This is a genomic window from Pirellulales bacterium, from assembly GCA_036267355.1.
GTDB lineage: Bacteria > Planctomycetota > Planctomycetia > Pirellulales > DATAWG01 > DATAWG01.
In genome coordinates this window covers 1-57,671 of record DATAWG010000076.1, presented here as the reverse complement: position 1 = coordinate 57,671, position 57,671 = coordinate 1, and the positions used below count along the sequence as shown (strand labels likewise).

Sequence of the window (57,671 nt, the reverse complement as noted above, 5' to 3'; positions counted from 1 at the left end):
TGCATTTCGTCGATGAACATCGAGTTTCGCTCAAACCGTGGCGGTATGGTTTCGATCGTCGTTATTGGCGCGGCATTGCCCGACGAGCCGGCGGTTTCCCAGCGCAGCGTGCCGGCGACACAGTCCCACTCGGCTCGGCCATGGTCGCCACAAACGGTCAACCGGTGAACCGCTGGCCGCTGCAAATAGTCTAAATGCACTTGTCCCACAACGCCGGAGCAAAACTCGATCGTGATTTCCGCCCAATCTTCGCCTGCCGGGGTTTGCAAAGCAGCCACTGAGCGCGTCGACGCTTGCACTCGCTCCACCGGTCCGAAGAGCCAATACAAATAATCGAGGGGATGGATTAGTGTCAGGACCACTCCGCCGCCCAAGTCGGCCCGCGCACTATAGCCTTGGCGATGGTCTTCCCAGGGGTGCCATTCGGGCAGGTATTCGCCCCATTCGGCCCGCGCTCCGACAACCGCGCCCAGCCGACCGGCGGACAGCCCCTCCCGCAATCGGATCAACAGCGGATGAAAGCGAAACTGGCAACCGATCATGGCTACGAGGTTGTTCCGCCGCACGATCTCCGACAATTCCTCGCAATCATCGAGCGAATCGGACAGCGGTTTCTCGATGAAAAGGTCGCAGCCGTTACGAGCCGACGCCAATGCGACTTTCATATGGGCCGCCGTCGGATTCGAAACGACGGCAATTCTGGGCCGGTGCATCCATGCGCGATCCAATTCGTGAACTTCCACCCACGCAGCTTTCTCGCTCGGCGGGGCAGCAGCTTCGTTGCCATTCGCCTGAAACGCGGCCTGACGATTCTCCGCGAATCGGCGATTCACGGCCGAAGTGTCATCGGGCAGTGTGCCACGGTGCGTTCGGAAAAACACGAACTGCGAACAACCAAGCGATTGAAGGTTCTGCACATGCCGGCGGCCGATTGATCCATATCCGGCAATCAATGTGGGTCGCTGTGAAACGGTTTCGATCAATTGCGAAGCAGCTTCGTTCACCGCAGCAGTTTCGTTCGGAAGAGACAAGAGACGCTTCCCGAAGGCTGCGGCGGCGAGCCGCTGATGCCCGATTACGGCCGGGTCGATTCCGAAGTCCGATGCTCCGGGGAACCGGCGGGATCGCCATTCAGCGGGCCATTCAGCGGGACACCGTTGGTCGATTCGCCGCTTGCCTCCTCATCGCTGTGCAGCGAATGGGCTGCCAGCAGTTCGGCCCCCGCCTCCGGCGCGGGGGGCACGTATTCCGGAACCAGTTCTTGCAATCGCCGGCAAACGACTTCTGTCGGCTCGTGGACCACTTCGGCCAGTGCGTCGATCAGCCGATTCACTTCGTCCATGTGATACGGACGGTGATACGCGACGAACAGCTTCGGATGCGGCGTGGGGAGCATTTCCTCGTCGTTGAAATACAGCTCCTCATACAGCTTTTCGCCGGGCCGCAAGCCGGTGAACACGATTTCTACATCCTCCGGCTCGAGGCCCGAGAGGCGGATCAGGTCTTGCGCCAAGTCGACGATTCGCACCGATTCGCCCATATCGAGCACGAAAATCTCGCCGCCGTTGCCCATCACCGCCGCCTGCAGCACCAATTGCGACGCTTCGGGAATCGTCATGAAAAAACGTTCGATCTCGGGATGCGTAACCGTGATCGGTCCGCCGCGGCGAATCTGTTCTTGGAAGATCGGCACCACGCTGCCGGCCGACGCCAGCACGTTGCCGAACCGCACCACGACGAACTTGGTCGTGGCCACTTCCGAAAAGGCGTGAACGAACCGCTCGGCGATCTGCTTCGACGCTCCCATCACGCTGGTCGGATTCACGGCCTTGTCGGTCGAGATCATGACGAACTCTTGCACGCCATGATGATCGGCCAACTCGGCGAGCTGCTTCGTTCCCAGCACATTGTTCTTGATGGCCTCGCCGGCATTCGATTCCATCATCGGCACGTGCTTATGGGCCGCGGCATGGAACACGATCGCCGGTTGATGCGTTCCGAAAATCTGATCGATCCGCGGCCCGTCGGTCACGTCGGCGATGCAGGCGAACAATTCGGTGGCGGTTTTCGAGCGCCGCAATTCCTGCTCGATGAGAAACAGATTGTTTTCGGCCCGCTCCACCAGCACGAGCCGCTGTGGATGAAATCGCAGCACCTGGCGGCAAATCTCGGAACCGATGCTTCCGCCGGCGCCGGTGACGAGCAGCGTGCGGCCTTCCAAGAGCGTGGCAATCGCTTCGCCGCTGAGTTGCACCGGTTCGCGCCGCAAAAGATCGTTGATATCGACATCGCGAATCTGGCCGGCGTAATCTCCCGACACGAGATCTTCCATCCCGGGAATGACCTTCAGCGTCACACCGACTTGGGCGCAGTTTTCCATCAAGCGGCGGAGCTCTTTGCCGGTCAGTGTGCCGGAAATCACGAGCACTTCCTGGGCGTTCAGCCGCACGGCGATTTTCGGCGCCTCTTCCGGCCGGCCCAAAACCGGCAGGCCCGCATGCAGTGAGCCGAGCCGCTTGAGATCGTGGTCCAAGAATCCGAGGGCTAGATATTTCTGCGGATCAGCGGTGTACAAATGCCGGGCCAGATTATGGCCCGATTGGTTCGCTCCGACGATCAGCGCTTTACGGGCGCCGGAAGGACGATAGAAAAAGCGAAACTCCTCGCGCGACATCCGATGAAACGCCCGCAATCCGCCAAGGATCAAAATCGTATTGGCCCAATCGATCAACGGGATCGCCCGGCCAAGCGTGCGGGTGGGCTCGATCAGGAAATACAGAACAAAGATGGCCAGCAGCGATAGCGTGGCCGCTTTGATAAGCGAAGCCAGATCGGAAAACGTAACGCTGCGCCACGACAAGCGATATTGGCCCGTGAGGTAAAACACCAGGGCCTTGATCATCAGCACGCCCGGCACCGTGAACCAGAACGTGATCACTTCCTGGGTGTCGAAACGGAAATCGAACCGCAAGGCGAACGCCAGCAAATAGGCAGCCAGGAAGGCTATCAAATGCACGCCGACGACGAGAATCGCCCGTCGCACGAACCATGGGGGCGTGATGCGGCTTTTCGTCATGCGTGCCGGCCGACTGTCCAGGTGAGCATCATCGGTGGGAGCAAGCTCCATTCCCAGCCCGACATGGCCGAGAGACGATTGGGGGCGCAGCCAAATCCAGCGATCGCGGCGTCTCGGCGTTCAACACGAGCATCGTCGGCGACAGGAAAGCCTGGCCTCGCGACACGGCAAGCTGGTGGGAAGCTTGTCTGGGAATTTTGCTGGTGGCGATGAGCCGATACCTTCAGCATAATGGTGCCGTCCGGCGAGTCAACGAACCGCACGGGGCAACTTGGTGATCTTTCGGGGGGGCGAATCTGCTCGAACCGAGCGGGCGAAAAATTCAGGCGATAAGCGAGCGTCGAACGCGTGGACCTTTGATGAGATTTACGGAAATAAGATTGCCCTAAATTGCTTCAACCTGGAAATCATCCAACAGCAGCGATGCGCCCTTTTGCAGGAAGCGAACGGCAACCAGTAGTCGGGCCTTATTCTGCCGCCTCACGACAACCCCCTCGACCCCCATCAACGAGCCGGACCGCACTCGAACCGGCGTACCGGCCTGGATTCTCGATTCCGGGGTGAGCGGCACATCGGCTTGAATCAATCGCCGTATCTGCCGCAGATCGGCGATTAGCAGATCGCTGTCGGGAACGGTCAGGCAGCGCGACACGCAGTTGGTCGTAAGGGCCCGATAGCGCTGCTCCTCCCCCCCGCACAAAAACACGTAACTTCCGAATAGCGGGACATACGATTTGCGGATTCGCCCTTGAGGCGATTGCCTTCGCGTCTCGATAATCGGCGAGTAGAATGGCACTTCCCAGGTTCGCAGCCGGCGCATCAGTTCTTTTTCCCGCCGGGGCAACGTATACAGCGCCCACCAAGGGGCCGACTTTGCTGGCCCATCATCGGCCGGGTCGAGGAGATGCTCGGGGAAAATATCGCTTTCTCGGGCAAGAATCGGCATAATTTCCGATCAGTAGTCCTATTTTTTCGCCACGGAGGCCCGGTTGCCTCCTCCGCCAACTCGACGGGAGCAGCTCCTCGAACTCGCCCTCGACCACCAGTTATTTTACGGGCTCGCTGCGATGCACGCGCGTACTCCGTCCCCGTGGGTGACACTGGTCCCCTGGCGCAGAACCCCCTCAATCATCCAATCTATGGTCGAATCGATTGATAAGTCTAGGTGCGCAATCCGCATTTCCACGCTAGTTTCACGATTCCTTTGCGCTTCCCGAATGAATTGTAAGGGATGTGCGAGAGGAAAAGCGGTTCTCCATCGAAAACCACCGCCGGGTCGCCACCTGGGAGGGTGCAGAACGGCAACAATCCGCTGCTGCCAAAATGCAACCCGGCGGCCTCCTATCTCCCGCAGCGAGCGGCGGCCAAATAGGTCCGAACGGAGCCGGACACTTCTACAATACGCAAGCGTTCGCCCGCCGATCGGCTCAAATTGCGAAATGTCTTGTATTGCTCGTCGTGCGGCCGTATGTTGAAGCTTGTCGAGCCATCGAACTGGCGCTTTTCTCGCGGTTCGCACAAGGCCTGCAATAGGGTCGCAAAATTGCCGGTTGTTCGTGGCGCTTTCCCGCGGTGGCGCCGGGGAACCCGTAACGAACGGAAGATTCGCGGTGCGAGCATCAGGGCTGCACGCACCGAACAGATTTGGGGGATCGAACAATGCGCAGGGCTTCGGATAAATCGAGCGGTTTTACGTTGGTGGAATTGCTGGTGGTGATCAGCATCATCGGCGTGCTCATCGGGCTGTTGCTGCCGGCGGTGCAAGCCGCTCGCGAGGCGGCCCGGCTAATGCAATGCTCGAACAACGTCAGGCAGCTCTGCGTCGCCCTGACGAGCTTCCACACGGCCAACAACGCTTTCCCGCCCGGGCTGCCCAGTTGTATGAACACGACGCAATCCGCTAACTATCCGTATGTTGGCGGGATCGGCAGCAGTACGCCGACCGCATGCACCTGCTGCGGACCGAACTGGGAGGTTGCCATCCTGCCCTTCATGGAAGAGCAAGCGATCTATACTAATCTGCTGACGTGCCTCGATTCGAACGCGCCGCCCAATTCTGGCGGGTCGTTCAACGCCTGCTCGACTTGCGGCGTGAATGGCACCAATAGCGGCAATAGCGTCACCTGGATCGGTGTCGGGCTGAGCAACACGGGCACGCCGATTATTCCCGCTCCGTATGTCTGCCCCGATGGCGGCGATAATCTCACTCCGTTCACCGGCGCCGGCATGACGGGCGGAATCGCCAAGGGAAATTATGCCGCCAATTGGGGCGCCGGCACTTGGAACCCACTCGCCACGACCACCTACATCGGTACCTATGGCGGCATCTTCGACGTCGCCGCCTTGCCGCTGACTTCGAACAATGGCGTGCAGGTCGGCCGCGGAAAGCTCGGCTCGCGACTGGGCGTGCGCATGGAAGACATCCTCGACGGCGCCTCGAACACGATGATGGTCAGTGAAGTGGTGGGCATCGCATCGGCCACCGACATGCGCGGCGCATGGACCTGGGCCGCGATGGGCGCTTCCGCGTTTTCAACCGGGGCGACGATCACCAACAGCAACGGCGTGATCACCGCCACGAACGTGCATGTGCCCAACACTTCGCTCAAAGACGACTTGCCGAACATCGACAACACCGTGATCCAGACGACGAGCCCGCTGCAGGCAACGCAAGACAGCACGGCAAACAACTGGGTAGCCGCCGCCCGCAGCAACCACTCGGCGAACTTCGTCAACGTCGGGTTCGCCGACGGGTCGGTCCACAAGTTCAACGACACGACCGACCCCACGGTTTGGGCCGGCATGGCGACCCGCGCCGGACACGAGAACACCCAGATTACGCCATAGCAGTGTTGAAAAACGGGACTGGCTCCGAGCGGCCAGTCGGCTTGTCGCACGTTTCGCTTTGCCGCTCGGCGCCCGTCCCCTTTTTCAACAGGCTGGTCGCCGGCGGTCGCCCAAAATTGCGTTCCCAATCCATGCCGCCGGTTTTCCGTGCCATCGCCTTCGCGGCCATCTGGGGCTTGGCGTGCTCGTTCGGCTCCCAGGCCGACGCCGGCGGCGGGCCGGAAAATGTCTTGATCGTGGTCAATTCCCATAGCGATGCGTCGCTGACGGTGGCGAATCACTATTGCCGCCTGCGGCACATCCCGCCCGGCAATGTGCTCCATCTGGATTGGCAGGGAAGCACCGACTCGACCGACATCGACACGTTTCGCCAGAAGATTCTCGAGCCGGCATTGCGGGCCGCTTCGGAACGAGGCCTGGGCGAGCAGATCGACTACGTCGTCTACTCCAGCGATTTTCCCACGCGCATCGACTTCGCTTCCGATGCGCCCCCCGAGCAACAAAAGGCGCCGCTGCTGTCGGCATCGCTGAATTCGCTGACCTATTTGTATCAAGCCGTTTTGCAGCGCTCGCCGCACTACGCGAGCTTGAAGTCCAACAACTACGTGCGGCAGCCCGATGCGGCCGGCGGCATCGGCGCTTCGCATGGGTTTCGCGGCTGGTATGGCTGGAGCCCGCAGGGCGAACTGCTCGAATCGGGCGGCAGCCGCTATTTGCTTTCCACGATGCTGGCCGTCACCAGTGGGCGCGGCAACACGATTCCCGAGGTGCTCGAATATCTCGATCGCAGCGCGGCGGCCGACGGCACGATGCCCAAGGGAACCATCTACTACCTGCGGCACGGCGATGTTCGCTCGACGACCCGGCAAGGCGGATTCGCGGCCGCGGTGGCCGCGCTGCGGAAATTGGGCGTGGCCGCGGAAATTGTCGACGCCACGGCGCCGCACGCCAAGCCCGACGTGCAAGGGGCCATGCTCGGCTCGGCCGACGTGAATTGGTCCGCTTCGAAAAGCACCATCCTCCCCGGCGCGATCGTCGACAATCTCACGAGTTTCGGCGGGGTGTTGAGTGCCGGGGCGGGGCAAACGCCGCTGACCGATTTTCTGCGCTACGGGGCCGCCGGCTCCAGCGGCACCGTCTGCGAACCGTATGCGATCCAAAACAAATTTCCACTCCCCGCGATCCAAGTCCACTACGCCCGCGGTTGCTCGCTCGCCGAGGCGTTTTATCAATCGGTGTGGGGGCCCTATCAACTGCTGATCGTCGGCGATCCGCTTTGCCGGCCCTGGGCACGCATTCCTACCGTGCACGTCTCGGGCGTCGAACCGGGAGCCACGGTCCACGGGCGATTGCTGCTGAAGCCGTCGGTCGCTGCCGGCGGCCCCGACGTCGATCGCTTCGAACTTTTTGCCGGTGGCCAGCGTGTCGGCCGATGCGGCGCGGGCGGCACATTGGATTTCGACACCACGCCCGTGGCCGACGGCAATCTCGAACTTCGTGTCGTGGCCATCGACTCCAGCCCAATTGAAACGCAAGGCGAAGCGATCTTCGACGTAACGGTCGAAAACCACGGGCTGAGCTTCGATTGGCGCGTTTCGCAGCCAAAGATTCGCGAGGGGATGCGGATCCACATCTCGGCCAAGGCGCCCGGCGCCGAATGGATCACGGTTTTTCAAGATAGCCGGCAAGTCGGCCGCATCACCGGCCCCGAAGGCGAACTGATGCTGGACAGCGACAAATTGGGCACCGGTCCCGTGCTGTTGCGTGCGATCGCAAAATCCGCCGCCGCCGAAAAAGGCTATGTCGTCGCCCGGCCAATCACCGTCGAAATCGAGCGAAAGAAGAAGAGTTAGGGGCGAGGCAAAGCAGGGGCGAGGGACGAGGGGCGAGGGGCGAGTGAAGAAGAACGGGGGCGACCCAACAATGAACGACGACCGGCCGTCCGATTCGCTTGCGCGTCCCCTCGTCGCTCGCCCCTCGCCCCTCGCCTCTGCCCCTTTCATGCACGCCGCTCTTGACCAGGCTCGGCAGGCGATGGCCTTGAACGAGGTGCCTGTGGGAGCCGTGATCGTTTGCGATGGCCGAGTGATTGCCGCGGCGCACAACTCTCGCGAGACGCTGCGCGATCCGACGGCGCATGCCGAGATGATCGCCATCACGCAAGCGGCGGCCGAATTGGGCGACTGGCGGCTCGAAGGTTGCACGCTCTACGTGACGCTTGAGCCGTGCGCGATGTGTGCAGGCGCGATCGTGTTGGCCCGCATTCCGCGAGTCGTGTATGGAGCGGCCGACCCGAAAGCCGGCGCGGTGCAAACGCTGTATCAACTGCTGGCCGACCGGCGGCTCAATCACCAAGCCGAGGTGAGCGGCGGAGTGCTGGCCGAGCCATGCGGCGCGATCCTCACCGAATTCTTCCGCCGCCAACGCCAACTCGGCAAAAAGTAGGTCAGGCTCAGATGCCTGTGCTGCGATCGCGGTCGGCTGTGATACTGGTGTGCCATTCACAAGGGCAGTGGTGTGCCACTGCGTGGCGCCACTGCGTGTGCCACTGGCAAGCGCAGTCTGCCAGTGCCGATGCGCCGCTTGACGTGGGTATTTTGCAGGACGCAAACGCGGGCGATCGTAGGCGGCGCGAACCCTGCGAGGCGCTCACACTGGCAGACTTCGCTTGCCACTGGCACACCGCGCTCAGACTGCTCTCACCGTAGGTCAGGCTTTCTAGCCTGACGGCCGCGAAATATGGCCAACCAGTTAACATCCGCCCCAAGTCTATCGACCCGATTCAATTGGGCGCTCGATCAATAATCCCCGTCGCTCAGGAGGTAACCGATGGCCGACGAGCCGGACGGGAAATCGGCCTTGGCCGGGTTGGTCGTCATCAACGTCTGATAGACGTAGTACGGAACATCCTGGCGGAGGAAGTGGATGTGGCCGTCGCAGAACACGACGTTCACTCCGCCCGGATGGTTGCTCGACGGACGTGCATAGTCGGTAATCACCGCGGGAGAAGTCGGCGGGCTGGCGTTGGAATGGTCGCCGTTCGGCTGCTGAGCGATGTTTGCCGTGTTCGTGCTTTGCCAACACATGCCCGCGTATTGGACTGTATTGGCGGCCGAGGTTTGCATCCAACCCGTGGAGTTCGAGGTGATGATGCCGAGCGTGTTTTCCGAGGCGAGAAGCGTGTAGCTGTCGCCTTTGCCGGCGAGCATCGAGTCGCTCGAAGTTTTGGGGCCCGACGGGGTCGTGGTTTGGTTGAAGGCGACGCCGTCGGCGGCATTGGTATTGTTGTTGTATAAACCGCAATTGATCACATACGAAAGCCACTGGCCTTGGTTCGTCAGCGGCGGATTGCTCGGGCAAACCATCAGGTCCCAATAAAATGTCTGCTGCGGGGTGCCGCCGGTGCTCACCAGATTCCAGAGGTTCATCTGATCCAAGTACCGGGCGAGCGATACCGGCCACGTCACCGGCGTTGAATTCGAAGCGCTTGCCGGGCTCCAATAGCCCGGGAAACAATTGAAATCGGCTTGGAATAAATGCGCGGCCTCGCCGATTTGCTTCAAATTATTTTGGCATTGGAGGCGCCGACCCGATTCGCGAGCCGAGTTTACCGCGGGCAACAATAGCGCCATCAACATGCCGATGATCGTGATCACCACGAGCAGTTCGACGAGCGTAAAGCCGGCGCTGCGGGCGGCATTTGCTCGGAGGATTGCCCGGGCCCGCTTTCGCCGAGCCGCTTTGGATTGAATCGATGGCGAACGATCCGGCACCGGAGGTGCCACCATTGCATGAGCCGATCGCGAAAGAGTCATCGCAGTCTCTCCTCTATGCTGGGGTCGGTAAGAAAAGATCGGCCGACCGTCAACCGCCCTTGCCCGGCCAGCGAATCATCCACATCCGAACCGTTCGCCGACAACTGCCGGCCTGATACCGGCGATTCCGCCGCCGCTTTGGCTCGGTGTCCCGTTGCGGATGGCTAGCCAGCATTATTCTGCCAGATTCGTCGGGCCGGGTCCAGCTTGCGGCGAGAATAAATCCAGTCAGGCACCCCGGGCAAGTCGTTGGGCTAACCAGTCGGCGGCAGCATCGGGCGCAAGAATTCCATCGCCCGGCGGCCGGCGCTAGGCCCTTCATGGCTGTGCCGGCTTAGTTCCACTTGCACCAAACCACGATAGTCGATCTCGCGAAGTGCGGCGAAAATCGGCGGAAATTCGATTTCTCCCTCGCCAAACATCAAATGTTCGTGCACGCCGGCCCGCATGTCTTCGATGTGTACGTTCACAAGCCGCGATGCCCAGCGCCGCAATTGCTCGCCGATCGGCGTCTCGCCTTGGCAATGGAGGTGTCCGAGGTCGATCGTCAGCCGCAATGCCGGATGATCGAATCGGGCCAGCAGTTGCTCGAAGCGATCCATCGTGTCGATAAACATTCCCGGCTCTGGCTCGAATGCCACGATCACTCCCTGTCGCGAAGCGTAGTCGCAAACCGGCGCAAGACCGTCGATCAATCGCTCGAAAGCAGCAGCGTCGCTGAAAGACGCTTCATTCGGAGCGTTGCGCAGAATGCCCGACCAGATCGAAACGCAATCGCTTTGCAACTCCGCGGCCGTTCGGATCGCGTAGCGCAAAAACTCGACGCGCAGCTTGCGCCGTTCGGGATCGGCCGTCATCAGCGTCGGTTCATGCTTTTGCCGTGGATCGAGCAGAAACCGGGCTCCGGTTTCGACGACGCTCCGCATTCCGAACTGGCGGAGCGCTCGTTGAAATTCTTGCAGCGCAGCTCGATGCCGCTCCGCACGATCGCGTGGGCTGAGCAAGCCGTGGTCGATCGTCAGCCCGACGCCGCGGTAACCAATTTCGGCCAACAACTCGATCGCCTCGATCGGATCGTGATGCGCCAGACCGTTGGTGTTGTAGGCGAGAAGCATCGGGGAAGGGGCGAGGGGCTAGGGGCTAGGGGCTAGGGGCGAGATACGCGCAAGCGAAAATCATCCTCCCATCGTCAAGTGTGGGTCCAGTTTTCTGTTCCTCGCCCCTCGCCCTTCGCCCCTCGCCGCTACGTCGAGTAGCTCCAGCGGCCGAGAATGGTCATCGGCAGCACGAGGGCAAAGATCCCGCCTGCGAGCCAAATGCTTTCGCTATGGGCGAAGGTGATGATGGCGTCGAACGTGATCAACGACATGAGACAGTAGCGGACAGCTTCTTGCACGAACACGGAATACGGTTGCACGATGGCCCGAACGGTGCGGAAGCCAATCGTGAACGCCAGCAGCAGCCAAGCCAGGTTTTCCGGATGTTGACGAAACACCGCGGCAACGTCTTGCCCGCCGGTCCAATGGGCGCGCGGATACGAGGCCAGCAGCACAATGCCCAACGCCATGAGAATCGTTCCCCAAAAAAGCGGACCGCGATGAATGTCGTCTTCCGCTTCGCCGCGGGCAAACCAACTCACGCCCACGATGTAGATTCCGATTCCGCCGGCGATGAGGTAGTTGTTGCCCTCCCACGCCGCGCTTGCCGCGCTCATGCCCAACAAAACATTCAAGAATCGGCAGCCCCCCATTGCGATCGGGCCGAGAAAGGTGGCCTTAAGCACTCGGTTGTAGAGCACGATCAGCGCCGCCAGCCCGACGGCCAAACCGGCCGGCCGCCAATCGCGCAACAGCACCGCCACGACCACCGCAAGCGCGGCCCCCGCCGACAGCATTTCGAAACCGAGTTGCCGCGCCCACCCGAGCTCGATCCGGCCGGAAGGCAATGGCCGCTCGGGGCGCTCGACGCGATCGATTTCGATGTCGAACACGTCGTTCAGCACCATGCCCGCGGTGTACATCAGCCCCGAGGCAAGCAGCAGCGGGACATAATATTGCGGCGGTTCGAGCCTCGGCCGAACAAACAGATAGCCCATCGTCAGGTCGGCGATCGCCGTAAACACGTTGGGCGTGCGAAACAATTGCAGATAGGCTCGCAACCGATCCGCCGGTGGCGGCGGCTCGTTGGAAGCGTCATCCGGCGGCACGGTTCGCTCTTCCACGGCTTACTCCACCGCAATCCCGACCTGTTTCATCACTCCGGTCAAATGCTCGCGCGCCTGCCGGGCCGCCGCGTCGGGGTTTTCGACATAGGGATATAGCTCGACCGTGAGCCAGCCCTCGTAGCCGGTCGCGGCGATTCTTGAAAGCGTCGCGGCGAAATCGATCGCGCCGGTGCCGGGGACGAGATGCTGGTGCACCCGGCTGGCGGCGATGTCTTCGAAATGATAATGCCGCGTGAAGGGGGCCATTCGCTTGACCCAATCCTCCGGATTCTCGCCGACGCAATAGGCGTGCCCCACGTCAAAATTCAAACCGACCCACGGCGACGTGAACCGCTGCATGAATTGCAAATACTGGCCGAAGGTTTCGATCATCAAATGCGGCTCCGGCTCGACCAGCAGCCGCACTTTCAATTCCTCCGCCAATTCAACGCACGGCATCAATTCGTCGTAGAACGTTTGCGCCGCTTGGTCCCAAGACTGGCCGGGCAGGAGCGGGCCGCCCGGCTCGGTGGTGATGCACGGAGCACCGAGTTCGCTCGCGAGCCGCAACGCCCGCTTCGTATGTTCGCGGCGGATCGCCCGATAGTGCGGGTCGGGATCGATCCATCCCGGATGCCAATAGGCCTGCCGCGGGTCGGCGACGGCGTTCATCATGAACGCGTTGATGTTCGAGATCGTCAGTTGATGTTTGGCCAGTGCGTCGCGGATCGATTGCTTGCGTTCTTCGAGCAACCCGGCCGGCCAGGCGTGCGGCACATCGGCGAGAACTTCGATCCCGCTGTAGCCCGCCGCCGCGATCCGGGCGATGGTGTCTTCGATCGAGAAATTGGTGTAGGCGTTGGAGCTGAAGGCGAGTTTCATGGGTCAAGCGCGCAGGGCAAAAGTGTGCGATGGGGGATTTATTCTAGCCGCGACCGCCGAGGGGCGAAACAGTCTCGGGGGCCTTAAGCCCAGGGAAGGCCCGGATGGCGTTTACCACATGGCCGCCGCGTTTCTGGCCTTCCCTGGGCTTGCGCCACGCGGTGCGCGACGCCGCATGCGAACCTAACTGCTTGCGCTGCGGTAGCTCTGGATCGAGCGATTGAACAGCCAGCGGCCGGCGGCCAAGCTGACGACGGTGGCCAGCAGTGCGAAGACCGCCAATTGCCAGCTTTCCGCCGTCAGCGGTTTGGCGAGAATCCGGGCGGGCACGTTGACCACCACCAGCACCGGAATCAAAAAGGTGCAAATGAACTTCAGCGGCGCGCCCATCGGTCCGGTAAAAATCTCCATTGGATAGCGCGAGAAATTCGTGATGTAGAACCAAAAATCGTAGATGGATTGATTCCGCCCAAGCCAAACCGTCGTGGCAGCCAACGCGATCATCAAGCTATACAAGATCACCACGCCGCAGGCGATATAAAGCGGATACAAAAGCGCCACACCCAAGCTCGGGAGATAATCGAGATGCACGAGCGCAAACACGAGCAGACAGCCTGCGAAAATGAAATTCGACAACGCCGACCAATCGATTTTCGCAAGCGATACCAAAAACTGCGTGTCGATCGGCTTGAGCAGTGCGAAATCCAGATCGCCGCTTCGCACCAGCTCGCTGAACTCTTCGACATTCGGCATCAGAAACGCTTCGACAAGGCTGTTGATCAATTGCAGCGTCGCCAGAAACACGAAATACCGGTACTCGGTCCAGCCGCTGCCGATCTGCCGCGTGTAGCTGAATAGCAGCACATAAAGCCCCAGATTCAGCACCACCCAGGCAAGATTCGAAATCGATTCCAAGATGAAATTCGCGCGAAACATCATCGACCGAATCAAGCTGTTTCGGGCGAACACGCCAAGCACACGGAGATAGCGGTTTAATTGCGACATTCGCTGAAAGCGGGTGATGTGAACACTCAAGAAATTCGCGTTGTTGCGGGGCGTTCCTCGCTAACGCTTCGGGCTGGTATTCGGAGTCCCGATTCGACAGTAGCCCGAAGCGTCCGCGAGGGACTTCGTTCAGCCGCCGTAGGCGCTGTATCGCCGCACGCCGCGGTTGAATGCCAATCGACAAATGCCCATCAATACCAACAACCACGCCAGTTCGCCGACGAGGCCCCACACCAAGCGTGCCCCGTGAACTTTTCCCAGAAAAATCGTGGCGGGAAAATAGGCCAAATACTGCAACGGCGTGCAACGCAACAGGTCGCCCGCGGAAATCGATCCGACAATCGTAAATTTATCGAGCAAATCGAGCGGAAACATCTGGCCCGAGAGAAAATAACTCAGCAGCATGTAGATAAACAGCAACGAACTCACCTCGAGAAACCAGAAACCGATCAATCCAATCGCCGCGTCGAGAAAATAACCCAAGAGAAACGACATCACCAGCGCCGCCACGAATGCCGCCATCTCCGGCGCCGGCGGCCAACCGTGCGTGAAATAACCGCGGCAAAGATAAAACACCAGCGCAAACGGCAACGTGGCCACGAGATAATACACCAGCTTGTGCGCCACCCGTCCGATCAGCAAGAACCCAATCATGTCGACCGGCTGAATCAAAAACTTCTTGATCGTGCCGTCGCGGATGCTGCGGGCGATGCCCGAGGCGAGCGCGGGCATGCTGGAAAAGGCGCGGGTTATCATCGTCAGCAGATAATAGGCGATGTAATCGGGATAGGTGTAGCCGGCAATGCGCGTCGCGCCGCCGGTGTGGTTGGCCGTCGAACCGGACGCCTGGTCGCCGCTCATGCCGTTAAACACTGCCGCGAGGAGAAAAAGTTGCGTGATCACCGGCAGAAACCGCATCAGCGTGCCGAACATGAATTCGCCGCGATAAACCAATCGCTCTTCCATCGAAATGCGGAGAATGACCCACCAAGTGTGCGCGCGGGCAAGCAGCGGGTTGGCGGGAAGGCGGTGAGTTGCGGATGGGGAAGACATCTGGAGGGAACGGTCGTGGCTCTGAAGCGTCTTGAATTAGCAGCGAACCGACGCGCGAAACCGCAAGCGAGGGACGACGCGGTTTTGCTAGGTGTGGCCTTCTTTCACCAAGTCGGCGGCGGCGGCTTCGGCATCGACTTGCGAAAACAACTCGGCGATCACCTGCTCCAGCGGAGGATCCTCGACGCTCACATCCTCCACCGGGTGATTGGCCAAGATCGACGCCAGCACCTCCGGCACGATGTCGCGGCGGATTCGCAAGCGGGTTTTCGGCGCGATGCTCTCGAGCGATTCGCCATAGCGCGACAGATCGCCCGGCACATGCTCGCTCGCCCATTGCAGAGTCACGATCTTATGGCTGCTGAAGCGGTCGATGATCCCGGAAAGCGAACCGTCGTACATGATCCGCCCGCCGGTGATGACGACGACCCTGCGGCAAAGCGCCGCCACGTCTTTCATGTAATGGCTGGTGAGCAGGATCGTGATTTGCCGGAGTTCTTGATAATGCCGCAAGAAGGCCTGCACATTGTGCTGCGCGACGACGTCGAGCCCGATCGTCGGCTCGTCGAGAAAGAGCACGTCGGGCGAGTGCAACAGGGCCGCGATCAATTCCATCTTCATCCGCTCGCCGAGCGATAGCTCGCGAACCGGCTGTTGCAATAGCGAACGCACGGAAAGCAGATCGACCAATTCGTCGCGCGTGCGGTCGAAGGCGGCGGGCTCGATGCGATAAATCTCCTGGTGCAGGCGAAATGATTCTTGAGCCGGCAGATCCCACCACAACTGGTTTTTTTGCCCCATCACGAGGGCAAAGCGGCGGCGATAGGCGTTCTCTCGCCGCCAGGGGACATGCCCCAGCACCCGGGCCATGCCGGCCGTTGGCGTGATGACGCCGGAAAGCAGCTTGAGCGTGGTGGTCTTGCCGGCCCCGTTCGGCCCCAAAAAAGCCACGAACTCGCCCTGCTCCACCGTCAGATCGATGCCGCGGACCGCATTGACGTAGCGATACTGCCGGCCAAACAGCCCGCGCACGGCCGCCAGCAAGCCCTCTTTTTTCTGATAAACGCGATAGGCCTTGGAGAGCCCGGAGATTTCGATCGTCGGCATGAGGCGATTATAGAAGGCCCCGCGCGCCGCGGCGAGTCCGGCTGACTTCTAGGCATGGCGAGTTCCGATCGGTCCACCCGCTGACAAACCGTCTTCCGTGAGCCGCGCTCCGGCGAATCGCCTGACTCGCTTTAATCGAGCAGGTCATTTGGTAACTGCGATTCCCCAACGAAGATAGAACATTTTCGGTCATGCAACTTCATTTCACGCTCGAATACTGGCAGGACGGGGAGCTCTATGTTGGTCGGCTCAAGGGCGTACCCGGCGTGTTCAGTCAGGGAAAAGCGCTGGCCGAGCTTCGAGACAACGTGCGCGATGCCTATCGAATGATCGTGGACGAAGAGGAGTCGCCGCCGGAAGGCTCAAAGACAATCGAATTGACGGTCGACGCCTGAGGCGGCGGCAGCTTCTCGCAGAGTTGGAACGAGCGGGGTGAGTTCTGCATCGACACGGCTCCCGGCACGACCTTTACCGGAATCCCGCGAACGGTTTCAAGGCACCCGTTCCACGGCATTCTGAAGTCGCAGACACTCTTTGCCGCCTGATCCGAAAGCAACTCGGAATCGACGCCAATTGATCCGACTCACCCACCACGCCCACTCGCCGAGCGGCCGAGGTTTCCACTATAATTTCCGCGATGGAAACTCGCGGCTCGCTCCAGTTTCGCGTCGGCATCGGCCATGACACGCATCGCCTCGCAGCAGGCGGACCGCTTCGGCTGGGCGGCATCGATATGCCGCACGATCAGCGTTCGGTCGGCCATAGCGATGCCGACGTGCTGCTGCATGCGATCACCGATGCACTGCTGGGCGCGGCGGCGCTGGGGGATATTGGTGAACTGTTTCCCGACAGCGATGAAGCCAATCGCGGCCGCGATTCGGGCCAAATGCTCGAGGCCGCGGTGGGGCACGTCGTCGCCGCGGGTTGGACGATCGAAAATCTGGACTGTATCGTCTTTGCCGAACTACCTAAACTATCTCCTTACAAATTGTCGATCCGCCGCCGCATCGGCGAGTTGGTCGGTATCGACGCCGAAAGGGTTGGCGTGAAAGCGAAGACCGCCGAGGGCCTTGATGCGGTCGGCCGCCGCGAAGCCATCGCCGCCCAATGCGTCGCGTTAATCAAGCGTGGCGGTTAAAGTTGGGCAACGGAATTCGGCGGGGCGCGTTCCCCGAGCGCGCTTTGCGGAAAAATGCGGCGAAGCCGCAATCAACGTAGTAGGCACACTCCGTGTGCCGTCTGCGGTGGTGCGAGGATAAAGCGGCGCGCGGACGGCACACGGAGTATGCCTGCTACAATGTGGCCGTTTTCTTGCACCTCGCAAAGAACCACGAAACGTTCAGCATCGAATCTATGAGCACGGTAAAAGCCGAAAAGATGTCGTCCACATCCGCGTCAGCAATCGCCGGCGGCCCATCCCCCGCCCCGCTACGGCTCTACAGCACGCTCAGTCGCAACAAAGAGCCGCTCGTGCCGGTCACACCCGGCCGCATCGGGATTTATCTCTGCGGGCCGACGGTCTACAAGCCGAGCCACATCGGCCACATGGTCGGCCCCGTGATCTTCGACGCCATCAAGCGCTATCTCACCTACTGCGGCTATAAAGTTACCTGGGTGGTCAATATCACGGATGTCGACGATAAGTTGATCGTCGAATCGCGCCAGCGCGGCATTCCCATGCCGCAGCTTGCCGCGGAAATGACAGCCGACTACATGCGAAATCTTGAGACCATGGGCATCGACACGATCGACCATTTCCCCAAGGCGACCGACAACATCGACGAAATCGTCCGCCTCACGCAAACGCTGATCGACCGCGGCTATGCCTACGCCTCGGCCGGCGATGTGTATTTCGATGTCGGCCGCGATTCGGAATACGGCAAGCTCAGCCATCGCACGCTGGAGAGCGTGCAAGGCGAAGGGGGCGAAATGGCCGAGCGAAAACGCTCGCCCGCCGATTTCGCGCTCTGGAAAAGCGCCAAGCCGGGCGAACCCTCATGGGACAGCCCGTGGGGCACAGGCCGCCCCGGCTGGCATATCGAATGCTCGGCGATGAGCCGGCGGATTTTGGGCGAGACGTTCGACATCCACGGCGGCGGCCTCGATCTCGTCTTCCCGCATCATGAAAACGAAATCGCGCAGAGCGAATGCTGCCACGGCAAACCACAGGCGAAATACTGGCTCCATAATGGCCTGATGCAGGCTGCCGGAGCAGCGGGCAAAGTCGGCGGCCGCGGCGATAGGGGCCAGGGACCAGGGGGCGGGGGTCAGACGGAGGATGTTGATTCGCAACAATCGGCGCAGCAGGCGGGCAAGATCAGCAAATCGACCGGAGCGACGCCGTTCACCGAGTTGCTTCAGCGGCACGCGCCCGAAGCGATTCGCTTTTTCCTGCTATCGACGCACTACCGCAGCCCCATCCAATACAGCGAAGAGCTATTGGCCGAAACAGGCCGCAGCATCGAAGCGTTTTATCGCTTCTTCAAGCGCTTCGAGCGCGTGGCCGGGCAAAGCTTCTATATGCTCGATGCGCCGTCCACACGAACCGCCGGCGAATTCGATCCGGGCAACGACGCCACACTGAAGCAAGTCGCCGAAATGCGGATCCGATTTCAAGAAGCGATGGACGACGATTTCAACACCGGCTCGGCCATCGCCACGCTTTTCGATCTCGTCCGGCTTGCCAACAAATTCGTCGATAGCGAGCGGCTCGAAGTCGCCTCGCAACCGACCGCCGATCAAATGAAAACACTGGTGCAAACCGCGAAAACGCTGCGCGAACTCTCCACCACCCTCGGCCTGTTCCGCAAGCCGGTCGAGCAGAAATCGTCGGCCGACGATTCGTTGATTGCCCCGTTGATGGAGCTATTGATCGATCTGCGCGCCGCCGCTCGCAAGAACAAGGATTTTGCGACCGCCGACAAAATCCGGCAACGATTGACCGCGCTCGGAATCACGCTCGAAGACCGGCCCGGCGGCACCGAGTGGAGCAAGAATTAGGGTGAGGGGATAGGGTGAGGGGATAGGGTGAGGGGTTACGGCGCGAAAACCGCAAGCGCGGCTCCAAACCGTTTGAGATGGCGGCTCGCTTGCGGTTTCGCGCGTTTTGCCGGCACAACGGTCTCTTATGTCGCAGCGATCCGTCGTTCCTGCTCCAGGCCTCATTCTCGGGATCGATCCGGGATTGGATACGACCGGCTACGGTGTCTTGCAACCCGCGGTCGGCGGACTGCGGTTGGTCGAGGCCGGAGTCGTGCGCGGCGGGCCATCCAGTCAACCGTTGGCCGAGCGGCTCGCGGAAATTCATCGCGGCGTCGCGGAAGAGATCGCGGCGGTTCGCCCGGCGGCAATGGCGCTCGAACAGTTGTATTCGCACTACGCGCATCCGCGAACGTCGATCCTGATGGGCCATGCGCGGGGCGTGATTTGCCTTGCTGCGGCCGAGGCGGGGATTCCGGTAATCTCCTACAGCGCGACCCAGATCAAGCGGATCCTCACCGGCAATGGCCGGGCGCCGAAATCACAAGTGCAGCAAGCGATTCAACGTGAACTGCGCTTGGCCAACTTGCCGGAACCGCCCGACGTTGCCGACGCCCTGGCCGTCGCCCTCTGCCATTGCTACCTTGGAAGGAAACTAGGGATTAGGGCGAGGGGCTAGGGCGAGCGATCGCAAGCGGGCTGCCACACTCCGCTGGAAATCGCGGCTCGCTTGCGGTTTCGCGCGTCTGCCCGTCGTCGCTAACCCCGCACCCTCACCCTGACCCTTTCCTAAGTTGATTACCAAAATCACCGGCACACTTCTGAGCGTCGAACAGGTCGAATTGATCCTGAAGATCGGGGCGTTCGAATACGAGGTGTTGATTCCCGATTTCGTTCGCCGGCGGTTGCAGCTTGAAGTCGGCCGGGAGATCAGCCTGCACACGATCGAATATCTCGAGGGAAATCCGGCCCACGGCCGGCTCACGCCACGGCTGATCGGCTTTCTCAGCCCCGTCGAGCGGGAGTTCTTCGAGCTGATCTGCGAAGTCGATGGCGTCGGCTCGAAAAAAGCGCTGCGCGCGATGGTGCGGCCGGTGCGAGAAGTCGCGACGGCCATCGAGGAGCAAAACGCGAAGCTACTGGCAACGCTGCCGGGCATCGGCCCGGCAATGGCCGAACGGATCATCGCCAAGCTGCGGCGGCGGATGTCGAAATTCGCGCTGCTCGTGGCTCGTGAAGAACCGATTGAAACGGTGGGGAAGCGCGACGTGGTCAGCGAGACGTTCGAAGTGCTTCGCTCGCTGGGCCATAGCGAAAGCGACGCACGTCGGCTGCTCGACGCCGTGCTCGCAGAGAAAAAGAAGTTCAACGACGTGCAAGACCTGATCCAAGCCGTCTATCAGTACACGCACTCGGCGAACAAGAAACTCTGACGCGCGAAAAACGCGAGCGAGCTTCAAAGCAAGCGGCGGATTGCAGCTCGCTTGCGGTTTCGCGCGTCGGCCCTTTGGCTCAGCCGAAAAATAACTTCCGTTTTCCAACCCCTCACCCGCCCCTCTCCCGCAAGGGGAGACGGGCTGCGGAGAAGCTATTTTTTGGCCGAGCCTCAGGCCCGCTTCTGCCGCCCGATCAGGATTGGCGTTCCCGAAGTGCCGTTCTTCTTCGGATCCGGAATCGCGCCCAGTTCGATGAGCAAGCGCTCGACGCGTTTGTGGACCGCGGGCGTTTGTTTGACCACGATTGCTCCGGGCACGCCGTGCAAATACGCTTCGCCCGTCCAACTCTTCGGTTCGATTAAATCGTGCACGACGGCCACGAAGTCCTCGGCGGGCAGGTCGGGGTTTAGCTTGTAGATCCGCATCGACAAATAGGGTTTCGCCTGTTTGTCGGCCTCTGGTTTTGCGCCGCTCGGGATTGCCTTTCGAGCCGGCTGCAATGCGACTGCCTCGCGGAGTTTTGCCAGCGTCGCCGCGATTTCTTCATGCGCCGAACTCGTCTGGTCGACCACGACCGCTCTGGCCGCGGGCAAATATGCGGCGTAAGCGTTGCCGCTTGCGCCCGACGCTTTTTGCCGATCGAGCGGGGCCCACGTTTCGGGCTGCACATTGTGCGTGATCGCATCAAGCAGTTGGGCGTAGTCGTCGTCGATGCCGTTGCGGTCGATATCGCCGCCGATCAAATCGCCGACCGGATAGACCCGAATCGTCTGCAAATCGGCGACCGCGTCTTGGGATGTGATCACAAGGGTCTCATCGCTCACCGTGAACGTTAGTTTGCCTTGCGGCAGCAACGACTTGAGCATCGTTCGCAACGATATGCCGCCCGCGCAGAGCGTAAAGGTCTGTTTGTTTTCGACCGACTGCGGGACCGCGGAATCGATGTGCACCGGAATGCCGGAATGTTCGCGAATCCAGTCGGCCAATGGATCGAGCTTCTCGCCGTTGAACGCAACGATGACGTTCGTGTCCAAGGCCGCCTCGACCGCCGAATCATCGGCTCCGACAATGCTCATTCCCAGATTCGTCGACGGATTGTATTTCGAGGCGGGCAGATCGCGCGCCTTGCGAAGCGCGGCCAGCAAGCCGGCCACCTTCTGCTGCACCGGCTGATCCTGCCGCACTGTCAACGTGCCGTGGAATGGATTGCAATCCTGAATCTTGTCGACTTCACCAGACCACGCGGGGCATTGGATCACTCCGGTAATCAGATTCACCAGCGGATCGTAGTCCAACTCGACCGCGTCGTCGTGGCTGTCGAAACCGGGATGGGCCACGACCAGCTGGCGAATGTCGTAAACCGCCGTGGTGGCGGGAAGCTGGTCCGGCTTGGCGATCAGGATTCCGCCATGATCGATCGACCACGACAAACCGACATCGCGGAGCACCAGATTCAGCGCGCTGGCCGCGGAGACGCCCTTGAGATGGACCGACACGATCGGTTCGGCCGCAGCCTCGTCGGCGTCGCTGTCGCGATCCGGGGGAGCATTCTTTTCCGTGCTTTTTTCGGAATTGTTGTTTTCGGCGTTCTTGGCAGGGCTTTTGACATCTTTGTCAGCCGGAATTTGTGCCTTATCGGTTGGTTGATCGGCAGGCTTGTCGCTGGCTTTGTCCGCCGGCTTCTCGGCGGGTTTGACGGTTCGTTTTTCCGCGGGTTTCTCGGGGGTTTTCTCGGCCGGCTTCGGGCTGGCCTTGGCGTTGCTTTTTTCGACCGGCTTTTCCGGCGTTTTATCGGCGGCCCGCTCGCTCGGCGTGGCCGGGGCCGTTTCGGTCTTTTTCCCATCCGGAGCCTTGTCGGCGGGTTTTTCCGGCGTCACCTCAGGAGCTTTTTCCGCTGGTCTTGTTCTTTTTTCCTCGGGGATTTTGTCTACCGGCTTTTCGGTTGGCTTCTCGAATAGCCTTTCGACGGGGGCGGCATCCAGCGTTTTCGGACCGGCTTTGGCGTCGTCCGAAGTGGCAAGCGCGCCTGGAGCGATGTGGATTTCAAGACCCGTTTGGCCCTTAATGGCCGTCACAAAATCGCTTAGCGGAGCGGCCGTTAGCTCCAGATCGACTCTCTTGGCCAGTGCCCGGTCGATCGCCGGGGCGGGCATCGGGGAAGTAAGCTGCGTAGTCGCCGGCGGACTGAGGGGCGTGGTTTCCGCCGGAACGGGCTTCGCCAGTTGCTTCGGTTTGGCGGGAGGAAGCGGCCGGATGGGAGCAGGAACTTTCGCCGGGATTTTTTCCTCCGCCGGAGCGGTGGCTCCGCAGCCCACTCCGGTCGCGATTAGCGCGGAAGCGATCGCGATCAAAATCCACTTATTCGACATGGTCCTGCTCCTCCGGCCCCTCACGAAATCGGCCCCTGCTCGAAAGTCCACCTTAAAGCGTAAAGCTGTCGAAACTGCTTGGCAAGCCGCCGGATAAGGGGTCAGAGGCCGAGCTTCGGAATCGAAGTCGCTAGCACCCGCGGCACCCGGCAGCGCTCCATCGATGCGTCTCTTCCGCTCCCGTTTATAGGCTGTTCGTGTCGCCGCATGGCGGCATGCTGGCACATGCATCGAGCGACACGCCCCCCACCGATGTCCCGCCGAACGGCACATTTTCGACCGGCGCGCCTCCGAGCGGCGACGGAGCGAAGGCTTGTGCCGAATCCAAGAAGCTCGCTAGCGCCTGGCAGCGCGACGGCTGCTGCAGCTTGCGGACCGCCTTGGCCTCGATCTGGCGGACCCGTTCGCGAGTGACCGAAAAGATTTGCCCCACCTCCTCGAGCGTGTAGGCATAGCCATCAACGAGGCCATATCGCAACCGTAGGATTTCCCGCTCGCGATAGTTCAGTTCCGAAAGAACGTCGGCGATGCGGCTTTTGAGCGACTGCTGATTCACATCGTATAGCGGATCGTCGTTGCGATGGTCTTCGATGAATTCGCCGAAAAAGCTGTCATCGTGGTCCCCCACCGGCTGGTCGAGCGAAAGAAGCTGGCGGGTCATTTTCATCACGCAACGAGCATCGTCGATCGACAGGCCCGCAGCTTCGGCGGCTTCCTCGACGCTCGGCTCGCGCCCGGTTTGCTGCACCAGATCTCGGGTAACATTGCGCACCTTCGTCATCGTGTCGATCATGTGCACCGGCAAGCGAATCGTTCGACTTTGATCGGCGATGGCCCGGGTGATGGCTTGGCGGATCCACCACGTGGCATAGGTGGAGAACTTGTAGCCGCGGGCATGTTCGAACTTATCTACCGCCCGCATCAAGCCGGTATTTCCCTCTTGAATCAGGTCCAAGAAGCTCAGGCCGCGATTGCGATACTTTTTGGCGATCGAGACTACCAGTCGCAAGTTGCCGGCCGAGAGCACTCGCTTGGCTTCGTCGTATTTCCGCTGCCAATAGTTGGTGTGGCGCATGCGGCGGATCAGAGTCGAGGGGCTTTCCAACGTGATCCGCATCAACTGCCGCAGCTCCTTCCGCAAATCGTCGAGCGAGCCGATCGAGCCGCCGTCGCCGCGGGCCAGATGATCGCGTAGAACGACGATCCGCCGCGAAATCTCGTTGATCTTGTCCAACAGCGGCTGAAGCCGGTTGGTGCGCAGGTTGAGTTCTTCGACCAATCGCACCGCCTTATTGCGGCGACGAACGAGCCGCCGCCATGCTTCGTGGCGGGCTTGCATCGGCTGGCTCTTGGCGATCGCGATGTAAAAGTCTTTGCGGTTCTGCCGCAGCAAATGGCTGATCGTCGTCAGGTTCGGGCCGAGCCGCCGAAGCAGGTTTTTCTTTTCGGCCGTATTGGTTACCGACACTTCGATGGTCCGATCGAGGCGCAGCTTGCCGTCGCGGACCTTTCGCAACAGGGCCACGGCCCCTTGCAGCAGATAGTCGCTCGCCAGCATCGTGTTGCGGAAGCGAAGCCGGGTGCGCTCGATTTCCTTGGCGGAAGCGATTTCCTCCGCTCGCGACAATAGCGGAATCTCGCCCATCTGCATCAGGTACATCCGCACGGGATCGTCGATATGGTCGTCCAAGCCGGTCGAATGATCGGACGATTCCTCGCCGAATTGCTCCGGGGCGTTGGGATAACCGGCCAGCGTGACCTCGTTTTCCCCTTCTTCATCCTGGTCGTCGTCGAAGTCGTCGTGTTCCACCGCGTGTTCGACGGCCGGCGCGATCGGTTCGTCGAGCGGCTCTTCGATCCCGAGGCGGTCGCCACCGGACACTTGCTCCGACGACGACCGTTTGCCCGATGGCTTCACGAAAGTCGCGGGGCCCGAACGTCGGCCGGAAGCGATTCCAGAGAGGGAGGCGCCATTCTTACGAACCGGAATTTTTTTCATTGCGACTTTCTTCGAGGGGAGCTTCTTTGACTTGGACAAGTGCGACTCCTTAATAGATTCAAGAGCTCCGCTTCACAGTGTCGGGCTGGGTGAAGCGTTGTCTTAGGAGTCGAGAAGCAGCTTGGATGCCGGTGCTGCGGGTGGCTATGACAGCGACTAGTTGCAACTCCTTGTTGTCAAATTATTTGCGCTTGATAATGCGCATTGGCTTTTTGCCTCGAATCCCCCAACGCATGTGGCGGCAAGGCATCATTTCGTTGATGCCGACGATGCAGACCAGCATCGAGATGTGAGCCGATTCCAGACGCGAATAACGGCCATCGCCACAAACGCCCCTCTAAGGTCATATGCGCGGCCGAGCCGCTTTGTTCTCTTGCCGGCGATTCATTTGTCCGCTTTGTTCTTAAGCAACAGGTTCGATAAGATGGCGAATCGGCTTGGGCATAGCTTGCCGGGTTTCACTGCGCAGCCTTTGGCCGCAACCAAAGCAGCAGGCACACTCCGTGTGCCGTTCGCCCTGCACTGTGCGCAACGCACCGCGGAGCGCCGACGGCACACGGAGTGTGCCTACTACGATAAAGGCGTTTTTCGTCGCTCCTTGCAAAGAATTCATGGTTAGTGGCGCCCGAAGCGAACTGGCGACTCAGGTCGCAAGGCCAGCAAATCGATTCCCCCCTATGCCGCGATATCCTCAAGCCGCCGATTCCGAGACACTCGCGGCGCTTGTCGCCCGGTTTCGCGAAGCCGAGGCGGAAATCACGTTGGGCGGCGGCCGGGCCGCCATCGAGCGGCAACACGCCAAACATCGCCTCACCGCCCGAGAACGCATCGAGCGGCTGTTGGACCCCGGCACGCAATTCTTCGAACTCGGCTTGTGGGCCGGCTGGCAGATGTACGATGCCTACGGCGGCGCTCCCGCGGCCGGCGTCGTCACCGGGATCGGCACCGTCGCCGGTCGGCGGCACATGATCATCGCCAACGACGCCACCGTCAAAGCCGGCGCCTTCTTTCCGGCCACGGCCAAAAAGGTGCTCCGCGCGCAGCGAATCGCCATGCAAAACCGGCTGCCGCTCATTTACCTTGTCGATTCGGCGGGCGTGTTTCTGCCGTTGCAGGAAGACGTCTTTCCCGATGAAGACGACTTCGGCCGTATCTTCCGCAACAACGCCATCATCTCCGCGGCCGGAATTGGCCAAATCGCCGCCATCATGGGCAATTGTGTCGCCGGCGGCGGCTATCTGCCGGTGCTCTGCGATAAACTGCTGATGACCGATGGCTCGGGCCTGTATCTCGCCGGGCCGGCGCTCGTCAAAAGCGCGATCGGCCAGGAAGTGTCGAGCGACGAGCTCGGCGGGGCCGAGATGCATGCCCAAATCAGCGGCACGATCGACTACCGCGATCCGGACGACGCAAGCTGCCTCGCCCGACTGCGGAATTTGCTTGCCGCCCTGCGCCCCGACGAGCCGCAGCCGCCGGCTCCCTTTGCCCGCGTGCAGGCCGTGGCTCCGAAGCGGCCGGGCAGCGATTTGTACGATATCGTCGGCACCAATCCGCGGGTCGAATACGAAATCCGCAGTGTGATCGATTGCTTGATCGACACCGATAGCTTCGCCGAATACAAGGCCGAATATGGCCAGACGGTCGTTTGCGGCACGGCGCGGCTGGGGGGATTTTCGGTGGGGATTGTCGCAAACCAACACCATCGAATCCATCCGGCCGAGGGGCCGTTGCAATTCGGCGGCGTGCTCTACGTCGATAGCGCCGAAAAGGCGGCGCGGTTCGTGATGAACTGCAATCAAGATTGGTTGCCGATCGTCTTTCTGCAAGACGTAAACGGCTTTATGGTCGGCCGCGATAGCGAACGAGAGGGGATCATCAAAGCGGGGGCGAAGCTCGTGAGCGCGATCAGCAATTGTCGCGTGCCGAAGATCACCGTAATTTTAGGCGGCTCGTTCGGTGCGGGCAATTACGCGATGTGCGGAAAAGCGTTCGACCCGCGGCTGATTTTCGCCTGGCCCACCGCCCGAGTAGCCGTGATGGGAGCGGACCAAGCCACCGGCACGCTGCTGGATATTACGATCAAGAAACTCGAGCGCGAGGGACACGCCGTCGATGCCGGCGAGCTGGCCCAACTACGCGACCGAGTGGGCAGCGACTACCATCGCCAGATGGACGTCCGCTACGGCGCCGCCCGCGGCTGGATTGACGCGATTCTCGACCCCGCCGAAACCCGCGACGCGCTGATCCTGTCGCTAGAAACCGTCACCCGCCACGCGGAGCTGGAGCCATATCGGCTGGGAGTGTTTCAGGTGTGAGGCGCGGCATCGCATTTCCGCCACCGTGGCAGAGCGGATCGCAACGAGTCCACACAGTGAGCGGGAATCTGTGCGTTGGGCCGCGCCCAAACGTACAGAATTTTGGCGGCAGTTTCTACCTGCTCGGGGGTCACTGGCGGTTTGTCAGTGTCTTTGTCGTCCTCCCGAACCGTTTCACCGTGAAGACACTTCACCCACGTTTCGACCTGCCACTTCGGAACCAGAATAGCAACGGGCTCCGCCGGCCCGATAGCAGCTTGAGAATTCTTGGCCAATTCGTCGTGCAAAGTCTGCTCGCGCGCGCCGATGCTGAGATTATCTGCGTCCGTGATTACAATCAACACGACGCTCGCGTGCCGGCCGCGACACGCCGCAACTTCCAGGGAAAATCGCTCGCGAACGAATTGCGAACCACTTCCTCGGCCGGCTGGCAACTGCACGTTGCGTTTCCGGTGCAGCAGGACAGCCCTGTTTGCAGGGCATCGCTTAAGGTAATGCCATACCAAGTTCTGGTGTTCCTGGTCCTCGGCCAAAATCACGATGTTGCTCCAGCGGTCAACCATCTTCCCATCCCCGAGCCATGATCTCCGCAGGGGTGAGCGTCGAGTCAGACGGCGGCGCGAACGGGCGGACACGCGTCGGACCGGCGTCGAGCCGCTCGATTACGACTCCGCTGCGAGGTGCAAGTTGGTTGAGAAGTTCCGGGTGATGCGAAACCAATAACACCTGTGACCCGTTATCTTGCGCCCGGTCCAGTAAGGCGGAAAACCACGGTTGGATTTCACGCAGGGCGACAAAGTTATCCGGTTCATCAATGCACAATGTCGAACGGTCCGTGAGGGCACAGTGCAAAATGGTGTAGAGGCCAACCAGCGCACGCTGTCCGTCAGAAAGTTCATCGAAGGCATAGGACCGCGTCTTCCCGGTGCCATCACTGCCGGTTCGGATGGCGACGTGAAGCAGCCGCGTTCCGCTAGGGGGCCCTTTTAGGTCCAAGCCATCAAACCCTTCGATCACCATTTGGAGCGACGAACGTAGCTCATCAGTCGCCGCGCTGCTGTCTTGGCGAAGATGGCGATACCACTCGGCGAAGTTGGAGAGGTCGTGCGTGGGGTAGAGCACCTCTCTTTCCGCTTCCGATCTCATTCGCTTTGGATCGACCTGCACAGACAGCAACCGGTCCAGCCACAATTTGAACCACATCAGCTTGGTGTTGTCAGCTCGCGACTCAATTTCAGCCAGGAATGATCGCCTCGGGGAAACCTCGAACTGTGTCCGGTCCTCGAATCGGTCGTTGTGCAAATGGACGACACCGTTCTCGAAAAGGTACAGTGGCTTTCCGTCAAGAGACAAACGTTCTTTCTTGACCCGTGGCAGTGGTTGTGGGTAACCTGCTTCATCCACGACCAGTTCGTAGGTGTACGTACCCGACATACCCTTGACATCCATTTCAAATCGTTAGTCGCGGATGTCTTGCCGGCGGGTTCGGGTCGGGCCACCGAGCCGAATCTGGCTGGGATCTTCATTGTTGACAAGCTCGCCACGGGCCGCAAAATCCCGAATCAGTTCGAGCACCTCGAACACCGTGGACTTGCCGGCTCCGTTGCGGCCCATAAGCAACTGCGTCGCGTCCGGCCGGAACTCGAAGTTCACTAAACACTTGTAGTTGTCGCAATATAGTCGTGTCAGCATGACAGACATTGTACTGGAGAGACCATAGAATTGCAGCCGGCGGTCGATTTTCGCGACATTGCATCCTGCTGGCCGTGGTACCAAGCAATGCAGGCGATAAAAGCCGAACGAGTTTATGGAGAGGGAAACAAATGTTGCTACCGCCGCTCCGCATCGCCAACGGCGCCGGCTTCTTGGGCGATAATCTCGATGCGCCGCGATTGGTCGTCGAAGCGGGCGGGGTCGATTATCTTACGCTCGAATATCTCGCCGAGCTGACGCTTTCGATCCTCGCTCGCGCTCGCGAGAAAGATCCGGCGGCCGGTTATGCCCGCGATTTCATCACCGTGCTCAAAAGTCTTTGCCCGGCGCTCGTCGCTCAGCCGCAATTGCGAATCGTCACCAATGCCGGCGGAATGAATCCGATCGCTTGTGCCCGAGCGGCGGCGGAAGTGCTGCGGGACGCGGGGATTGTCGATGCGGTGATCGGTGTGGTGACCGGCGATGATATTCTTGGTCGGTTGCAAGAAATTCAGGACGGCGGGTGCGACTTGGAGAATCTCGATACGGGGCGTCCGCTTGCCGAGTTAGCTAGTCAGGCTGGAAAGCCTGACCTACGGGCGATTGTCAGCGCGAATGTTTATTTGGGGGCCACGCCGATTGCCGAGGCGCTGGCCGCGGGGGCGCGGATAGTTATCACCGGCCGCGTGGCCGACGCTTCGCTAACGGTGGGACCGGCCACGTTCGAGTTCGGTTGGAAGTGGGACGATTGGAACGCGCTGGCCGGCGCCAGCGTTGCTGGACACTTGATCGAATGCGGCGCGCAGGCGACCGGCGGTCTGTATCGCCATTGGCAGTCGCTCGACTTGGCGAACGTCGGTTATCCGATCGCCGAACTAATGGCCGATGGCACGGCGACAATCACCAAACCGCCCGGCACGGGCGGGGCCGTCACGCGGCAAACCGTCGCCGAGCAATTGGTCTATGAGATCGGCGACCCGGCCCATTACTTGACGCCCGATGTGGACGTCGATTTCACCACGGTCGAATTGTCCGAAACCGGACCAGACCGCGTGTCGGTTCGCGGCGCGACGGGCCGGCCGGCGCCGCAAACGTACAAAGCATCGCTCGCTTATCGGGCCGGTTATTCCGCCAGCGGGCAGCTATTGGTCTACGGCCACGACTGCGTGTCAAAGTCTCGCCAGTGCGCGGACATGATTTTGCGCCGCGTCGCCCGGGCGGGGTACACTTTCGAAGCGTCGCACGTGGAATGCTTGGGGGCCGCCGCGAGTGTTCCGGGGCTACATCCGCCGCCGGCCGATCTGAGAGAAGTCGTGCTGCGGCTAACCGTTCGCGATCCGCGGCGCGAGGCCGTCGAGCGGTTCACTGCCGAATTCGCTCCGCTCATCACCAGCGGGCCGCCCGGCTTGGCGGGCTACGCGGCCGGCCGGCCGGCGGTGCGGCCGGTGCTGGCATACTGGCCGGCTTTGGTGCCGCGAAATTTGATCGCCGCGAAAGTCGAATGCCGGTCCGCCGCCGATTGGATAGAATGACGCGTAGGTTAGGCTTTCTAAGCCTGACGGCAACACAATAATTCGGCGGCTAGCACCTCGCCGCTCACTTCCGCGTCGAAATCCGTTAGCGGCAAGGCGCTAGCCGCCGGTGCTGGAGAACGCCCAATGGCAGCCAAATTCGATCCGCCGCGAGTGAAGGGCCGGCCGATTGTCGGCAATGTCGGCGAGTTGCGGCGGGATCGACTCGGCTTTTTTCTCGATTGCGCGCGAAAGCATGGCACGATCGTGCGCATGAAATTCGGGCCGCGCGAGCCGGTGCTGATCAGCGATCCGGCATTGATCGAACAAGTGTTGGTTACGGAGAACCGGCATTTCGTCAAGAGCCGGCCGTTTCAGCTTCTGCAAGGCGTGCTCGGCGATGGGCTCGTGACAAGCAGCGGGGCGCTTTGGCTCCGCCAGCGGCGGCTCATGCAGCCGGCATTCCACCGAGGCCAAGTCGAGGCCTACGCCCCAATCGTCGTCGGCCTGACTGAGCGAACGCTTGCGCAATGGCGATTAGGCCAGACGTTTGACCTGCACGCGCAGATGATGCAGCTGACGCTGGCGATCGTTGCCAAGGCGCTGTTGGATGTCGAAATGACCGCCGATTTCGAGCGCGTCGGCGCAGCGATCGACGTGCTCATGGAAGATTTTGTCTACCGGCTCGGCAATCTGATGCCGATTCCCAAGCGCGTGCCGACGCCCTGGAATCGCCGCGTCCAGCGAACCATTGCCGAGTTGGACCAATTGATCTACGGCATCATCGCCGATCGCCGCGGCAATCCCTCGGCGGGCGACGATCTGCTGTCAAGAATGATGCGGTCGCAAGACGCCGACGACGGCAGCGCCATGAGCGATCGGCAATTGCGCGATGAAGTGATTACGCTCCTCTCCGCCGGGCATGAAACCACGGCGACGGCCCTCGCTTGGACATGGTATCTGCTGGGCAAGCACCCCCAGGTGGAATCGCGGCTGCGGGCCGAATTGCAAAACGTGCTCGGCGGACGAACGCCGACGGTGGCCGATGTGCCGCGATTGCAGTTCGTCGAACAGATCATCATGGAATCGATGCGGCTTTATCCGCCGGTGTTTGCGATGGGACGGATGGCCAAGGAGCCATGTGTTATCGGCGGATTCGACATCCCGAAGGGGACGGCGTTTCTGATGAGCCAATGGGTGAGCCATCGCGACCCGAAGTATTTCGATGCGCCGGAAGAATTTCGCCCCGAACGCTGGGCGGACGAACGCATGCGGCAGTTGCCGAAGTTTGCCTATTACCCGTTCGGCGGCGGGCCGCGGCTGTGCATCGGCGCGCCGCTGGCGATGCTCGAAGCGGTGCTGATCGTGGCAACGGTCGCACAGCGATTTCGCTTCGAGTTGGTCGAAGACCATCCGGTGAAGCTATGGCCGTGCGTAACGCTGCGGCCGCGACACGGCATCAAGGCGATCTGTAGGAGTGCGGCTTCGACGTCGGCCGCTATTTCTTCTTTGCCGGCTCCGATTTAGCGGAATCCGCTTTCACCGGCGGCGGTGCCGGCTTCGCAGACTTGTCCGATTTCGGAGGCTCCGTCTTTGCCGGCGGAGCCACGTTGATCCGCAGAACCGGCGTATACGTCGTCGCCTCGACGCTCTTGCCGTCGGCGCCGAGCAGTTCGGCGCGGATGGCCAATTCGTATTCCGATGCGGGCAAGTCGCCGGGAACGACAAGCTGCGCGGTCGCCTCGCTCGCGGCGGCCGGAATCATCGGTGAACCGTCCAACCGCAATGCCCGTTTTGGATCGGGCACTTCTGTTTGAGCGTCTTTCTTGTTTTTCTGCTTCACACGGACTTTCTTTTCCGGCATTGGCTGACTGCTGACAAGCGACAGCCGCACGGCCCCTTTGGCCGCGGCTTGCCCCGACCCTCCGGCAACACCGCGAGTGAATTTCACGGCCAGTGGCACTTTTTCGCCCGGCTTGAAAACCGTCGCGCCCGGATCTCCTAACAGTTGTTCCGTCGAACCCACCCAAGCAACGTCGATCGATGGCCCACCGGTCCGCGCAACCGCGAACTCCGACCGAAGCCACGGCTGCCAAACCGTTGCCCCCGCGGGCGGCAATTCCGCGACGCGAACCAGATGGGCGGCGCCCTCGGTCGCCGTGCCGCCGATCGTTACAATGCCCGCCGTCGCCGGTCCTTTGTCGGCGGGCAGCGAAACGAGCGCCTCGTCGATTCCGGCGTCGATCAACGTGTCTTTTGCAGTGATGCCCGATGGCAGCCCATGAAATGAAATTTCGATGGGGCCGTTGTAATCGGTACGTCGAACTGCAATCCGCATCAATCCCATCCCGCCGGGCGGAATCTCGCTGCGATCGCTATCGAGCGACAGAGAAAAATTGGGCCGGTCGAGCCGCGATACGGCCAAGTGATAGATGCAATCCGGGCCGCCGCGACCGGCCACTTCCTTCAATGCGACCACCAAGACATGCACGTTGCCGGGCACCGTGAAATCGAGGCCCGGATCGACCGTTCCCGGCTGATCGTCGTTGGCCGCCATCTGGCCGCCATGCTCGTCGCGGATTGAGAGCGAACAATCCACCGGCGAGCCGATTCGTGAGGCGAGCACTTCGAATCGCAGTCGCTCGTTTGGCTCGACATTGACGCGATATAAATCTTCTTTAGCAGGCGAGAACCGTCCGCTGATGCCTGCCGGCGCAGTGATTTCCTGCAGCGCGGCCTTCGTGGCGTCGCTCTGCTTCGCACTCGTCGCTCGGCCCAACAACTGCATCGCTTCCGGCACATCGCTTGCCAACACGAGTGGGCGAAAGCCCGACATTTGTTTTCCCGCCGGCCAAGGCGCCGGCATGTCGGCGGCATCGGCAGGCATGTTCAGTTCCACTGTCGTGTTGGCGGGCAAGTTCGTGTCGGCGAATTCTAACGTCGTCTTGGTGCCGCGTTGAACGACGGGCGGAAACACCATTGCCGCATAATTCCACTCACCGATCTTCAGGCGGTAATAACCAGGGTTGCCGGCTTGGTAGACGGCATCGTGCAATTCGACGCGATATGGACCATCGGAAGGCGCGGTGAACGTCAGCCGGGCGTCGCCGCCGAGTGATGCTTTCCCTTCGGCCCAGGCGAGCGGCACGCCGCGATGGTCATACACATGCATGACCGGATCGAGCAAGGATCCCAGCCGCCGGGCCTCGACTTCGACCACGATCTGCTGACCCGCTTTCAGCCTCACGATGTCGCTGGCGATTTCGCCTCCGGCGAGCGATCCCGACAACGCGACGGGCAACGAATCTGCCGGCAGGCCCCTTGAATCCGGCCGCGGCGAGGCGCTCATCGGCCGCTCGGGAAGCGAATCCACCCCGATGGCGATCGGAGGGGAAACTCCGGCATCGGTCGCCAGCCGAAGCTGATAAATGCCCGCCGGCACGCTGCCCTCGAGGGCCACCTCAATTTCGACATGCCCGGCGCTCGCACCGGGGCGAACCGTTTGCTTCGCAATCGGAGCGTCGAGCAAGAGCCGCGGCTGCGGCTGCAGATTGGCTCCGTCGATGGCGAGTGTGGTCGTTGCGCTGGTTTGCAATCCGCGAAGCGAAAGATTGCCGATCGACGGCGGCGCCGCATCTGCAACGGCAGCGATGGCAAAACCGCAGACCAAAGCTGCAGCATACATCCATCGAGCCACGGCAAAACCCGAGCCGGTGGCACAACGGAGTGCATGCGCAAGTTGGCCTGCGAAGGTCATGGGATTACCTCCAACGAGAAAGCGGTCGGTTGCCGTCTGGTGCAACTGGTTCGACGATTGCCGAATCAGTTGTTGAACGGATCGTCGCTCTTCTTCATTTGCGGATCGACCGGCTTAACGTCGGAACCGGGCTTGGCGCTGGGACCGGGTTTGGCCGCATTCTTGGCGGGCGGGGTGGGATCATCGCCGAACGGATTGCCCGTGGCGGGCTTGGCATTGCCGGCGGCCGGGGGCATCGCAGCCGGCGCGGCGCCTGCTGCTGCTGGTTCGTTGCCGAATGGATTAGCATTGCCACTCGTTGCGGGCTGCTTCAGATTCGGGGCGGCAGGCGGCACAAGCGGATTCGGGGCTGCGAGACCCGCGGCAGGTGCGCCCGCCGGCGGCACTTGAGCTGGCGCTGTTTGAGCCGGGGCCGTTGCCGCCGGTGGTAGAGCCGCGCCGGCAGCAGGCAGACCTGTCGCAGGAGCGGCCGGGGTGGCTGGGGTAGCGGGTGCGGTGGTTGACGGACCACTGTCGCCGCCGACACTCTTTTCGAACGAATGGAAGATGCCGCCGATCGCACCCGGCTTGGTCTTGGGCGCCGCAGCGCCCGACGCAGCCGGAGTGGTGGCGGGAGTTGCTGGCTTGGCATCAGCCGGTTTCGTGTCGGCCGGCTTCGCGGGGTTGCCGAACGGATCGACTGCGGGGGTCGCGGCGGGAGTTACTACAGGAGCCTTTTCGGCCGGTTTGGCTGGGCCGCCGAATGGATCCGCCGCAGGCTTGTCGGCTGGAGTTGCCGGAGCTTTTTCGGCCGGCTTGGCGGGGCCGCCAAATGGATCGGCAGCCGCAGGTTTTTCGGCCGGCGCGGTCGTGGCCGGCTTTTCGGGTGGTTTCGCGTCACCGCCAAATGGATCGGCAGCCGCCGGTTTTTCGATCGGCGCTGCAACGGCCGGCGCTGCAACAGCCGGCGCTGCAACAGCCGGCGCTGCAACGGTGGGGGCCGCGACTTCCGCCGCTTTGGCAGCCGCCGCGGGCGTCCCGTTGGGAACCGTTGCCGGTGGCGCGACGGGAATGACCGCCGCGCCGGCAGCGCCACCAGGCAATTCGGCAGGCGCGGCCGATGGTGCACCGCTGAACGGATCGATCGCATCGGGCGTCTTCGCCGCGCTTGCGGTCGGGGGTGCGCTTGCAGGCGGCGCAATCGCCGGAGCCTGGCCGGCGACTACGGGCGGCGCTGCGGCCGGCTGACCGGCTGCCGAAGCATTCGCCGCAGCCGGCGACGGCACCATTTCCACTTCATGCCGCAGTAGCATCGGCCCGTTCGAACCAGGGCCGGCAAATGCACGCTGCTGTTGTTCTCGGGCCTGCTCGAAGGCGAAATTGCGAGCATGTTCGCGGAATTGCTCGATCGAGTGCCGTGCCGGCCCTTGAATCCGTTCAAGCGACTGGCCGACAGAATATTGTCCGGATCCTTCGGCGGCCTCGAGCGTGGCCCCTTTGTCGAAGTCGGCTCCAGCGTCGGGCTCGCGGCCCAATCGTAATTCGGCCAAGCCGCGGAAATAATAGACGCGGGGATCACGGCTTCCTTCGCGTGCGGCTGAAGAGAGGAGGTTGTAGGCACCGCTATAATCGCCGCTGAAATACGCATGCATCCCGTCGCCGAGCATCTGCTCCAACACCGATTCATCAGCTCGGGCCGTAGCCGAGCCCACAATAAAGCTGGTCGCAACGCCGCCGCTTAAAAACGCGCCGAGGATGACGAAGGCAAATTTCCGCGACATGGTAAGCCAGCTCCTTGGAAACAAGCGATATTCGGCAGGAATGTACGAAAGAATGACCGGTGGGATGATTTCCCCGCATCTTGCTCGAAGCCGCATGTCCGTCGGACCGGCCGGCCCCGCCACCGCACCGTGTCATCGTACTTCCCGCCGCCGGCGAATTCAAGCAAGGAGGCGGATAGGCTGTGAGGCTCGAGGTACGAAAACGGGACGACGGACGCCCGCGCGTCCTCACAGCCTCACAGCGTCTTGCGCTGCACGGATCGAACTGACTTCGCGGCACGTGTAGGATAGAGGTACCGCCGGTCCGCTGTGCTGCAATTCGCAAACCGACTCGACTCCTGCCCAACGCCGCTTCAGATTTGCCCCGATGCCGCCTCCGCCAACCAGCTCCACGCCACCCGAGCGAGTCTTAGAGGTCGTTCGGCGCTATTGGGGCTACGACACGCTTCGCCCCCTGCAGGCCGACGCCATTGCCGCGGCGCTGGCAGGCCGCGATTCGCTGGTCGTCATGCCCACCGGCGGCGGCAAGTCGCTTTGCTACCAAGTGCCCCCCGCAGTCGACGGCTCGACCGATATCGTCATCTCGCCGCTGATTTCGTTGATGAAAGACCAGGTCGACGGATTGCGGACCTGCGGTTATCCGGCGGCTTGCGTTCATAGCGGATTGTCGGCCGACCAACGCCGCGAGGTGGAGGCCGGGGTAGCGGCGGGGAAGTTTCGACTGCTGTTTGTCGCCCCCGAGCGTGTCACCACCCCTTGGTTCATGCAATTGGTCGAGCGGCTCGACGTGCGCCGGTTCGCCATCGATGAGGCCCATTGCATCAGCCATTGGGGACACGATTTTCGGCCCGACTATCGGCAATTGGCCGTGCTGCGAAAGCGATTTTCCGCCGCCAGTTTCCACGCCTTCACGGCGACGGCGACGCCGCGCGTGCAGGGCGATATCGTCAACCAGCTTGGCCTGCACGAGCCGGCCATCTTGATCGGCCGCTTCGATCGCCCGAACCTGATCTTTCGCATCGTGCCGCTGGTGGACCGCGACGCGCAAATCCTGGATGTGATTCGCCGGCACTCGAAGGAAGCGGTGATCGTGTATTGCATCAGTCGCCGCGAAACGGAGAGCATGGCTGCGCTGCTGCAAAGCCACGGCATCCGTGCTGCCGCCTATCATGCCGGTCTGGCGCCCGAGCAGCGCCATCGCGCTCAAGAGGCGTTTGCCGAGGAACAGCTCGACGTCGTCGTGGCCACGGTGGCGTTTGGAATGGGCATCGATCGGAGCAACGTGCGCTGCGTGCTGCATGCCGCGATGCCGAAGTCGGTCGAACATTATCAACAAGAAACGGGCCGCGCCGGCCGCGACGGGCTCGAAGCCGAATGCGTGTTGCTCTATTCGGCGGCGGATGCGATGCGCTGGGAATCGCTGGTAGAAAAATCGGCCGAGGAATCGCCCAATCCCGAGGCCTTGGTCGCAGCCCAGAAGCGATTGATCAAGCAGATTCAAAGTCTCTGCAACTCGCCGGTCTGCCGCCACAAGGTCCTCTCGGAATATTTCGGCCAGCCATACGACCAACCGAACTGCGGGGCTTGCGACTTCTGCTTGAACGAAGTCGAGGGGTTGGAAGACGGCACCGTGACGGCCCAAAAAATCCTGTCGTGCGTCGCGCGAACAGGCGAGCGATTCGGTGTCAAACATATTGTCGATGTGTTGCAAGGAGCGAAGACCGACCAGATCCGAAAATTTCAGCACGATCAACTGAGCACCTACGGCCTGCTCCGCGACTTGCCGAAAAAGCAGTTGCAAGCGTTCGTGTTTCAACTGGTCGATCAGGGCCTTGTGGGCCGAAGCGAAGGGGAATATCCGGTGCTCGCGCTCAACGAGCGATCATGGGAGGTGCTGCGCGGCCAGCTGCCGGTGCGGCTCGTGCGGCCGAAAGAACGCGTCGCGGCGAAGACGAAAGCTGCCGAGCTATCTTGGGAGGGAGTCGATCGCGGATTGTTCGACCATTTGCGCGATTGGCGGCGGCGGATTGCCGTCGAGCGGGGAGTGCCGGCGTATGTCGTGTTGCATGATGCGACGCTGATGGACTTGGCCCGAATCCGCCCGACCGAAATCGACGTGTTGCGATCGATTCATGGTTTTGGCGTAACGCGCTTGCGCGATTTGGGCGAAAGCGTTTTGCAAACGATCGACGCCTATTGTCGCGAACATGGCCTATCGACCAACCAGCCGCCGGCCGTTTCATCCGTGCCGGCAGCGGCTTCCTTCGCGCTGCCCGAAGAGCCGAAACCGAAACCGCACGACGTGAAGCGGGCCGCTTTCGATCTATTCAACCAAGGACGCACGATCGAAGAAGTGGTGGCCTACATCGGCCGCGCCCACAGCACCGTGGTGCAATATCTGGCCGAGTTCATCGCCGAGCGCCGCCCGGAGCGGATCGACCTGTGGGTCGATCCGGCGATTTACCAGCGCGTCGCGGCCGTCGCCGCCGGCTCCGAATCGCCGCGTCTGAAGCCGTTGCACGACCAACTGGGCGGCGCCGTGAGCTACGACGACATCCGGTTGGTGATCACGCATTTGAGCGCGACACTGTGATCGGCCCCACAAGACGTTGATCGGCGCCCGAGGGCGGAAACAGGGCGACGGACGGCGCCGGCAAAAGGAGAGCGAAAGAACCATCAATCCGATTGCAACCGCGGCAGCAATTGCAGTGGCAATGTATTGGCCAACGAGCCTGCCCGGAGACAGCAAGCGGCGGATCAAGTCCGCCGGAGGCATGAAGTCGCCGGGAAGAATGCCGAAATCGCGAAACGTGCCGACGGGTTGTGGCAGGGGACGCTGGCCTTCGTCAATCCTGGGCGACATCGATTTCCAATTCGGGTGCTTCGGATGTGGCGATCGTGCAACGCACGGTCCAACCGTCGTCGATGCCGCGGTTGGGCACGACGCGCAACGCGAAGCCATGGAATTTCGCTTCGCCCCCCGCGATGCGGCGCAGCGGCCGAGTCACGTCGATCGCGAACACTTTGGCCGGCTTGTATTCCGGGTTGTCGGCCGGTTGCCGCGGCAGCACGACGGCGCCGCTGATTTCATCGAGCGAGCGAACTTCGATGCCCCGGCCTTTTTCGACCGCGCTCCGCAGCAACACCGCGCCAAGCTGCGTTTGCGCTTGGTCGTGCGATTGGCTGACCGGCACGCGGAGCCGAGCCGCGACGATGTTTTTCTTCTCGGGAAGCGAGTTCTTGAGGTCGCCGTCGAGAATCATCGCACCGGCCGCGACTTTGCCGATTTCGCCGTTGTTCTTTGGCCAGCGGAGAATGCCGCGGTCGCTTACATTTCCCTTGTCATCGACGAATTCGACGAAGGCCAGCGGAATCCGAATCGTCTTTGTCGGGCGCTGCTTTGCGACCGGCGGAGGCGCCGTGCCGATCAATAGCGGCATCGGCAGCGTGGCAAGCTCATCGTTGGCGGAAAACTTCGGTTCCACGGCGCCGTCGGGCAACGGCAGCGGCTGCGACGACGGCCCGATGATCTCCCGCCGCATGAATTCCATGCGAGGGTAGACCGGGTAGCGACCTTTCGGCGTCGGGCAATCGATTCTGAACGTAGCCGGCAAATCGCTTGCCGCGAAGATCTTCCGCACGACGGTCACTTCGCGCGACCATTTGGCGTCGTGCTGCTTGGCGATTTCTTTTCCCTCGTCGAGCAATTGCTCGAACGATTTGGCGCGCGAGCCAAGGCGGAAGGCGTAGGTGACAACCAATTTGTTGGAGCCGAGCGATTTGGGATCGGCCACCGAAACGGTGATCGGATTTATCCCCGGCGACAAATAGGGAAGCGCGCCCGGGTTGTTTTGCACGACACAGTTGAGTTTCAACGATTTTAGCGGCTCGGTGAACGTGATGCGAACGAGGGCCGCGAGCTTTCCTTTCACCGCCGCGTCAAAATTTCTCAGATCGATGGTTTTGAAGATTTTGCCGTTGTCGGTCGATGCCTCGACCTTTGCCGCTCCGGCGGCCTCGCCGCTCGCTTTGGTGATGACGTACGGGGACGACAACTTCACCACAACCAACGCAGGCTGGCTCCCATCGGCCGGCACTAGCGCGCCGCCGGCATACTTCACATTCTTGGCGCTTGCGAACGAACCCAACACGGATTCGTGCGAAAAATCCGGCACGAATGCGATCACGCCGTTACCGTAGCTTCGAGCCGGCTTGGCGTCGATGTAGGGCTCGAGCACGAGTCCGTAGCCGGGATCGTTGCGCGTGTCTTTGTAGGCGCCGCACGAATGCGCAGGGGCCTTGTTCGAATCCTTCCAATACCAGGCGCCCGGCTGCGCGTCCCAGGTGTTGGTGAGCGACATGCCGGGCACGAGATTCACGTCGGTGGAGTAATTGCCCGTGGCCTGGTTGTAGCCGCCCCACGACTCGGCCGGTCCGGCGCGATTGAGCGATGGCAGCTCGGTCAGCGTGTCGCCGCAAGCAAGGAAATCGTGCGCCTGCCAGTTCACTTTGCCGCCCACGACTGCGAACTGATCGCTTTTCGCGTAGTAAACGTTTCGCTCGCGATCGAGCACCAGGCCGTCTTGGAGCAGCGCCTTGGGATTCGCCTTCAGATCGTATTCGCCGGCAATGGTTCGGCCCCCGTGGCCGTCGGGCATCCAGACGTAGATTTTCAGGAAGTCGTCGAGATAGTGCCAGCGGCCATCGTATTCGGCCTCAACGGTAGTGTGGCCGGGCCAACCGATGAACCGCCAATTCCAGCCCAATTCACGCCATAGCGCCGATTGAACCGCGTGCGTGCCGCCGCAGATTCCCCAACCATAGACGTTGATCTCCTTGAGGGCCGGGATGCCACCCTCTTCGACCGCGTAGGGACAGTGATAGTGCGTCATCAGCATGAAGTTGTAAATGGCGATTGCCTTGGCGTCATTCGTCGGGCAGCCGCGTGTCACGGTGTCGACAATCGATTTCAGGCTCGAGCAGTCGGGCGCCCTGTCGGGCTGCACCTTGATCCGCTTCACAAGGCCGGCGGGTTCGGCGACCGCCGCCTCCTGTGCCGCGATTGGCGAAGCAATTCCAAGCCATAGCGAGCCGATGGCGGCAGCCGTGGCAAGGCCACAATGCAGCCTCAACGCTTTGTTCCGATTCGTCATCGCGATGCTCCCTCGCTAATATCTGTTACGAACTTGGCCGAAATCCTCACACGCGGCCGGCGCCCTTCGCGCCACGAACATTGCCGATTACGCCCCGGCCAATTGTACTCGACGCGCGGCCGTTCGCATCATTCTTTTGTCCTGCGTGTTTTACCATTTTCTCCGGGGTGGTTCCTCACGCGGAGCGTGAGGACTAGACGGAGAAGACGCGAGAGGAGATTGCGTCTGGGCTGGGGGCGAATTAGAGGGATCGGAGGACGGCAGGTGTCTGGCGACGTGCGGCGAGCCAGGCACGATGACGGTCTGGGACATTTCCCGTCTGGCTCGGCGGCAGGGCGATTCGCCCGTAGAACCAAGCGCGCGGAGCAAAGCGGCACGGCGGCAAACTAGATGACCATCCGTTCCGGGGACGCCATGCTTAGCCCCCAGAGCCGCTAGCCCGCGACGGCCGGATTCTCACGCGGGGCGTTCGAGCCTTCCAGCCCCAGCCGTTTCATCTTCTTGTACAGAGTCGTGCGGTTGATGCCGAGGGCCTCGGCGGTGGCGTGGCGGTTCCAGTGGTGGCGGTCAAGCATGTCGAGAATGATTTGCCGCTCGGGGTTCGCGAGGGCTTGCTTCAGCGATCCGGCGGCGCTCGACGACGCGAACATCGGCGGAACCGCCACCGAAAGCGTCGGCGGGAAATCGTCGGGCACCACGCAACTTCCTTTGCCCAACAGCACCGCTCGCTCGACGACATTTTGCAGTTCGCGGACATTGCCCGGCCAGCGATGACGCTGCAACGTCGCGATCGCTTCGTCGCTGAAGCCGGTCACTTTGCGGCCCGACTCCTCGCACACCTGTTCCAAGAAATGCCGTGCCAACAGCGGAATATCGGAAATCCGTTCGCGCAGCGGCGGCAATTCGATATTGATGACATTCACACGGTAGTACAAATCCTGCCGGAAGCGACCGGCCGAAACCGCGTCGGCCAGATTTTCGTTCGTGGCCAGGATCACGCGGGAATCGACGCGGAATGTTTTCGTGCCGCCGACCTGCTCGAATTCGAGCTCTTGCAACACCCGCAGCAGTTTCACTTGCATGCCGGGGCTGGCGGTGCTGATTTCGTCGAGGAAAATCGTGCCGCCGTCGGCTTGCATGAATTTGCCGAGCTTGTCGGTCGTCGCGCCGGTGAACGCTCCGGCGACGTGGCCAAACAGTTCGCTTTCCAGCAGTGTTTCGGGCAGCGCGCCGCAGGCGATTTCGACGAATGCTTTATTGCGCCGCGAGCTGCGGCGATGGATGGCCCGGGCCACGAGCGATTTGCCGGTGCCGCTTTCGCCGGTGATCAGCACGGTCGCACGCGTGTCGGCGATGCTGTCGACCATGTCGAAGATGCGCCGCATGCGATGGTCGTGGCCGACGATATTCTCCATCCCGAATCGTAGATCGAGCTGGGCTTTTAGTTGTTGATTCTCTTCGAGCACCTGGCGCTGATGGAGTGCGCGCTGAATCGCCATTTGCAATTCTTCGTCGATCAGCGGTTTGGTGAGGAAATCGAACGCGCCCGCGCGAATCGCCTCCACCGCAATTTCGACCGTGCCATAGCCGGTGAGCAGAATCACCGTCGTATCGGGATGATGCTCGCGGCAATGGGCGAGGATGTCGAAGCCATCCCCATCGGGCAAGCGAATATCGGCGAGCACGAGGTCATACGGCTTGCGGTCGACGGCCGCCACGGCGCTCGCCCGGTCGGACGCCACGTCGAGCCGATAACCCTGTTCGCGGAGCCAATCGGCCATCGATTCCAGAACGTGGCGATCATCGTCGACCAGAAGCAGCAGCGGCTTTTGCATGGGAAATATTGCTCAGGGCCGACGCGCGAAACCGCAAGCGCGGTTCCAAGCAAGGCTGAAGTGGGGCGATGTGAATTGTTGCGCAACGGCCAGGACCGTCGTAGTTTATCTACGTTACCGGTGCTGAATGTCAACGAACGACCAACGGCGCCGCGTGAGATGGGCGTGGAATGTGCCGATTGTGCCGACCGTAAGGGGGACGGCGAATGCGCGGCTGTCGGGCTAGAGAGTCCGGCCTGCATGGCGGAACGTGAGATGCCGTTGCCAGTGATCGTCGTCGGTGGCGGGAAAATCGGTGCGGACATGCACGCCGCGGGTTTCCTGCCGCGCGAGCGCAGCGGCAATCATGATTCGAGCTACAACCAACATGTTCTGCAGTTCCCATCCGCTCGGCTCGCGAAACTGGCGCCCCAACACATAGCGGCACCAATGGTCGATGTCGCTGGCGGCCTCGGCCAATTGTTCGCCATCGCGGTGAACGCCGGCCGCACGCCACATCAGGCTCTTGAGCGAATTGCGAATGTCGGACAAGTCGAGCGACTCGCTGTTGTCGTCGGCACGGTTGTTTTCCAGCGGCAGGGCGCGGAAGTCGTCGGTCATTTCGAGCGCCGAGCGGCTCGCCTCGCGGCCGGAATGAGCGCCGTAGACGATGCTTTCCAGCAAACTGTTCGACGCGAGTCGATTCGCGCCGTGCAAGCCGCTCGACGTGACTTCGCCGGCCGCCCACAGGCCCGGCAGCGTCGTGCGGCCGAACAAATCGACCGTCAGCCCGCCGATCATGTAATGCGCGCCGGGACGCACCGGAATACGATCCGTTGCCAGATCGAGTCCGAACTCACCGCACAAGGCCGCGATGCCCGGAAACCGAGCCCGCATCTTCGCCGCCTCGAGATGCCGCAAATCAAGGTACACGTTTGGATGTCGGGTCTTCTCCATCTGGGCCACGATCGCACGGCTGACGATGTCGCGCGGAGCCAACTCGGCGCGCGGATCGTAGCCGGGCATAAAGCGATAATCGTTTCGATCGACCAGCCAGGCCCCAGCGCCGCGGATCGCCTCGGTGATCAGATTGCGGCTCGATCCGGCGATATAGAGCACCGTGGGATGGAACTGGATAAACTCCATGTCGCGCAGCTCCGCGCCGGCGCGATAGGCGATCGCCAGGCCGTCGCCGGTGGCGACCTCGGGATTGGTCGTTTCGCGGTAGATCTGGCCGACGCCGCCGGTGCAGAGAATTGTTTGCTTGGCCCAAACGAGCGTCTTGCCATGAACGGGGTTCCAGACCAGCGCTCCGCGGCAAACACCGTCGTGCATGAGCAAATCGAGCGTGAAGGTGTTCGGCCAGGTTTCGACATTCGTTCGCTGGCGGGTCCATTCGATCACCGCTCGCATCACTTCCTTGCCGGTGGCATCGCCGAGAGCGTGGACGATCCGATCGTGGCTGTGTCCTCCTTCGCGGCCGAGCGCCAGTCCGCCGGCTTCGCTGTCGAAATTCGTGCCCCATTCGATGAGCTCGCGAATTCGCTCGGGCGCTTCGCGGACCACCATTTCGACCACTTCGCGATCGCACAGTTTTCCGCCGGCGATGAGCGTGTCGGCGATGTGGTCTTCGAACCGGTCTTCGGGATCCCACACGCTGGCAATGCCCCCCTGCGCATAGGCGCTATTGGATTTGTGCAACTGATCCTTGCTCACGACGACGACCGACAGCCGCGGGTCGGCCGCGATCGCGGCCCGCAGTCCGGCCAAGCCGCCGCCGATGATCAGCAGATCGGTAAAGGCGTGCGGCACCCGCTTGGGGTGGAAGGGAACGAGATACCGAGGCGAGTATTCGAGCAAGGGAAGATCATCGGGCCGAAATTTGGGGGGAACTGGATCCAGCGGCATTTGGGGTCGGTAGCGGGCATTCGACGGCCGGCCAACTCGCGACAATTGAGATGGCCAAACAAAACGCTAGGAGCGAGCGGATGCCGAATTGAAATCGCGAATCGGAGATCAAGCTAACTATCCACGACAGCAACAGAATGAGTGCAGCAACGCCAACCACCGCAACGGCGGCAAGCACCGTCCAACCCTTGTGATGATTGAAGCCGAACCACTCGCGGCGCTCCGCCAACCATAGCAGACAAACGCAAAGAAGCAGCCCGACCACGAACCGATCCGACGAGAGACGCGACCAGCGTCGTCGGGGCTTCAGAGGCTGAGCGGTGTTGGGCTGTTGGCTCATGCGGCCAGTCCACCAAACGGCACTAGAGATAGATCGCTTCACGATTGTAGCGCGCGTCTTGCCGTCAACGCAAACTTCGCGGTTCGCTTGACCCTGCTTGCGCGGAGGGGCTAGAATCGGTTGTAGCCCCGCAAGATCGGGGTCCCGCCGCACCGGTGCGTGCTGCCGAGGTCGCCCACTTCGGCTTGCCGCATTGGCCTTCCTTCTTTAGCTGCCGAGGTTCTGCGCGATGGCCGGCTTCAGCACGCGATCCAGGGTTCGCGGTTTCGGAGCGCTAGTCGCTGCAATCGCCGGAATGTCGTTTCCTGGCCTCGCCGCCCCCGCGGCTCGAGCCGAAACGCCGGTCGCTCCGGATCATGCCGTGAAAATGGCCGAGGGGCTCGCGCTCTTTCAGACGCATGTGCGGCCGTTGCTGTTGCAGAATTGCTTCAAATGCCACGGCGGCGACTCCGTCGAGGCCAATTTCGATATGACCGACCGGGATCGCTTGCTCAAAGGGGGCGATTCGGGCGCGGTGGTAACAATCGGAAAGTCGCACAATAGCCTGCTTTACAAATTGATCAGGCACTCGAAGAAGCCGCACATGCCGCAAGACGCGCCGCAGCTTTCGGCAGCCGCGATCGCAAGCATTGCAGAGTGGATCGATCTCGGCGCGCCCTACGATGCTCCGCTCAAGCAGGCCGCGAAGGCGGCCGTCGCCGAGCAAGCGTGGACGAAAAAGGAATTGCCGGCTGCCGCGCGGAAGTTTTGGTCGTTTCAACCGCTGCATCATTTCGACCCGCCGCCGGTCAAGAATTCCGCGTGGTGCCGCACGCCCATCGATCGCTTCATCCTGGCGAAGATGGAGGCGACCGGCGTCGCGCCGAACCCGCCGGCCAGCAAGCCGCAGTTGATCCGCCGGCTGTATTTCGATCTGGTCGGCCTGCCACCGACGCCGGAAGAGATCGCCGCGTTCGTCAATGATCCGGCGCCCGACGCGTATGAAAAACTCGTCGACCGTCTGCTGGCCAGCCCGCATTTCGGCGAGCGTTGGGGTCGGCATTGGCTCGATCTGGCCCGGTTTGCCGAAAGCGGCGGCTTCGAACGCGATCAAGATCGGCCGAACGCGTATGTCTATCGCGATTTCGTGATCCGCGCGCTGAACGAGGATTTGCCGTTCGACACATTCGTCCGCTGGCAACTTGCTGGTGACGAATTCGAGCCGGAAAATCCAGAGGCCCTCGCGGCCACGGGCTTTTTAGCCGCCGGCGTTCATTCCGATCAGATCACCAAAAGCGAAGTCGAGCGCCATCGCTACGACGAACTGGACGACATGCTCTCGACCACCGGAACGGCGATGCTCGGCCTGACGATCGGTTGCGCCCGCTGCCACGACCATAAATACGATCCGATCCTGCAGCGCGATTATTACCAGATGCTCTCGGCGTTCACGACGACCGTGCGCAGCGAAATCGACGTCGTCGAGAATCCCGACGAATACAAGCGTGAAAAAGAACGTTTCGACCGCGAGCATGAGGGCTATGTGGCGGCGCTGCGAAAATTCGAGGCGGAAAAGCTTCCCGCGCGGTTCGCCGAGTGGGACAAAAGCTCGAACGCGCGCCATGCCGCCGACGATGGTTCGTGGCTCGTGCTCGAACCGGCAAGCCTTGGCTCCCGCGAGAAAGCAACGTTCACCCGGCTCGACGACGGCTCGTGGCTCGCCTCCGGCGCCAATGGAAAATTCGACACATACACGTTCGTCGCGCGCACCAGCCTGACGGGGATCACCAGCATTCGCATCGAAGCGCTGGCCGATCCTTCGCTGGTCCGCGGCGGCCCGGGCCGAGCATCGAATGGCAATTTCGATCTCACCGATTTCCGCGTCACGGCCCTGCCGTTGGCTGAAGAATCGAAATCGCATGCCGGCAAGAGCGCCACGGGAGCCGCGTCGGCGCATCCAGGCAATCCGTCGCGGCAATCCGTCGCGCTTTGCAATCCCCGGGCCACGTTCGAGCAGCCCGGCCTGCCGGTTCGGGCGACGATCGACGCCGATCCGCATTCCGGCTGGGCCATCGATCCGCAGTTTGGCCGGGATCAGGCGGCCGTTTATGAAGCGACGGAGCCGCTCGGCTTTCCGGGCGGAACCGAATTGACGTTTACGCTCCAATTCAACGGCAACACGCAGCACAATATCGGCCGGCTGCGGATCGCCATCCGGAAAGGTCCGCCGCCCAAGGAATTGCTTGGTCCGTGGTTTGCCGAGCCGGTCGTCGGGGCGTTGGCTTTGCCGGCCGAGAAGCGCAGCCCGCAACAAACGGCTGCGCTTTTGGCTTGGTATCGCACGACCGATCCAGAGTGGCAGAAATTGGACCGTGCCGTGCGCGACCATTTGGCGAAAGCGCCGAAACCGCAGACCGTGCGCACGTTTCTCGCCAGCGAAGGCCTGACGCCGCTTAACACGGGGAGCACACAGGGCGATTTGTTCTTCAATCAAACGTATTTTCTCCGCCGCGGCGATGGCAACCAAAAAATGGGCGTCGCTCCGCTCGGCGTCTTGCAAGTGCTCGACACCGCGCCCGACCGTGAAAGGCATTGGGAAATCGCGCCGCCGCCCGGCTGGCGCACTTCCTACCGCCGCCGAGCGATCGCTGATTGGATCAGCGATACGAAATACGGCGCCGGCGATTTGCTCGCCCGAGTCGAGGTGAACCGGTTGTGGCAGTTTCACATGGGCCGCGGCATCGTCGGCACGCCGAGCGATTTCGGAGCCCGCGGCGATCGGCCGACGCATCCGGAACTGCTCGATTGGCTAGCGGCACGATTCATCGCGGCCGGCTGGCATCCGAAGGCAATTCACCGCATGATCCTCACCAGCGCCGCCTACATGCAAAGCTCGGCATCAAACCCGGCGGATACAAAGGCGGATCCCGACGATCGCACCTTTTGGCGCCGGCCGACGCAGCGGCTCGAAGCCGAAGTGATCCGCGATTCGCTGCTCGCGGTGGGCAATCGGCTTGATGCGACAATGTTCGGCCATAGCACGCTCGATCCCGAGAGCCGGCGGCGCAGCATCTATCTCACCGTGAAGCGGAGCAAGTTGATCCCGATGCTGACGGTGTTCGACGGACCCGACGCGCTCGGCGGAATCGGCAGCCGGGCGACGACGACCGTCGCACCGCAATCGCTGTATCTGTTGAACAACGAGCAAGTGCGCGCGTGCGCCCGGGCGATGGCCGCGCGGATTGCCCCGACGCCGCAAGCGTCGCTGGAATCGGCCATCGCGGCGGGCTACATGGTCGCACTCGGTCGCCATCCGACCGACGGCGAGGCCGCCGATTCGCTCGGCTTCCTCAAGCAGCAGATCGCGTCGTACGAGGAGTCGAAAGGGTCGGATGCGCGGCAACTCGCCCTGACCGATCTTTGCCAGGCGTTGATGTGTTTGAATGAATTCGTCTACGTTGATTGAGGATCGTTTGTGGCTTGGCTCCGTCGCAAAACTCGCCCCGTCGGCATATTAGCCCGAAGCGTTAGCGAAGGAGGCCTGCAACGGCGGCATCGTCTTGCTACGTGGCGGCAAAAGCCGCACGCCCATTGGCTCGGGGCGTTGGCCAGGGCGACCCGCAACGGAGCGCATCCTCGCTTACGCTTCGGGCTCGTGTTTTGAGACAAGGCACGGCGCTTTTCCTACACCCCCCAACCCCACCCTGCTCCCATGGACGGCTTTCAAAAAGTTTTCAGCCCGCTGCATCCCGCCTTCGCCAACCGGCGCGATTTTCTTCGCCGCGCCGGCAGCGGCGCGGGCATATTGGCATTGGCGGCCATGCTGGGCCAGGAGCAGTTGCTCGCCGGCACGGCCGGCAATCTGCCGAGCGACGGCGGCCTGCACGTTGCGACGGCCATGAATCCGCTTGCGCCGAAGCCGGGCCATTTTCCCGGGAAAGCCAAAGCCGTCATTTGGCTATTCATCAATGGCGGTCCGAGCCATGTCGACACTTGGGACTACAAACCCGCGCTTGCCAAGCGCGACGGCGAGAAGCTCAAGAATTTCGATCCGACGACCGGTTTTTTCCAAGATCAGGTCGGACCGATCATGCGGTCGCCGTTCGAATTCAAGCAGCATGGCCAATGCGGTGCTTGGGTGTCGAGCATTTTTCCGCACATGGCGAAGCATGTCGACAAAATGGCGTTTCTGTATTCATGCTGGACCGACACGAACAACCATGCTCCCGCCCTGTTGAAGATGAACACGGGGATGGCGCGGCTTGGTTTTCCGTGCGTCGGCTCGTGGGTCACCTACGGCCTGGGGAGCGAATCGCAAGATTTGCCGTCGTTCGTCGTGATGTACGACACGCTTGGCCGCGGCATGCCCAAGGGCTATTCGGAAAATTGGAGCGCCGGTTTTCTTCCCGGCGTGTTTCAAGGCACCGCGCTAAAGCATCAGGGCGCGCCGATCGACAACCTCGATCGCAGCAAATGGATGTCCGACCGGCAGCAACGGGCACAGCTCGATTTGATCGCCCGGCTGAATCGCCGCGAATTGGCGCAGCATGCGGGCGAAGGCGATCTGGCGGCGCGGATCGATTCGTTCGAACTCGCGTATCGGATGCAAATGGCAGCGCCCGAAGCGCTCGATCTCAACCGTGAAACAGCAGCCACGCAAAAGATGTATGGCCTCGACAATCCGAAGTGCGGCCATTTCGCCCGGCAATGCATGATCGCCCGGCGGATGGTCGAACGCGGCGTGCGGTTCGTGCAGATTTATAGCGGCGGCGAAGAAAATCAGCGAAGTTGGGACGGGCATATCGATATCCGCGGCAACCACAGCGGTTTCGCCGCCGAAACCGATCAACCGATCGCGGCCTTGCTCGAGGATCTTCAGGCCCGCGGGCTGTTGGATTCGACGCTCGTGGTTTGGGGGGGCGAGTTCGGCCGCTTGCCGTTGGCGCAAAAAGGGGCGAATCCCGGCCGCGATCACAATCCGCATGCGTTCACCACGTGGATGGCCGGCGGCGGCGTTCGCGGCGGCACGTTTCACGGCCAGACCGATGAAATCGGCCACAAAGCGGCGGTCGATAAAGTCAGCATCAACGACCTGCACGCCACGATCCTGCATCTCTTGGGCATCGACCACAAGCGGCTTCTCTATCGCTACAACGGCCGCGACTATCGGCTCACCGATGTCGCCGGCGAAGTGGTCCGCGATATTCTGGCATAGCAGAAAAAGGGAGACTGGCTCCGAGCGAGCAGGCGGTGTTATCGCACGTTTCGTTTTGCCGCGAGGCGCCTGTCCCCTTTTTCTGCACGACGGCTAAGGCTCGGCCGAAAAATACCTCCCGTTTTTCGAACCCCCTCACCCTGCCTCTCCCGCAAGGGGAGAGGGGGCTGCGGAGAAGTTATGTTTCGGCCGAGCCTTTAGGCTTGCCGAACGGGCGCCATGCCCCACGCTATGCGTTTCGCATCACCCGCAATATTCACCCAGGGCAACGTGAAACGTCTCGGCCTGAAAGGCCGATTCCGCCAGCCCAGGCCGGAGCCGCGCAGGCGGCCGGGGCCATGGCAATACGAATTCCACTCCGCACTCCAAATTCCGAAGTTCTTCTGCGGCGATCAGACTCCGACCTTGACGCCCTTTCGTAGCGTCTCGGCGAGGCTTGGGTCGCGGCGGAGGGCTTCGACACGGTCGCGCTCGGCGCGGGCGCGAGAGCCGATTATTTCATACAGCCGGCTGCGGTCGGCGTAGAATTCCGCCCGGCCCGGATCGGCCGCGATGGCCGAGGTCAGGCTGCGAATGGCTCGGGAATAATCGCCGGTTTTCGCTAGCGCCATGCCGCGCAGATAGAGCGCCGTTGCATCGCGGCGCGCTCGGCGGAGCACTCGGGCGCAGTCCTCGAGCGCGCCCGGATAGTCGCGCAGTTGCAGTTTCGCTTCGGCTCGCGCTCGATATGCTTCTTCGTCGCCCGGCGCGAGATCGAGCGCGGCATCGAGATCGGCGATCGCGGCAGCGGCTTGGCCAAGGCGCACACGGACAATTCCCCGCTGCAGCAGCACTTCTTCGTCGCTGGCATTGAGCCGGACTGCTTCCGAAAGCGCGGCATCGGCCTCCTTGTAGCGATGGTCGTTGAGATAGGACACGCCCAGGCTGAAATACCCGTCGGCGCTTCCCGGCTGCAATTGGATCATCCGCAGCAACGATCGCGTCTCTTCGTTGTCGGTCGGGTCGGCTTTATGGTTGTCGAACATCCCGTGCGAGCGATGATGCTTGGGATGCGCATGGCGCTGCGGTCCCTCCGGCCATTTGGCCGTGTCCTGCCGGTAGAAATCGCGCAGCACGCCATACAACTCGGGCAAGTCGTGCCGCATTTCCGGCCCGCGCTCGAAAAAGCTCTCGCTGGCGACGGCGAAAAACTCGGCCTGATTCGTCGCGCCATAATAGGAGAGGAAGTGCGGCGCGCCATCGCGCGCGGCCCGCACGAGCCGATTGTATTCGGCAAACGTTACCGCGTCCCACGCTTGATATTGCTCGCGGCTTTCGAGCGGCGGCGTGCCATCGACATCGCCGTCCAATCCGTCGAGATGGTGTGCAAATTCGTGGAACACGACATTGTCGCCGTCGTGCGGATCGGCGACTCCTTCCAACACGCTTTGCCACGACAGCACAATCGGGCTACGATGCCACGCTTCGCCGAGGAGAATCTTGCCCCCCTCGGCCGCATTGGCCCAGCGTGGCGTGGGATGTTGATAGGGCCCCGGATAGACGAGCAGCGACTTGATTCGATCGTAGTGATAGGTCGGCGGAATCGCGAGCACGATCAAGCAGGCCTGGGCGGCGATCGTCACGCGGATTTCGTCGGTAATCCGCAAGCCCGCGCAGCCCACCCACTGGCGCTCGGAGATGAAAATGCGCAGATCGTCGCGAAGTTGATTCTGTTTCGCAGCGGGGAGATACGCGTAGTAGGGAACGTTGCGAGCGAGGATATCGAGCCATTCTCGCGGGAACCGCTCGGCCAACAACTTCCGCCGGCGGCGGTCTCGAAACCAGTTGAACATAAGCGGCGAACATCGAGCGGACGCGAGGCCGCTCTAATTCTTTTTCCTCGGCAGCGATTTGATTTTCAGCAGCGTCACGACTTCATCGCCGTGGACGAAATCGGTCGAAGCGGTGATGACGGCTCCGACGACGACGCTTAGAAGAACGTCCATCGCCGCAGCCGCTCCATACTCTGATTTTTTACCTGTAGTCTGTAGCCTATAGCCTTCAGCCTCCCCGTCATGTTTGCGCCAGCGGCGATTCCGGAACCGGATGTTGCTCGCAGAGATCGAAAATCTCACCGCGAATTTGCTCGCGCACCGCCGTGTCGGCCGGGGCCCGCAACACCTTCAAAATCCAGCCGCCGATCAATCGCATTTCGTCGGGGCCCATGCCGCGGGTGGTCAGTGCCGGGGTGCCGATGCGAATGCCCGAGGGGTCCATCGGCTTGCGTTCGTCGTAGGGAATCATGTTTTTGTTGACCGTGATGCCACACAGTCCGAGGGCTTCCTCGGCCTGCTTGCCGCCGATGCCCGACGGCGTCACGTCCACGAGCATCAGATGATTGTCGGTGCCGCCGCTGATGAGCCGCAATCCGCCGGAGGCCAGGGATTCGGCCAGCGTGCGGGCATTTTCGATGACTTGCTCGATGTAATCGCGAAACTCCGGCTTGAGCGCTTCGCCGAAGCAAATCGCCTTCCCGGCGATGACATGCATCAGCGGACCTCCTTGGATGCCGGGGAACACGCTGCGGTCGAGATCCTTCGCGTAGTCGGCCTTGCAGAGCACCATGCCGCCGCGCGGGCCGCGGAGCGTTTTGTGCGTGGTGGTGCTGACGAAATCGGCCACACCGACCGGATTGTCGTGCAAACCGGCCGCTACCAAGCCCGCATAATGGGCCATGTCGACGAACAGCTTCGCCCCCACTTCGCGGGCAATCTCGGCGAACTTGCCATGCGGAATCTCGCGCGGATAGGCGCTCGCGCCGGCCACGATCATTTTCGGCTTGTGCTCGCGCGCCAGCGCCGCCACCTGGTCGAAATCGATGCGGTGCGTATCGCGGGTGACGCCGTAGCTAACGAAGTGATAGAGAATTCCCGAGATATTCAACCGCATGCCGTGCGTCAGATGCCCGCCATGGGCCAGGTCGAGGCCGAGCACCGTGTCGTGCGGCTGCAAGGCGGTGAGATAGACGGCCATATTGGCTTGGCTGCCCGAATGGGGCTGCACATTGGCATGCTCGGCGCCGAAGATTTTTTTGGCCCGGTCGCGGGCCAGATTTTCGACGATATCGACATACTCGCAGCCGCCGTAGTATCGCCGGCCGGGATAGCCTTCGGCGTATTTGTTTGTCAGCACGCTGCCGACCGCCTGCATGACGGCGGGGCTGGTGTAGTTTTCGCTGGCGATCATCTCCAAGCCATCCTGCTGACGATCGATTTCTTCGTCGATCGCCGACCAGACCTGGGGATCTTGAGTCTCGACGAAATTCATCGGGGGCATGGTATCTCGCGCGGGGGTTTGCCGAAACGGGTGGGATGAGGCGCGCACGGCGCAACGGCTATTGTCGAAACTAGCTAGGCCGCCGTCAATCGGAGTGAAAAGGCACTGCGACACATTCCCATTCTAGCGCGGATTATTCATCGCGCCACACTCGCCCGAAGCGTAAGCGAGCGAGCCGCTGCGGCTTACCCCTCGCTAACGCTTCGGACTACTATTTCGCAGCGTGTTGTGAAATTCCGGCACTCTGAATAATCCGGGCTCGCGCGGCGGGCTCGGATTTCATCCGGCGGCGGCGATGGATGGCGCACGGATTGGGTCGATCGGATCGTCAACGCGGCGCGACCGCAACGCTCAGCAAGCCGGCGGCATTGTCGAGATCGCCGTCGGAAATGTTCGTGCGGAGGTAGAGCGTGCCCGAATGGGTCGGTCGGACGGTCGCGGCGAGGCCGACGACATCCGGCATCACGAGCGGGCTGGTGGTGATCGCGGCGCCGTCGGGGCGGATGGCGGCCAACAGAATGCCGAGCGGCTGGCCGTGGTTGAAGTGGATCGACACGCCGCCAGCCTCGCTGATCCATGGCCGCGGCTGGCGGCGCGGCGGGATCAAATTGTCGAGCGGCGAATCCTTGCCGACCTGGAACTGGCCCGTCGCCCGCAGTTGATACGTCTTTCCCGCTTCGAGCCGCACGCCGCTATTTTGCCAGCCGCGGTCGCCCGCGACGGCGAGCGTTGCTCCGAGCGGCGGCAGCGCCGTGCCGGGCCGAAAGTCCAACTCGGTGCGCTTGAAATCGTAGCCATACGCGATGTCGGAGGCGAACACTTGCCATTCTTCGGCGAGTTGAGTTCCGTCGCGAGAAAAAGTTTCGGCGAACCGATGTTTGAAATCGGGATCGCCGACAAATTTCGCAAGCGTGCGAAAACGCTCGCGGTAGCGCGGATGGTTGTCGAGAAATGCGGCGGCGGCCCAACTCCAGGCATACGGCTCGTCGTTGCGAAACGAGCCGGGCGGATAATTCAGGATGTCGGCCAGGCGCACCGCCCGCCGGGCCGCAAATTCGGTCTGCACGATTTCGATTCGCCCCAGCTTGGGCACTTCCTGCGGATGTTTTGGAAAATAGTTGAGCGTCAATCGGCCGTCGGCCCAGCGGTGCGTGCCCATGAGCTCGGCGATTCCCTCGGCATACCATGGCGGCCCGACGTTGCCGAGCAGCGTGTACATGAACGCGTGCGTGCCCTCATGCAACAGCAGGTGCCGGCGATAATAGGGGCTCGACTGTTCCCACACCCAACATTCATCTTGCCGCGTGTAGCCGCGGCCTTCGATAAACGCCGGCAGATAATCCGGCAACACTCCCGCGGCCGCGAACCGCAGTTTGTCTTTCATCAGATAGGCGGTGATGTGCCAATCTTCGTGCTGCCGCGGATCGATGCGGAAATAATCGCACCACTGCGGGAACGCTTGATCGAAAATGTCCGGCAGCTCGTCGACCGACTTTTCAGATGGCAGATCGGTGAACAGCGTTAGTCGCCGGCTCGACAATTTGCGAATGCCGGCCGCACGCATCCGCGATTCGTCGATCTGCCGGGGTGCGGCGGCCGAAGCGTTGTTCGCCGCCGCCGGCCCAACCGCCTGCGCGTGGCGGCAAGCAAAGCAGGCAGTAAGCGTCGCACCGACAATCCACAGCACGCTGCACGCGAATCCCGCATCCCCTTTCGCACCGCTACGAGCCATTCGAAACATTCCACACCATTGCATACGAAGCGACAAGAAACGCGATACGTCATTCTAACATGGGGTGAAGAAACGATCGGCGGGAAAATACCCGTAGAGCTATAATGACCTGGGGCGAATCGCCGCGCAACAGGAAACGATCATGGCCACCACCGCAAAACTGTCTCTCGCCGAATACGAGAAGATCGTCGCCACCGGCGTCTTCGATGGGCCCAACCAGCGGCATATTGAACTGATTCAGGGAGAACTCAGGGAAATGAATCCAATCGGCCCGGATCATTGCGAAGTTGTGGATCTTCTGGCGTGTTGGAGCATCGACAACTTGCGACGGGATCAGTTTCGCGTCCGGGTCCAAAATCCGATCGCACTTGCCGACGTTGAAAGCGAGCCGCAGCCGGATTTGGCCTGGGCGCGGCAGCAGCCATATTGATCGCGACGCCGAACACTTCTCCCTTGCTAGCGCTGCGGGCGCCGCTGCTTTCTTCCCTAACCCCTCACCCTATCCCCTCACCCTAATCTTGTTCGACTTCATCGTAATCGGCGTCGGCGGGGTGGGGAGCGCGGCGCTGTATCATTTGGCGAGCCGCGGGGCTCGGGTGTTGGGAATCGATCGATTCGCGCCGGGGCACGATCGCGGCAGTTCGCATGGCCGGACGCGAATCATTCGCCAGGCCTATTACGAACATCCCGATTACGTGCCGCTTTTGTTTCGGGCTTACGAGTTATGGGAATTGCTGGGCCAGCGCGTTGGCCGGCCGCTGCTGCACGAAATCGGATTGCTCCAGGCCGGGCCGCCGGAAAGCGAAGTGCTGGCCGGCGTGCGCCGAAGTGCGCGGCAGCATGGTTTGGCGATCGACGAACTTTCTACCGGCCAGTTGGAAAGCCGGTTTCCTGGATTTCGCGTGCCCGGCGGCTGGGCCGGTGTGTTCGAACGGAAGGCGGGCTATTTGGATGTCGAAGATTGCGTCGTCGCCCATGTCGAAGAAGCGAAACGGGCCGGCGCCGAGTTGCAAACCGGTGTCGCGGTCCACGGCTGGCGAGATGCCGGCGATTGCTTTGAGGTGCAAACCGACGGCGCGAAATTCCGGGCCCGCGGATTGGTCGTCGCCGCCGGAGCGTGGGCGGCGCGGTTGATCGAGCGAATTCCGCTCGGGCTCGTTGTTCGCCGCAAGATGCAATACTGGTATCCGGCCGGGCCCCCTTATCAGGCCGCGCATCGCTGCCCGGCATTCCTGTTCGACACTCCCGCGGGAATCTTTTATGGCCTGCCACAAGTCGAAGCGGAAGCCGCCGGAGCCGAATTGGGCGGATTGAAAGTCGCCGAGCACACCGGCGGGCAAACTGTCGCCGATCCGCTGACGGTCGACCGGGGTTTTGATCCGGCCGACAATCGGCGTGTCGAGGATTTTTTGGCTGCCTTCTTGCCCGCCGTCGAGCGGTCGCTGCTGCGCTATTCGGTCTGCATGTATACGATTTCGGCGGATGAACATTTCATCGTAGACCGGCATCCGTCCGATCCGCGAATCGTGTTTGCCGCGGGGCTGTCGGGGCACGGCTTCAAGTTCACCGGCGTACTGGGCGAAGCATTGGCCGATTTGGCGATCCATGGGAAGACGGAGTTGCCGATTGGGTTTCTTTCGTTGGAACGATTCGGGGTATGACCGAAAGCCTTTGGTCTGGAGCCCGCATCGCAAGCAAGGCAACGTGTCTCATCCTTGCTAGCGCGGCGGGCTCCGAAACGCTGGGCGCGATGGGCCAATGTCCCCTTGTGTTGCGTGACGGCAACGATTTGGGATCGTGGGCCGGTTGTTGACGCGGCAAATCGTCGGGCGAATCGGTTTGGCCATCCCGAAATCCCAGCGCCAACGCCACACAAGCCCGAAGCGTAAGCGAGGACGCGCTCCGTTGCGCGATCGCCGTCACGAACGCATTGATCCGATGTGCCTTCGGCTTTTGCCGGCTGCGGCGAGACGATGCCGCCGTAGCGGCGCTCCCTCGCTAACGCTTCGGGTTTGTGTTGCACCATCCCAAACTCCAGCGTCGACGCCACACAAGCCCGAAGCGTAAGCGAGGACGCGCTCCGTTGCGGGATCGCCGTTACGAACGCATCGATCCAATGTGCAGGCGGCTGTGCCGCCAGCGGCGAGACGATGCCGCCGTAGCGGCGCTCCCTCGCTAACGCTTCGGGTTTGTGTTGCACCATCCCAAACTCCAGCGGTAACGCCACACAAGCCCGAAGCGTAAGCGAGGATGCGATCCGTTGCGGGGTCGCCGTCAACACTAGGCGCAAAGCGTGAGCGAGGGACGGCCCGCAGCCGAGTTTACCTTTCGCGGATCCCGCCGGAGCCGTCGAATTGCTCACGCGGCCCGCAGGTCCGGCGAGGGGTCGGCGCCGCCGCTCTCATCGGC

38 protein-coding genes and 1 pseudogene (1 of these 39 running past the window's edge) are annotated in these 57,671 nt (G+C 61.7%); 17 read left to right on the top strand and 22 right to left on the bottom strand.

Annotated features, from left to right (window positions below):
* The 3 genes from VHX65_11990 to VHX65_11980 all read right to left on the bottom strand — a co-directional run.
* Positions 1-1,004: the 5' portion of a Gfo/Idh/MocA family oxidoreductase gene (locus VHX65_11990; GenBank protein HEX3999263.1), read on the bottom strand. 142 nt of this gene lie to the left of the window's left edge; 1,004 of the gene's 1,146 nt are visible here — the first part of the coding sequence; its start codon is at positions 1,002-1,004; its stop codon lies beyond the left edge, outside the window.
* A 71-nt stretch (positions 1,005-1,075) separates the two neighbouring features.
* Positions 1,076-3,076 (bottom strand): nucleoside-diphosphate sugar epimerase/dehydratase, encoded by a 2,001-nt coding sequence (locus tag VHX65_11985; protein HEX3999262.1) that lies wholly within the window; start codon positions 3,074-3,076, stop codon positions 1,076-1,078.
* A 385-nt stretch (positions 3,077-3,461) separates the two neighbouring features.
* Positions 3,462-4,022, bottom strand: a complete 561-nt coding sequence (locus tag VHX65_11980; protein ID HEX3999261.1) for a transcription termination/antitermination NusG family protein — start codon at positions 4,020-4,022, stop codon at positions 3,462-3,464.
* A gap of 713 nt (positions 4,023-4,735) precedes the next feature.
* Between VHX65_11980 and VHX65_11975 the strand changes: the two genes are divergently transcribed.
* From VHX65_11975 to tadA, 3 genes and pseudogenes are all read left to right on the top strand, one after another.
* Positions 4,736-5,923, top strand: coding sequence for a DUF1559 domain-containing protein (locus tag VHX65_11975; protein HEX3999260.1), 1,188 nt, complete (start codon positions 4,736-4,738; stop codon positions 5,921-5,923).
* A gap of 131 nt (positions 5,924-6,054) precedes the next feature.
* A complete protein-coding gene (locus VHX65_11970; GenBank protein ID HEX3999259.1) occupies positions 6,055-7,776 on the top strand; it encodes a hypothetical protein in 1,722 nt (573 codons plus the stop codon).
* 148 nt (positions 7,777-7,924) lie between these two features.
* Positions 7,925-8,365: pseudogene (gene tadA / locus VHX65_11965) on the top strand (tRNA adenosine(34) deaminase TadA).
* 356 nt (positions 8,366-8,721) lie between these two features.
* Here the strand turns inward: tadA and VHX65_11960 are convergent.
* The 7 genes from VHX65_11960 to VHX65_11930 all read right to left on the bottom strand — a co-directional run bounded on the left by VHX65_11960 (position 8,722) and on the right by VHX65_11930 (position 15,988).
* Complete coding sequence (locus VHX65_11960) at positions 8,722-9,738, bottom strand: DUF1559 domain-containing protein (GenBank protein ID HEX3999258.1); 1,017 nt, start codon at positions 9,736-9,738, stop codon at positions 8,722-8,724.
* A 254-nt stretch (positions 9,739-9,992) separates the two neighbouring features.
* Positions 9,993-10,853 carry a sugar phosphate isomerase/epimerase family protein gene (locus VHX65_11955; protein HEX3999257.1) on the bottom strand — a complete coding sequence of 287 codons (861 nt, stop codon included), beginning with the start codon at positions 10,851-10,853 and terminating at the stop codon, positions 9,993-9,995.
* A gap of 128 nt (positions 10,854-10,981) precedes the next feature.
* On the bottom strand, positions 10,982-11,959 hold the full coding sequence (locus VHX65_11950; GenBank protein ID HEX3999256.1) for a UbiA family prenyltransferase: 978 nt from the start codon (positions 11,957-11,959) through the stop codon (positions 10,982-10,984).
* 3 nt (positions 11,960-11,962) lie between these two features.
* Positions 11,963-12,823 carry a sugar phosphate isomerase/epimerase family protein gene (locus VHX65_11945; protein ID HEX3999255.1) on the bottom strand — a complete coding sequence of 287 codons (861 nt, stop codon included), beginning with the start codon at positions 12,821-12,823 and terminating at the stop codon, positions 11,963-11,965.
* 183 nt (positions 12,824-13,006) lie between these two features.
* A complete protein-coding gene (locus VHX65_11940) occupies positions 13,007-13,828 on the bottom strand; it encodes an ABC-2 family transporter protein (protein HEX3999254.1) in 822 nt (273 codons plus the stop codon).
* Between the two features lie 129 nt (positions 13,829-13,957).
* Positions 13,958-14,881: an ABC-2 family transporter protein gene (locus tag VHX65_11935; protein HEX3999253.1), complete on the bottom strand. Its 924-nt coding sequence runs from the start codon at positions 14,879-14,881 to the stop codon at positions 13,958-13,960.
* A gap of 87 nt (positions 14,882-14,968) precedes the next feature.
* A complete protein-coding gene (locus VHX65_11930) occupies positions 14,969-15,988 on the bottom strand; it encodes an ABC transporter ATP-binding protein (GenBank protein HEX3999252.1) in 1,020 nt (339 codons plus the stop codon).
* 191 nt (positions 15,989-16,179) lie between these two features.
* Between VHX65_11930 and VHX65_11925 the strand changes: the two genes are divergently transcribed.
* From VHX65_11925 to ruvA, 5 genes are all read left to right on the top strand, one after another.
* Positions 16,180-16,383 (top strand): hypothetical protein, encoded by a 204-nt coding sequence (locus VHX65_11925; protein HEX3999251.1) that lies wholly within the window; start codon positions 16,180-16,182, stop codon positions 16,381-16,383.
* 242 nt (positions 16,384-16,625) lie between these two features.
* Positions 16,626-17,126, top strand: coding sequence for a 2-C-methyl-D-erythritol 2,4-cyclodiphosphate synthase (ispF, locus tag VHX65_11920; GenBank protein HEX3999250.1), 501 nt, complete (start codon positions 16,626-16,628; stop codon positions 17,124-17,126).
* Between the two features lie 215 nt (positions 17,127-17,341).
* Complete coding sequence (gene cysS / locus VHX65_11915) at positions 17,342-18,988, top strand: cysteine--tRNA ligase (GenBank protein HEX3999249.1); 1,647 nt, start codon at positions 17,342-17,344, stop codon at positions 18,986-18,988.
* A 127-nt stretch (positions 18,989-19,115) separates the two neighbouring features.
* The gene (gene ruvC / locus VHX65_11910; protein HEX3999248.1) at positions 19,116-19,646 is read left to right on the top strand and encodes a crossover junction endodeoxyribonuclease RuvC; all 531 of its coding nucleotides are present in this window, start codon (positions 19,116-19,118) and stop codon (positions 19,644-19,646) included.
* A 115-nt stretch (positions 19,647-19,761) separates the two neighbouring features.
* A complete protein-coding gene (gene ruvA, locus VHX65_11905) occupies positions 19,762-20,400 on the top strand; it encodes a Holliday junction branch migration protein RuvA (GenBank protein ID HEX3999247.1) in 639 nt (212 codons plus the stop codon).
* Between the two features lie 173 nt (positions 20,401-20,573).
* Here the strand turns inward: ruvA and VHX65_11900 are convergent, their stop codons facing one another.
* Together VHX65_11900 and VHX65_11895 are read right to left on the bottom strand one after the other, a co-directional pair.
* Complete coding sequence (locus VHX65_11900; protein HEX3999246.1) at positions 20,574-22,772, bottom strand: hypothetical protein; 2,199 nt, start codon at positions 22,770-22,772, stop codon at positions 20,574-20,576.
* A gap of 184 nt (positions 22,773-22,956) precedes the next feature.
* A complete protein-coding gene (locus tag VHX65_11895; GenBank protein HEX3999245.1) occupies positions 22,957-24,810 on the bottom strand; it encodes a sigma-70 family RNA polymerase sigma factor in 1,854 nt (617 codons plus the stop codon).
* Positions 24,811-25,448: 638 nt separating this feature from the next.
* Here VHX65_11895 and VHX65_11890 point away from each other — a divergent pair.
* Both VHX65_11890 and VHX65_11885 read left to right on the top strand, forming a co-directional pair.
* The gene (locus VHX65_11890) at positions 25,449-27,086 is read left to right on the top strand and encodes an acyl-CoA carboxylase subunit beta (protein ID HEX3999244.1); all 1,638 of its coding nucleotides are present in this window, start codon (positions 25,449-25,451) and stop codon (positions 27,084-27,086) included.
* A gap of 56 nt (positions 27,087-27,142) precedes the next feature.
* Positions 27,143-27,670, top strand: a complete 528-nt coding sequence (locus VHX65_11885; GenBank protein ID HEX3999243.1) for a hypothetical protein — start codon at positions 27,143-27,145, stop codon at positions 27,668-27,670.
* Here VHX65_11885 and VHX65_11880 read toward each other — a convergent pair.
* A complete protein-coding gene (locus tag VHX65_11880; GenBank protein ID HEX3999242.1) occupies positions 27,642-28,520 on the bottom strand; it encodes an ATP-binding protein in 879 nt (292 codons plus the stop codon). The genes VHX65_11885 and VHX65_11880 overlap by 29 nt on opposite strands.
* Before the next feature lie 24 nt (positions 28,521-28,544).
* Complete coding sequence (locus VHX65_11875; protein HEX3999241.1) at positions 28,545-28,778, bottom strand: ATP-binding cassette domain-containing protein; 234 nt, start codon at positions 28,776-28,778, stop codon at positions 28,545-28,547.
* A gap of 131 nt (positions 28,779-28,909) precedes the next feature.
* Here VHX65_11875 and VHX65_11870 point away from each other — a divergent pair, with 131 nt between their 5' ends.
* Entirely contained in the window at positions 28,910-30,310 is a 1,401-nt protein-coding gene (locus tag VHX65_11870) for an acyclic terpene utilization AtuA family protein (GenBank protein HEX3999240.1), read from the top strand.
* A 126-nt stretch (positions 30,311-30,436) separates the two neighbouring features.
* On the top strand, positions 30,437-31,816 hold the full coding sequence (locus VHX65_11865) for a cytochrome P450 (GenBank protein HEX3999239.1): 1,380 nt from the start codon (positions 30,437-30,439) through the stop codon (positions 31,814-31,816).
* On the opposite strand, the gene VHX65_11860 is transcribed toward VHX65_11865, so the two are convergent.
* Together VHX65_11860 and VHX65_11855 are read right to left on the bottom strand one after the other, a co-directional pair.
* Complete coding sequence (locus VHX65_11860; protein ID HEX3999238.1) at positions 31,788-34,046, bottom strand: hypothetical protein; 2,259 nt, start codon at positions 34,044-34,046, stop codon at positions 31,788-31,790. The genes VHX65_11865 and VHX65_11860 overlap by 29 nt on opposite strands.
* A 65-nt stretch (positions 34,047-34,111) precedes the next feature.
* Positions 34,112-35,806 carry a hypothetical protein gene (locus tag VHX65_11855; GenBank protein HEX3999237.1) on the bottom strand — a complete coding sequence of 565 codons (1,695 nt, stop codon included), beginning with the start codon at positions 35,804-35,806 and terminating at the stop codon, positions 34,112-34,114.
* Positions 35,807-36,173: 367 nt separating this feature from the next.
* Between VHX65_11855 and recQ the strand changes: the two genes are divergently transcribed.
* Positions 36,174-38,399 (top strand): DNA helicase RecQ, encoded by a 2,226-nt coding sequence (gene recQ / locus VHX65_11850; protein HEX3999236.1) that lies wholly within the window; start codon positions 36,174-36,176, stop codon positions 38,397-38,399.
* 253 nt (positions 38,400-38,652) lie between these two features.
* Here the strand turns inward: recQ and VHX65_11845 are convergent, their stop codons facing one another.
* The 3 genes from VHX65_11845 to nadB all read right to left on the bottom strand — a co-directional run bounded on the left by VHX65_11845 (position 38,653) and on the right by nadB (position 44,681).
* Positions 38,653-40,959: a hypothetical protein gene (locus tag VHX65_11845; protein ID HEX3999235.1), complete on the bottom strand. Its 2,307-nt coding sequence runs from the start codon at positions 40,957-40,959 to the stop codon at positions 38,653-38,655.
* A gap of 434 nt (positions 40,960-41,393) precedes the next feature.
* Positions 41,394-42,794 (bottom strand): sigma-54 dependent transcriptional regulator, encoded by a 1,401-nt coding sequence (locus VHX65_11840; protein ID HEX3999234.1) that lies wholly within the window; start codon positions 42,792-42,794, stop codon positions 41,394-41,396.
* Between the two features lie 222 nt (positions 42,795-43,016).
* Positions 43,017-44,681: an L-aspartate oxidase gene (gene nadB, locus VHX65_11835; GenBank protein ID HEX3999233.1), complete on the bottom strand. Its 1,665-nt coding sequence runs from the start codon at positions 44,679-44,681 to the stop codon at positions 43,017-43,019.
* 635 nt (positions 44,682-45,316) lie between these two features.
* Between nadB and VHX65_11830 the strand changes: the two genes are divergently transcribed.
* Both VHX65_11830 and VHX65_11825 read left to right on the top strand, forming a co-directional pair.
* Positions 45,317-48,466 carry a PSD1 and planctomycete cytochrome C domain-containing protein gene (locus tag VHX65_11830; GenBank protein ID HEX3999232.1) on the top strand — a complete coding sequence of 1,050 codons (3,150 nt, stop codon included), beginning with the start codon at positions 45,317-45,319 and terminating at the stop codon, positions 48,464-48,466.
* 246 nt (positions 48,467-48,712) lie between these two features.
* Positions 48,713-50,215 carry a DUF1501 domain-containing protein gene (locus VHX65_11825; protein ID HEX3999231.1) on the top strand — a complete coding sequence of 501 codons (1,503 nt, stop codon included), beginning with the start codon at positions 48,713-48,715 and terminating at the stop codon, positions 50,213-50,215.
* 392 nt (positions 50,216-50,607) lie between these two features.
* Here VHX65_11825 and VHX65_11820 read toward each other — a convergent pair whose 3' ends face one another.
* The 3 genes from VHX65_11820 to VHX65_11810 all read right to left on the bottom strand — a co-directional run bounded on the left by VHX65_11820 (position 50,608) and on the right by VHX65_11810 (position 55,262).
* Positions 50,608-52,047: a zinc-dependent peptidase gene (locus VHX65_11820; GenBank protein ID HEX3999230.1), complete on the bottom strand. Its 1,440-nt coding sequence runs from the start codon at positions 52,045-52,047 to the stop codon at positions 50,608-50,610.
* Between the two features lie 220 nt (positions 52,048-52,267).
* Positions 52,268-53,530: a serine hydroxymethyltransferase gene (gene glyA, locus VHX65_11815; protein HEX3999229.1), complete on the bottom strand. Its 1,263-nt coding sequence runs from the start codon at positions 53,528-53,530 to the stop codon at positions 52,268-52,270.
* A 328-nt stretch (positions 53,531-53,858) separates the two neighbouring features.
* A complete protein-coding gene (locus VHX65_11810) occupies positions 53,859-55,262 on the bottom strand; it encodes a hypothetical protein (GenBank protein HEX3999228.1) in 1,404 nt (467 codons plus the stop codon).
* A 142-nt stretch (positions 55,263-55,404) separates the two neighbouring features.
* Between VHX65_11810 and VHX65_11805 the strand changes: the two genes are divergently transcribed.
* Positions 55,405-55,692 (top strand): Uma2 family endonuclease, encoded by a 288-nt coding sequence (locus tag VHX65_11805; protein HEX3999227.1) that lies wholly within the window; start codon positions 55,405-55,407, stop codon positions 55,690-55,692.
* An 88-nt stretch (positions 55,693-55,780) separates the two neighbouring features.
* Positions 55,781-56,923, top strand: a complete 1,143-nt coding sequence (solA, locus tag VHX65_11800) for an N-methyl-L-tryptophan oxidase (GenBank protein ID HEX3999226.1) — start codon at positions 55,781-55,783, stop codon at positions 56,921-56,923.
* The last annotated feature ends 748 nt before the right edge of the window (positions 56,924-57,671 follow it).

Coding starts and splice junctions, on each gene's coding strand:
- VHX65_11825 (HEX3999231.1), top strand. CDS start 48,713: ATGGACGGCTTTCAAAAAGTTTTCAGCCCGCTGCATCCCGCCTTCGCC.
- VHX65_11880 (HEX3999242.1), bottom strand. CDS start 28,520: ATGTCGGGTACGTACACCTACGAACTGGTCGTGGATGAAGCAGGTTAC.
- VHX65_11955 (HEX3999257.1), bottom strand. CDS start 10,853: ATGCTTCTCGCCTACAACACCAACGGTCTGGCGCATCACGATCCGATC.
- VHX65_11870 (HEX3999240.1), top strand. CDS start 28,910: ATGTTGCTACCGCCGCTCCGCATCGCCAACGGCGCCGGCTTCTTGGGC.
- ruvC (HEX3999248.1), top strand. CDS start 19,116: ATGTCGCAGCGATCCGTCGTTCCTGCTCCAGGCCTCATTCTCGGGATC.
- VHX65_11900 (HEX3999246.1), bottom strand. CDS start 22,772: ATGTCGAATAAGTGGATTTTGATCGCGATCGCTTCCGCGCTAATCGCG.
- VHX65_11925 (HEX3999251.1), top strand. CDS start 16,180: ATGCAACTTCATTTCACGCTCGAATACTGGCAGGACGGGGAGCTCTAT.
- VHX65_11860 (HEX3999238.1), bottom strand. CDS start 34,046: ATGACCTTCGCAGGCCAACTTGCGCATGCACTCCGTTGTGCCACCGGC.
- cysS (HEX3999249.1), top strand. CDS start 17,342: ATGAGCACGGTAAAAGCCGAAAAGATGTCGTCCACATCCGCGTCAGCA.
- VHX65_11935 (HEX3999253.1), bottom strand. CDS start 14,881: ATGTCTTCCCCATCCGCAACTCACCGCCTTCCCGCCAACCCGCTGCTT.
- VHX65_11845 (HEX3999235.1), bottom strand. CDS start 40,959: ATGACGAATCGGAACAAAGCGTTGAGGCTGCATTGTGGCCTTGCCACG.
- VHX65_11865 (HEX3999239.1), top strand. CDS start 30,437: ATGGCAGCCAAATTCGATCCGCCGCGAGTGAAGGGCCGGCCGATTGTC.
- recQ (HEX3999236.1), top strand. CDS start 36,174: ATGCCGCCTCCGCCAACCAGCTCCACGCCACCCGAGCGAGTCTTAGAG.
- VHX65_11930 (HEX3999252.1), bottom strand. CDS start 15,988: ATGCCGACGATCGAAATCTCCGGGCTCTCCAAGGCCTATCGCGTTTAT.
- VHX65_11960 (HEX3999258.1), bottom strand. CDS start 9,738: ATGACTCTTTCGCGATCGGCTCATGCAATGGTGGCACCTCCGGTGCCG.
- VHX65_11975 (HEX3999260.1), top strand. CDS start 4,736: ATGCGCAGGGCTTCGGATAAATCGAGCGGTTTTACGTTGGTGGAATTG.
- VHX65_11840 (HEX3999234.1), bottom strand. CDS start 42,794: ATGCAAAAGCCGCTGCTGCTTCTGGTCGACGATGATCGCCACGTTCTG.
- glyA (HEX3999229.1), bottom strand. CDS start 53,530: ATGCCCCCGATGAATTTCGTCGAGACTCAAGATCCCCAGGTCTGGTCG.
- ispF (HEX3999250.1), top strand. CDS start 16,626: ATGGAAACTCGCGGCTCGCTCCAGTTTCGCGTCGGCATCGGCCATGAC.
- VHX65_11810 (HEX3999228.1), bottom strand. CDS start 55,262: ATGGCTCGTAGCGGTGCGAAAGGGGATGCGGGATTCGCGTGCAGCGTG.
- VHX65_11890 (HEX3999244.1), top strand. CDS start 25,449: ATGCCGCGATATCCTCAAGCCGCCGATTCCGAGACACTCGCGGCGCTT.
- VHX65_11875 (HEX3999241.1), bottom strand. CDS start 28,778: ATGCTGACACGACTATATTGCGACAACTACAAGTGTTTAGTGAACTTC.
- VHX65_11985 (HEX3999262.1), bottom strand. CDS start 3,076: ATGACGAAAAGCCGCATCACGCCCCCATGGTTCGTGCGACGGGCGATT.
- VHX65_11970 (HEX3999259.1), top strand. CDS start 6,055: ATGCCGCCGGTTTTCCGTGCCATCGCCTTCGCGGCCATCTGGGGCTTG.
- VHX65_11820 (HEX3999230.1), bottom strand. CDS start 52,047: ATGTTCAACTGGTTTCGAGACCGCCGCCGGCGGAAGTTGTTGGCCGAG.
- VHX65_11805 (HEX3999227.1), top strand. CDS start 55,405: ATGGCCACCACCGCAAAACTGTCTCTCGCCGAATACGAGAAGATCGTC.
- VHX65_11855 (HEX3999237.1), bottom strand. CDS start 35,806: ATGTCGCGGAAATTTGCCTTCGTCATCCTCGGCGCGTTTTTAAGCGGC.
- VHX65_11940 (HEX3999254.1), bottom strand. CDS start 13,828: ATGTCGCAATTAAACCGCTATCTCCGTGTGCTTGGCGTGTTCGCCCGA.
- nadB (HEX3999233.1), bottom strand. CDS start 44,681: ATGCCGCTGGATCCAGTTCCCCCCAAATTTCGGCCCGATGATCTTCCC.
- VHX65_11980 (HEX3999261.1), bottom strand. CDS start 4,022: ATGCCGATTCTTGCCCGAGAAAGCGATATTTTCCCCGAGCATCTCCTC.
- VHX65_11945 (HEX3999255.1), bottom strand. CDS start 12,823: ATGAAACTCGCCTTCAGCTCCAACGCCTACACCAATTTCTCGATCGAA.
- VHX65_11830 (HEX3999232.1), top strand. CDS start 45,317: ATGTCGTTTCCTGGCCTCGCCGCCCCCGCGGCTCGAGCCGAAACGCCG.